A 57,671-nucleotide genomic window follows, 5' to 3' on the forward strand; every position below is an offset into this window, starting at 1 on the left:
GAGCGTTCCGGTCTCTCGTCTTGCAAAGTGGAAAACTTTTGTACAAATGATCGCTATTGTCTTCCTTTTAGCGGGGCCAGCTGGTAATAAAATTTTCCCTTACACAGTAGAATTTGGCATTACTATGCTGTGGATTTCTGCCCTCCTTACATTGTGGACAGGATGGGATTATTTTCGCGCAGGTTTAAAACATGTCATCTCATGAAATCGTCTCTTGATTTGTAATAATAATCTATCTTTCTGCAACTTAAACAAGAAAAGAGATATCGTAAATCTACGCACTTCAAATCTATTGATGATGAATCAATTAAAACTCTTCTTTTGCCCATTACAAACGAAGTTGGCGTACAAAGACATTCAAGAAGAGAATAATAGGCTCTTGCAAAAACAGTTGCAATATTAAAAGCGGAAAAAACGGTGATCTACATATCTCTCAAAGAGATCTGTAATCTTGTAAACAAAAACCCGAAACATTATGTTTCGGTTTTTTGTTTCTTATTGTCGCTTTTATTAACCAACAATTTCTACCTCAGAAAACCAAAAAGCAATTTCTGTTTTTGCCGTTTCAGCACTATCGGATCCATGGATAGAATTTTCACCAATCGACAAAGCATGAACCTTACGAATTGTTCCTTCTTCTGCATCACTAGGATTTGTAGCACCCATCACTTCACGGTTTTTAGCTATTGCGTTTTCTCCTTCCAAAACCTGTACAACTGTTGGACCAGAAGACATAAATTCAACCAATTCGCTAAAAAAAGGACGTTCTTTATGAATAGCATAAAATTTTTCAGCCTCACGCTTGCTCATCCACATACGTTTAGATGCAATAACACGCAACCCCGCATCCTCAAGCATTTTCGTAATTGCGCCCGTCAAATTACGACGGGTTGCATCTGGTTTAATCATCGAAAAAGTACGCTCTAAAGCCATTTCGTCACCTTTATTTCTCTTATAACATTTTCTGACTGTTTCTATAGCGAGCAAGCCGCCCTTTGCCAAGTGACTCTGCAAAAATCTACACAAATTCTCAAAAATATAGAATAAATTATAAAGAAGACTTCAATAGAAATAAAAATACCTATATTGTGTCTCCATTATATAAGATGCACATCCGCCTCTCAGTAAATGCTGAACTCCTTCTTATATTCTTCAACGCTTCCCATCAAAATGACCATTTAAGCAGTAAAAAATTATAAGAAAAAAATAACATGCAAAATTATATACCCTTTATGAAAGCTTTCTTTTTTAAAGAAGACAGATCTAGAGACTTCGTGTCTAGGTTTGAAAATCCCCCCACACACTGAGATCAATCAAACAATACCCCTAATAATTAGAAACTATAACGTACCCCTATAATGCCCTGAAGAGACTGTTTTGTTTTACGCCCTTTAACATAATGCGCCTCACCATAGAACTTCAACTTCTCACTCACTAAACTGCTTAAACCTATCCCTAATTTACCCGCATTCCCTGACAAGTCCGTGGTAAATGGATGGCGTTGATTAATCAACGTTTGATTGTCATCTTTATTCTCACGCAACCATGCTGCTGTAATATAGGCAAGGGATGAAGAAGCCTCGTGAGAGCCAAATTCATACCCTAAAGATAAGCCCACCTCACTGCGTAATGAAGTAAATGGACGCATATCACCTACCATGTCATTCGATAACTTGATTTCTTTACCCTCAACTTGCAACCATGTAAATTGTCCATAAGGTTGCAGCCAACTGCTCTTGGACGTTTGAAGTCGATAACCCACTTCAAAGGAGGTTCCCAACGCCCATTGCGTATAACTTCCTTCAATCCCTAACCCATTCGTTGAAACGGCCTTCAGGGTATTTTGATAATGATTATATTTTAAAATACCATCGAAATACCATCCACTATGATCTAAATAAGTGACATAAGCGCCAATGCCATAACTATTGATACCGCTGGTCCCCCCCCGTGCATGCGCAATGCGTGCGTGGTCATAACTGCCAAAACCACCTATATAAAAATCTCCATTTTCCCATTCGCTTAAACCATTGATCCCTAAAACGATACCGGTCTGATCGAGCTTAAAATCTATATGCTCTGTCGCAATGCTTTCTTTAGACTTAATCGCGTAGCTCCATAAAGCCGTATTCTTTTTACTTTTATCTAGAATTCCTCTTCCCGAACGCACGCTTTGCATTTCGTTGTGAAACACCATCGCTGGAGCTACAGACATAGACAGTACTGCATCTGTTGAAGGCGTGGTTAAAAAGTCAGAAAATGAAAGCTTTTCACTTAATTGCGGAGAAAGTTGATCTTTATGAACTGGACGCAAAGTCATTTGATCCGCTGAAGATTGAGAAGAGGCTGAAACAACAACCGCTTGCTTTTCATCAGAAAGAGGGCGAGAACCTGTTGGAGGGAACACCACATGCGTCCGTTTTTCTTGAGAAGAAGATACCGAAACACTAGAAACATTCTGTGTTTCTCTTAAATGACGTGGCGGACGTTTCTTGGGTGGCTGTTTTTTAGTAAGTGGACGAGGACCGATATCTTTCCCTCCAGAAGAAGCCCCTTGATCAGACTGTGTACCCGCATCAGCAGACAATGCAAGAGGAATCTTTGCTTTCTTATTCACACACTCTACTTCAGAACTAGAACCTTCCGTATCTCCAGAAGCTCTACTTAAATACCAAATTGTAGCACTACCACTAGAATCAGCACATCTTCCTCTCTTCACTAAGCGATACTGATAGGTTCCACCATCAACAGCTGTAATGTCCTTGCCCGAAAGATCTGCCAGAGTAAAATTAACTCCTCCATTATGGCTTCTATCGGTAATTAACGGAAGCTCAGTAACCAAACTATTCTTTTGTGAGAGAGGAGCTGTAATTTCACGACCAGAATCTGCAATATTTATTTTGTGATTCCCTGCACCCTCACCAATCGACAAATAATCACTCGCCTCCCACGTAGCGCTAATATTGAATCGAAAATGTAAATCCCCTGAAAGTTTCTCAACATAAAGTGAAATATAACGTGGATCATACGGAATAGAAGAAAAAATAACAGTCCCCCCCTGCCCCCCTAAATCTTTAATTTTAATCTGTGGTTTTTCTCCTATTTTTCGTTCACCAACCTCAAATATTGGTTCATCAGGTTTTCTTTCTAGAGGAATGTTTTTCTTGGTAATATGATTTGTCCTACCACCAGCAAATAAATAAAGTTCTCCATGATTATTGACCCTTACTTCCCCAACGACATCTTTTACACCAACATGTAGCCAGGATTTAGCAGAATCCGTAATTGTTAAAGTATCGACCAAACCTTCAGGATATACAACTTGAACAGCTCGATCCTTCAAAGTAGTTTTCACAGATTCTCCTAGTGCTAAGACGTGCTGTCTACCATTATCAGAAACTTCTGTAGCCGTTGCTCTCCCCCCTTCCTTTCTTTGCCCCGCATAAAGATTTTGTTCTCCGTTATTTCCTACTTTCGTATACCAAGTCTCTCCCCCATCATACACATTCTGCTGCCCTATTGCTCCATCTCCACCCGTAACTGTGGAATTATATGCACTACTTCGTCTAGGCTTGCGTGTAAGATCAATATTTGGCTCTTCATGAACAAACTGCTGACCTCCCAAAATTTCGGCGTTTATTGTAATTCCTGCACGTGTAACTATTTGCATCCCTCCTTTTTTGATAGTGGACCCCACGGAAGTTATTCCATTATCAATAAGCTCTACCTCACCATATCCAATCGTCATATTATTTTTGAAAAGACGAGCAATTATTTCTAAATTTTTTCGTTCCTCTTCTTCATTTCTCACATGGGTTACTCTTATTTGCCCTCTATTCCCACTCTCTACTGCACTTGCAGATTGCGCAAGACAACTACTGATCATCAATACTGAAAAACTTAACTTGTATTTATACCGCATTATCCACACTCCACTCTTCAATTATTTAGAAAAATATCCCGCGGCTACGCAGGTAGCTCATTTTAGATTGTATCATAATGTGTTTTATTTATGTCTAAATACAATTTTTTGGTGTGTTTTTTAATTTAAAACAATCATAAGTTGTAATCTTATAAACCACTAAAAACTCTAAATGAAGGTAAAAAACTGAATAAAATTCAAACTATTGACTTGAATTCAATGAATAATTTGCATATTTGAAATCATGGATGAAAAAAATGCTCATGCCCTTTAATGGGATCATACCTCTCACGTAAAACAGAACACCCTTGGCGTTGCGCATTCACACGCTTGTTTTAAGGAAATATCTCTCAATACGCCCAAGCCCATTTCCCGATGTCGACAGTGAATAGTAATGATAAATCCATTGAGTATAACTATCTTTACGCTTAAGACGAAGTAAGCCGGCACCATCACACACTTTTCCAGCCCTAAAATGTTGCGATACCCCTTGGCACTTCAAGCGGTTTATAAGAGGCATTTTTAGTCCTCTTATACAATTTTACTACACACGGCTTTCCCCGCTTGTGACAAGCAAGCAGATATTTTTGATTGATTCAATATGGAGCAGATTTGAAATAAGAAAATCCTACGATATTGAGGACTCCTCATTCAACATGCAAAACAATGAACACTCTTGATAAATTAGCAGCTTGCCTTAAAAGAGAGTATAAAGGCATCCCTACCGTTTGAGAAGGTCTCTACACTCTCGAGAAGACATAGCGATGTATTATCTTTTTAGGCTCCTAAAACAAATAGTATTTGTAAAGTTAATCAGCCGTGTAAAGGTGTGCTTAGAAACTATAGCGTAACCCTAAAATACCTTGAAGAGCATTTTTAATCTTATGTCCTTTTAGGTAATATGCTTCCGCATAAAGTGTCAGTTTATCATTGACCGAACTGTTTAAACCAATTCCCAATTTACCCGCACTACCTGATAAGTCTGTGATAAATTTATACTGATTATTAATTGTCGTATAATTATTATTTATATTCTCACGCAACCAAGCTGCCATTATATAAGCTGTTAATGAAGTTTCTGAATTCACAAAGAATTCATGTCCCGCCGTCAAGCCAACTTCACTACGAAATGAAATTAACGGTCTTAGATCACCGATCATTCCATTGGAAAGTTTTATTTTTTTACCTTCAACCTGTAGGCCTGTTAGCTTGATATAAGGCTGCATCCAAGTATTTTGCGCTGGTTCAAAATAACAACCAATCTCAAATGATCCACCTATCGCCCACTGATTGTAATGACTTTGAATCGCTAAACCATTCGTTGAGATGGCTTTCAAATTATCTCGGTAATAATTATATTTCAAAACACCATCCATATACCATCCACGATGATCAAAATAGGTTGCGTATGTTCCAATGCTATAGGAGCTCAAATCACTGTCACCCCCTCGTGCATGAGAAACACGTGCTTGATCATAACTAGCAAAACCACCAACATATAACTCTCCATGCCTTAATTCATTCAACTGATCAGCACCAAGAACTAAACCTGTCTGCCCAAGCTTAAAGTGTGTATGTCCTGTAGCAATGCGTTCTCTGCTCTTAATCCCATAAGTCCATAGCTCGATATCTTTCCTATTTTTGTTCCAAATTTTTCTACCATTCCGTACAGTTTGCAACTCATTGTTAAAAATAAGTCCAGGAACTACGGACAACGTTAACACGGCATCTGTAGAAGGTGTCGTTGCTGTTCCACCAGGCACGAACGGATTTGTAGGATCTGGAATAGGGTTTTCTGGTCCACTGAGGCGGTCTGCAGATAAAAACCAAACTTTTCCATTTTCATCCTTTCTTTCTTTTAGGCCATACATATAAGTTCCACCATCAATGGCGTTAATGTTTTCACCCTTAAGATCTGTCAGTATAAAATGCGCTCCACCACTTTGATCTGTAATTAAATCACGCTTATTTGAAAAAGGGTCCGTGATCTCAACGCCAGAATCAGCAACACTTATCGTATGATTCCCTACGCCTTTCTCAACGAAGAGATAGTCACCACGGTTTTGGGCAATCGTGGTATTGAACGCAAAATGTAAACTTCCTGAAAGATTATTCACATGAAGCTGAGAATAATATGGATCAGAACCCGTAAACGAAAAAATAACACTCCCCTCACCACTTAATTTTTGTATCATAGAGCTTTTTCCATCAAACTCATCAGTGAGTGAGTACAGTTTTGTATCTTTTCCATTTAAAAGAATATCTTCTACGGTGGTGCGATGTTGATCATTCCCAGCATAAAGATGAAGCTGACCAGAATGATTTACCTGTGTCTTGCTTTCTAATGTCGCTCCAGCATGTACCCATGATTTTGTTTCATCATTCATTGTTAGATTTTTTACAGATCCATCAGTATCTATTTCCTGAATAGCGCTCTCATTTAAAGTGACTCCAATAGCCTGACCGCCTTTTAAGATTCGCTGTTTACCACCAGCAAAAACCTCTGTATCAAATGCAAAACCACCATTTTTTGCACCTTCAGAGTTTTTTCCAACCTCTTGTACGCCCCCTCGCATAACTTTTGTATTCCAAACTTTACCCCCATCATATACTTTTTGTTGACCTAGTGTTTCATCTTGACCATAAATGACTGTATGAGAAGCGCTACTCCCTTTAATCTCTCCTCCAACATCCCCCTCCCCGAAAACGAGCTGCTCCCCACCATAAATTTTTGTCCCCTCTACTTTTCCTCCATTTCCAACACTTTGCTGTCCACCTTCTTTAACGACAGCATTTTTTGAAAAGCCTTGTTTTCCCTTTAAAGCTTGAACATTTTCAATTCCATCATGTTCAATTTTACTATTCTCACTGAAACCTCCTGCATACACATAAAGCTCTGCGCCATTTTTTACCGTGTTATTGATGGATCGTCCTGGACTATCAATCTCACCATCATTTGAAATGTATGCTTTACCTTCATTATCAAGGACATAATTTTCAAGCAGTGCCCCATCTTTAATAGAGATAAGTTCAGGTTTTTTAAGAAACGCTGTATTTTGTTCTCGTGCATTATATCCAACATTGTCGCGACTATTGCCATCAAGCTCCTGTTGACTCGCGAACATTCTAGCACCCTTAACAGTAGCAAAATCGCTAGGCTTTTTTAAAAAGCCTAATTCATTGTGCCTCCTTACAATGAAATCATTCGATGCTCCAAGTATACATCTTCCTGTTTTCATATCTTCATTGTATTGATCCTGAAATACTTGGTTATTTTCATAACTTGCAGATTGACAAAAAAGCGATGTCCCCCCCTCACTTGCAGCAGCAGCCTGTATAAAACAACTGCTCAACATGAGTACCCAAAAATTTCGTTTCCATTTATATTGTGTAGCCATATCCTCCCCCCCTCTTCACGTCTGCATAGACACCAAACGTAACTAGCTCTACAAAATATATTTTCAACCTTGAATTGTAATAATTCTTCTGAGTAGCCCCATCACTTTACTCAAAAACCGTTCTTTACAATCTCTTAGATGCATTTTTAATCGAAAATATAAGGAAATTCCTGCATTCCTTCAAAGTTTTTTCATCAAAGAAAAAAGTAACACTTAATAAACTATAATATAAAATTAGAGTATATAATCTGTCATGAAAAGCAAAGCTGCATGGGCTGAAAAATTGTTTACAATTTATTAAAGATTTTTAAAAACAATTATACCTTTAAAGATAATTTACAAATACCCCTAATAATTAGAAACTATAACGTACCCCTATAATGCCCTGAAGAGACTGTTTTGTTTTACGCCCTTTAACATAATGCGCCTCACCATAGAACTTCAACTTCTCACTCACTAAACTGCTTAAACCTATCCCTAATTTACCCGCATTCCCTGACAAGTCCGTAGTAAATGGATGGTGTTGATTAATCAACGTTTGATTGTCATCTTTATTCTCACGCAACCATGCTGCTGTGATATAGGCAAGGGATGAAGAAGCCTCATGAGAACCAAATTCATACCCTAAAGATAAGCCAACCTCACTGCGTAATGAAGTAAATGGACGCAGATCACCTACCATGTCATTCGATAACTTGATTTCTTTACCCTCAACTTGCAACCATGTAAATTGTCCATAAGCTTGCAGCCAACTGCTCTTGGACGTTTGAAGTCGATAACCCACTTCAAAGGAGGTTCCAACGGCCCATTGCGTATAACTTCCTTCAATCCCTAAACCATTCGTTGAAACGGCCTTCAGAGTATTTTGATAATGATTATATTTTAAAATACCATCGAGATACCATCCACTATGATCTAAATAAGTGACATAAGCGCCAATGCCATAACTATTGATACCGCTGGTACCCCCTCGTGCATGCGCAATGCGTGCGTGGTCATAACTGCCAAAACCACCGATATAAAAATCTCCATTTTCCCATTCGCTTAAACCATTGATCCCTAAAACGATACCGGTCTGATCGAGCTTAAAGTCTATATGCTCTGTCGCAATGCTTTCTTTAGACTTAATCGCGTAAGTCCATAAAGCCGTATTCTTTTTACTTTTATCTAGAATTCCTCTTCCCGAACGCACGCTTTGCATTTCGTTGTGAAATACCATCGCTGGAGCTACAGACATAGACAAAACCGCATCTGTAGAAGGTGTGGTTAAAAAGTCAGAAACTGAAAGCTTCTCACTTAATTGTGGAAAAAGTTGATCTTTATGAACTGGACGCAAAGTCATTTGATCCGCTGAAGATTGAGAAGAGGCTGAAACAACAACCGCTTGCTTTTCATCAGAAAGAGGATGCGGACCGACTGGAGGTCCTCCTTCAATCGTTTGACTTCCCAGAGTTGAAACAATTGAAGAAACTGGAGCTGGAGATTTTTGACTTAAGTTGGGGCGATTTTCTCTTCGACGTGGCAACTTAATCGCATGCTCTTCTGTATTTGTAAGAGTTGAAAGAGAAGAAATCGGTTGATTTTGACTTAAATGCCGCGCAGATCTGCTTCTACTCCGTGGCAAACTATTAAGAAATGGAAAATTATCAATAAAGACTGCAGATAAATACCAAACTTTTTGCTCCGCATCCTCACCAATTCTTTGTTTTAAACCATACACATAGGTTCCCCCATCAACAATATGAATTTTTGCACCAGAAAAATTTTGTAGAGTAAAAGATGCACCTCCACTTTGATCCAAAATTAAATCAAGTTCTGTTGAAGAAGGATCAACAATTTCAATACCAGAATCAACCACACTTATTGTGTGAAAACCACCACCATTTTTGATAAAGAGATAATCACCCTCTCCTTCTGCAAGGCTGACATTAAAATTGAAATGGTGACTACCCGAAAGCTCATCAACATAAAGCTTGGAGTAATGTAAATCGGATTCCGTAGAAGTAAAAACAATCTCTCCTACACCGCTCAACTTCTTAATATACGTTTCTGTGTTTCCATATCCATTAGAAATAGAGTACAATTTAGCATTTTCTCCCTCTAAATTGATATCTTCTACTGTCGTCTGATGATTTTTTTCAGTATAAAAACGATCATCTCCAGCATAAAGATGGAGACTACCAAAATTCTGAACCGTTATTTCTCCTTCTAATATCGCACCAGCAAAGACCCGTGAATTGGCGCCCTCTCCAATTGTTAGATTTTTTACAATGCTCCCAGCATGAACTTCTTGAGCAGCATGGCGGTGTAAAGTCACAATATCCACCTCTCCGCCTGCTAATACTCTCTGTACACCACCTGCAAAAATCTCAGTATTCACGGCTAAACCGCCAGCTTTTTCTGCAAAGTTATCATCACCAGGAAACCATTTAGCAAGAGTTTGTATTCCTCCACTCATCACTTTTGTTCCCACTGCCATTCCATCATCATACACATTCTGCTGTCCTGGTATGTCCCCTTGACCATAAATTATCGTATCATAAGCACTGCTCCCAACAATTCCACCGTTCACATAACTATCTCCCCAAACCAGCTGATTACCACCGTAGATTTTAGCCTGCAATGCTGTTCCCCCTCCTTCTACCTTTTGTTGCCCGCCCTCGTAAATAATCGTAGACTCTGAGATCCCCTGTTCCCCGATAATCTCTAAACCACCATTTTCAATTGTTGTATTTTCACTAAAGCCACCAGCCTCAACATAAAGTGTCCCAGATCCTGCAACTGTAGCGTTAATGGACTTTTTAAGAGCATCTTTCTCTCCATCATTAGAGATATAAACTATGCTACCATCACCAAGCCAAAAGTTTTGTAAAATGCCTCCTCCCTCACGAATACTGAAATTAATGACATCAGAGATACTAAAATCTTTTGAAGATGCCATATTTTCTTCTTTTTCAGGAAGCTTATCTATAGGCGATTCCGCATGAGGTGAGGGGATTACAGGAATAGAAGTTGTTTGTGGTGTAGCCAAATACCATATTTTTCCACCGTTATAATCTTTTTCCTTTAGAACATATAGATAAGCTCCACCATCAATCGTGCTAATCTTTTCACCAGAAAAATCCGTCAGAGCAAAATGAGCCTTTCCGCTTTGATCATTAATCAAATTAAGTTCAAGAACTAAATTTTGCGTTTGTAGAGAAGAATTGGCAATTTCAATACCAGAATCAATCACGCTTATTGTGTGATGTCCATCGCCCTTTTTTATAAGGAGATAATCTCCGCGTTGCTCCTCAAAATTGGTATTTAGTCTAAAATGTAAACTCCCTGAAAGATTACCGACCTCAAGTTTAGAGTAATGTGGATTAAATACGGTAGAAGTAAAAATAACGCTGCCATCACCACTCAGATTCTCAATCAAAGAACTTTCGCCATCCATCTTAGAAGCAATAGCGTACAATTTTGTATCTTTGCCATTTAAAACAATTGTTTCTACTTCAGTACGAGATCGATCAGCACCAGCATAAAGATAAATTCGTCCAGAATCATGAATCATGGTGCTTCCTTCTAATGTTGCCCCAGAATGTAACCATGATTGTGCTTGATCCTTAATGATTAAATCTTTTACATAGCCCCCTAAATCTATTGCTTGGAAAGCATTCCCTTGTAAAAGAACTCCAAGAGCTATTCCTCCCGCTAAAACGTGTTGCTCTCCACCAGAAAAGACCTCTGTATCAAATGCAAAACTGCTATAATCGTCTAGGTTATCTTCTACATAAAGATTTTGTACTCCTCCTGCCATGATCTTTGTGTTAAAAACCTCTCCATCATCGTACACATTCTGATATCCTATTACTCCATTTTCACCAGAAATAACGCTGTCATAAGCGCTGCTCCTTACCATCGCCCCTTTAATATCAGACTTTCCTGAAACAAACTGCTCACCACCGTAAATTTTAGCCCCTTCAACTTTCCCCCCATCTTCAACCTTTTGTGTTCCCCCTCTCTTAACTGTACTATCTTGTGAAAGCCCCTGCTTTCCAATAAGCTCAGTCCCTCCTCTTTGAATTGTCGTATACAAGCTAAAACCACCGCTATAAAAGGAAAGCGTTCCACCATCTTTAACTGTATTACTAATTGAAGTTTCTCCATTGCTCTCAACTTTTTCACCGCTACTATCAAAGCTAGGATCCGTAATCGTGACAATCATTCCCTTTTCAATGGTGAGGTCTGTGAGATCATTCGATAATGAAGCCATAACAGATGGTTGCAAGCTAAAATCAGAAAATAAAGAGGTATTTGCCTCATCAACAGCATAATTCGCATCTAAATACCAAATTTTACCGGTGCCTTTATCGTTTCTATGTTTCAAACGATACCTATAGGTTCCGGCATCAATAGCCCTGATTTTTTCACCAAAAGTGTTTGTTAGAGTAAAATGAGCGTTCCCACTGTGATCAGAAATTAATTTAAGCTTTTTGTAAGAAGAACTTGTAATTTCACGACCAGAATCAGCCACACTTATTGTGTGAGAACCAGAGCCACTTTCTTTAATGACAAGATAATCACTAAGATGCTTGGCAAAATTAACATTAAAATCGAAATGGAAAGAACCTGAAAGATCCTCAATATTAAGCTCTGAGTAACGCTTATCAGTCCCGAAAGACGTAAAAATAACTCTACCATTTCCTTTTAAATTCTGGATATTAACATGAGTTTTTTTTCTGTTATCTTCAGAAGCAATAATATAGAGTTTGGTATCTTCTCCATTTAAATTAAGATTTTCTACTTCCGTAACCGCTTCATCATTTCCAGCATAAAGATAGAGGCTGCCAAAGTCATAGACATTTGTATCTTTGTCTAATATTGCCCCCGCAAAAGCCCATGACCTTGCTTGATGATTAATTGTTAGATCATCCGTATATCCAGAATCATATATCTTCTGAGTAGCTCTATCGTATAAAGTAACTTTACTCGCATTCCCTCCCGAAAAGATATTCTGCATCCCATTTTTAAAAAGTTCGGTATTGAATGCAAAAGCCCCCTCATTGATTGTAAAATCTTCCTCTTCTATATCGGCTGTATCAGCATCTTCTGAGAAGCTGTTATTAAAATTCTCTTTACCATCAAGATTCTGAACCCCTCCTTTCATAACCCTTGTGTCAACAGCTATCCCCCCACTATAGACACTTTGTATTCCTGGCATTCCATCAGCAGCATGAATTTCAGTGCCATAAGCACTGCTTTCCTTATCTTTACGCGACGAACCTTCTCCAAGGATCCCCTTACCAAAAATAATCTGCTCACCACCATGAATTTTAGTCCCTTCAGCATTTGCACCACTTTCAACAATTTGTTGTCCCCCTTTTTTAACAAAAGCATATTCTGAACTGCTCAAGCTTTGGACAAACTCAATCCCACCATGCTCAATGATCGTATCCCTACTCACACTTGCTGCATCAATGTAGAGTTTTCCACCCTCTTGAACCGTATTATTGATGGAATAGGCAGCATCTTCATAGCTAAAGCTATTTATTTCAGAACCTTCAGAGTCACGATTCGTAATATAAATAGCAACCCCATCGCTTATTATTGAATTTGTGAGAACTTCAAAGAGTAGATTTTCTAATCCCTTCTTTTCCTCTTCTGAAGACTTCCTTCTTTCTAGTGTCTTTTCATGCGCTATCATTTTTGCCCCCTCTTTTTTCTCTTTTAATCCCCTCACTTTTGATAACAATTTTTTTGTCTCTTCTAGCTGTTCATTGATACCTACTGGTGTTAACAGCTTTTCTTTTAGTGTTGCTACTCCATCTGCATTCGCAATCTTGACAAAAAAACTACTGGTCATTAACGCACAAAAACTTAATTTCAATTTGCGTTGCATTATTCACACTCCATAATTCCAAATTTAAATCCCCCCCATTTAGAAAAAAGTGCATAGACCAAAACAACATTCTGTAATGACTTAACCGCATATTTTTTTAAGATAATAAAGCATTCGATGATTAAGCTCTGACAGATCAAATACACACTATGTGTTTTTAAATGTATGCACAACTAAAAGATTTAATTTTTACTTATGCAACTAAAAAGTGTTATAATTATATTCATAAAAAAAATTTTAATATTTTTGAGACACTAAAACACTGATCTACGAATAAGATTGATCCCTCAATGATAAAAATGGCCTTAAACTTTAAAGGAAATAGCACTATGAATGAGAGCGGTCTTTATGGCCACATATTTCCATCTTTTACAGCATTTAAAACAGTTTCTTTATTCTATTCAATTTTGATAATCTAAAAAACACTTATTGATGTTCATCAGTCTATCATCATTGTTCTAATATATTAAGAAACCTCATAATATCGACTCGACACTGATTTGAAATTTTTATAATTATAGTCGATTAATTCATATTTGATTTGTCATATACTGAAAGGGACATTCTATTCATGTCTATAAACTTAGAAATGCAAGGTACAAGCAACAGAAATTCCCCTCGTCGTATTTTGTTTGCAAGCCTTATTGGCCCAACAATTGAATTCTTTGATTTCTATGTCTTTGCCACTGCCGCAGCTCTTATATTTCCTCATGTGTTTTTTCCAACACAAAATGATCAGATTGCCATTTTACAATCTTTTCTGATCTTTGGAGCAGCCTTTTTTGCTCGGCCCTTTGGATCAATTGTCTTTGGACATTTTGGAGATAAAATTGGAAGAAAAGCAACACTCATTGCCTCTCTTCTCACAATGGGTCTTTCAACAGTCATTATTGGTTTTCTTCCCACATATGAAACCGCTGGATGGTTTGCCCCCTTCCTCTTAACCTTGTGCCGTATTGGACAGGGAATGGGATTAGGGGGAGAATGGGGAGGCGCTGTTTTGCTCGCAACAGAAAATGCCCCTCCAGAAAAGCGGGGCTGGTATGCAATGTTTCCCCAATTGGGCGTTCCAATCGGTTTGTTTTTATCCATTGCTGTTTATTTAGGTCTGTTATACTTCCTTGATCATGATGCACTTGTCGCTTGGGGATGGCGCATTCCTTTTATTGCTTCAGTTGTTTTTATGATTATAGGATTATGGGTTCGTCTTTCAATCAATGAAACTGTTCAATTCAAAAAAAATCTTGAAAGTAAAGAACGTGTCAAAGTTCCTATCATCGATGTCTTTTTAAAATGTCCTCGAATTTTATTTCTTGGAATATTTTCTGGTATGGCAACATTTGTTTTGTTTTACTTGGTTACTGCATATTTGTTAAGCTATTCAACAAACCATTTGCAATTGTCATATTATCAAGCTCTTCAAGTCGAAATTGTCGGTGCTATTTTCTGCGGAATTTTTACGATCATTACTGGAAGACTCGCTGATCGTATTAGACGAAGAACTTTGATGATTTGGATTACAATCATCACCGGTATCTATTCTTTCGCAATTCCTTATTTCTTAAATTCCGGAGTTATAGGAGTCCTTGCAATGTCTGTCATTGGTTTGTCTATCATGGGGATGATATACAGTCCTCTTGGTGCTGTTTTGGCTTCACCATACCCGACAGCCATTCGATACACAGGCTCTTCTATTACTTTCAACTTATCTGGTATCGTAGGAGCCTCTCTCGCACCTTATATTGCAGAATACTTGGTGCAACATTTTGATACGTCTTATATCGGCTATTATTTGCTTTTTGCTTCTTTTATTTCACTGATTTGTTTTGTCGGATTTACAGATGATGAAATATCCAACTAAAATATAATAACGAAGAATAAAATAAAGACTGGCAGAAAAAATGCCGCCAGTCTCATTTTTAAAGACATAGGTTGCGGTATACTCCACCACAATATTCCCGCAAACAATGCACTCAAAAAGAAAAATAAAAAATCCGCAATATTGCTCATATCAGCAACAGCAAATACCCCTGATAGGATATGCGTTGTCCCCAACCACGAAACGCAAAAAAAAGCCAGCATTACAGCCCATAAAACAAGCAAAATTCGATCAATCATCATCGTCATGCCGTTTCATTTTTTTAATTATAGGCCATATCTTGAGCATGCCTAAAAGAAAAATAACAATAAAGACCCAACGCCCTCCCCCTGATCCTTCCACAATAAAAAGGGCTGGGTTTACGATTCCTACCAATCCTATCAAAACCATAACAAAAGATACGAGGCGCATTAAACTTGTTTTTCCCAACAACGATCTTCAGTCTGTTGCCAATAGGTTAAATTATGATTTTCCATTTTATATTTTTTCCACTGCGCCCGAGCAAAATTCAACTGCTCATCATTTCTACCATCAAATAGTACGACAAGCCGTTGATAAGCATTAATATCCGAACAAACAGCTCCCTCTATGAGAAAACGAATCTTTGAATCATTCGGATTTTCTTGTCCTATCGTCAGAAATACAGGCTGAAGGTTCGCATATTGATCACACTCCGTTCCATGTCCAATAAATGATTCATCAGCATAAACCCATAAATGCATATCTATAGAATCGCGTTGTTCTTCACTCACGCATTGTATTGTTACCTTACCAAAACGAGCCAATGCACGCTCCACAAGCGTTGGCAAAATATCTTTCAGCGTTGACTGCGTCAAATGATAGAATAAAATGTCCAACCTCTTAAGCCCTCATAACTCTTTATAAAAAAGCTAACATCTTTTTTAGAGACACTTCTATACTCCTCATATAAAAGGAAACGGTTCAAGATATAAACCTCTTTTTCAATTGAGATGCATTATCTTTTTGCCCGTGGTTTTAAAAGACTCTTTAAAAGATAAAAAAAATTATTTTCAACGTTAATAAAAAAGTTTTTTAAATTATTTTCTAGATTCTTTGTAGACTATCATTAAAAATAAAATATAATATGTGAAAAAATTAAAGGGAATTTAACGAGAAACCTTATATTATTTATTTGCTAAAAATGTCCAATTCATGGAAGGATGTTTTTTTAATTTTATTGCATTTTAACCGGAAGCAGTAAAAATATTTGCTATCGAATTAAAGACTGAGGATGTTCCCCAATTTATGCGTATTATTGAGTTCTACATCCTGAAACGTGTCTTTGTTTTGTTTAGTTCTGTCATGATTGCAGCAGTAGGCGTTAGTTGGACGGTGCAAATTCTTGCGCGGATAAACTTTCTCACAACAAGTAAACAAACACTCCTCACAGTCTTGCAATTTTCATTCTCATTGGTTCCTTCTGTTATTTTTCTTGTCATTCCATTTGCATTAATGATCGCAGTTATAACTACCCTTTCAGCAATGAATCAAGACTCAGAACTTGCTGTTATTAATGCCTCTGGTTTTCCTAAGAGTACTGTTTGGAAACCTATTCTTCTTCTTGCTATTGTTGCATCATGTATCTCCTTTTCTATAGCTAATTTTGTTGTTCCTCAAGCGCGTCTTCATATGCGACAAATGCTAGCAAGTGCCCATTTTGATCTTATTAATCTGTTCATTAGTGAAGGAAGCTTTCAAAAACTCGCCAATAACCTTTACATAGAGATCGGCGAACGGAATCCAAACGGAACACTTGGACGTCTTTTCATTGCCGACCAGCGTGACCCTAAAACTGATCTTTTTTATTATGCAACAAAGGCCTCTATCGTAAGCAATCAAAACGGTCGCTTTTTAATCCTCAATAACGGTGAAATAGAAAGAGTTAATCATGAAAATAATAGCGTTTCAATCGTTCAATTTAGCGCATACACCTTTAGCCTAGGGGAATTTATTCCCAGTGATAAAACACCTACTCTTTATCCAAAAGATCGGTCTCTTTCTTATTTACAAAAACCTGACCCAAAAGATCCCTACTATCAACGAAAACCACTCCAATATAAAGCTGAGTTTCACCGCCGACTAACACAATGGCTCTATCCAATCGTTTTTTCACTTATTGCATTAGCAGCGGCGGGAAACGTAGGCTCCCATCGACAAGCACGCTACTGCGCAAATTTTTCGGCGATTGCCCTTTCTTTTCTGGTCTATTGGATAGGGTATTTTTTCGCCGAAAAAGCAAAAAACGATCTTGCATATGTTCCCCTTCTCTATATTACGCCCATAGGAACAAGTCTATTTGTCTTTTTTATGCTTTTAACGAATCATAAAATTGGACTCCCCGCAAAACTTAATGAAATACTTCAAATCACTTTTCAAAAAGTAGTGAACAAATTTGAACATCGAAAATCTCAAGATTCTCTGGATGAAATATCATGATTGGGTGGACACTTGGACGCTATTTTTTTATACGTTACCTTAAAATAACTTGTTATTTTTGGGGGAGTATTTTTGTTCTTGCTCTTTTAATCGATTTTACAGAAAACTCCGGTAGACTGCCTTCCCTTCCGCATTATACCGCAAAAGATGCATTTCTCCTCTCTGTTTTACGCATCCCTTTTATTATGCAACAACTTATCCCTTTTATTGCACTCTTTTCTGCAATGACAACGCTTATCTCGCTTAATAAAAAACTTGAACTTGTCGTGACGCGCTCAATCGGTGTTTCTGCATGGCAATTTCTTATGCCAGCTTGTTTGGGAGCTTTTCTTTTGGGATTATTTTCAATTCTTCTCATCAATCCACTCGCTGCCTGGGGATTTTCTCAAGCAGAAAAAATGATGACTGAATGGCGCAATAATAATGTCCTAACATCTCTTCATAATACGCGTATCCACTGGTTAACACAGCGTACAGATTTAGGTAGAACAACCATTGGAGCTAAATTTATCACCGATCAAGGGCTTTCTCTTCTCGATGCAACCTTTGTACAATACAAAGACGACGCAACCGTCAAAAATTGGATTAACACCCCAAAAGCAACCTTGACCAATGGCGCTTGGCTATTAACAAATGGAACAATCTATAAAATAGGACATCCTCCTGAAAAATTTACCGTGTTGAAAATAAAAACCAATCTAAAGCCTGAATTTTTAACGGAACGTCTAGTGAACCCCGCAACTATTCCATTTTACCAATTGCCAAAAAAGATCATGATCGCACGTTCATTTGGCTATTCTGCTCATAATTTTGATATGTATTTACAATCTTTGATTGCCTTACCGGCATTGCTTGTGGCAATGACTCTCATTGCAGCAACTGTATCTTTAAATTTTACACGTTTTGGACAATCTAGAACGTTGATTCTTGGTGGCGTAATAGCTGGATTTATGCTTTATGTTATTTCCGTACTTGTTCAAGCTTTTGGTAATGCTGGATATATTCCACCAATTATTGCCGCTTGGACACCTGTTGTTATTGCATTATTCTTGGGAATGTCTTTTTTACTTCATAAAGAGGATGGCTAAGTGAAAGCATTAACACGTAAGAAAATCATTTTAACAAAATTAAGTGCTCTCACTTTCAGAAGTGTTATAGCGGTTATTTTAGGAGGAGCGTTGCCTTATTGTGCACACGCCCAAAGCCTTATGTCTCCTCCTCAAAGTCGCATTCAAAACCCAGAACGTCCTCTTTTGCTCTCTGCGGATGAACTCATCTACAACCGTGATGAAAACACTGTTTCTGCCCAAGGTAATGTCCAAGTTGAATATGATGGCAATAAAGTTGTCGCTCAAAAAATCATTTACAACCAAAAAACAGGACGACTTATAGCACAAGGAAACGTTGAAATTACTCAAAAAGATGGTAATAAGATTTATTCTAATCAAATTGATATGACCAAAGATCTTGGTGAGGGTTTTGTAAACGCCTTACGCATTGATACAGCCAACAATGTGCACTTTGCCGCTCAAAATGCTACACGCAAAAATAATCAGGTAACAATCTTTGAAAATGCAAGCTATACAGCCTGTGAACCTTGCTCTTATAAACCAGATAGAGATGTCTTATGGAAAATTAAAGCCAGAAAAATCATATGGAATAATCGCGTAAAAAAAATTCGTTTTGAAAATAGCAGTTTTGAAGTTTTTGGTGTACCGATTATAAAATTTCCAAATTTTGAGCTCTATGATCCAACTGTCAGGCGTGCTAGTGGTCTGCTTACGCCTAATTTTTTCTATACTGATTATCTCGGTATGGGGATGAAGAATTCTTATTTCTGGAATCTCGCTCCCCATTATGATTTTACGCTTTCTTCTACGGTTTATACTCAACAAGGACTTTTAACCGAAGGGGAATGGCGTCAGCGTTTTAAAATGGGCAGTTATAACATTCGCTTTGCTCATATATATCAAATGAAACCGCATAGATTTGATGATGATACGATTGATGCACAGCATAAAAACCGTTATATGCTGGCAACAAAGGGGGATTTTCGTATTAATTCACACTGGACTTATGGATGGAATATTCTTGCACAATCCGATCGGCATTTTAGTCGTGCCTACAAGCTTGAAAACTATAGCAATCCTACACAATTTTCCCAGATCTATCTGAATGGTCTTGCAGGAAAAAACTATTTTGATATGCGTTTTTATCATTTTAAAATTCAAGATTCGATATTGAATGATCCTCATTATGAACGTCACTCTCAGCAAGCATGGGTTCTACCACGCATCGATTATTCTTTTATACCAGATGAGCCCATTTATAATGGAGAGCTTATCTTCCATAGCAATATACAATCAATTTACCGTCGTCATGCCGACTTCAGTTCACCCAACTGGAACGAAAATCCTCTCAACACTGTAAGACTTTCTGGCATGGCTGGAAATAGTTTGCGTTTAACAAATGAGCTTCAATGGAAAAAGCGCTTTAACACGCACAATGGCCTCATATTAACCCCCCTTCTTTCTCTACGGGCCGATATCCTTACAACCAATGTACACGAAAATCATGCTGCTTCTGTAGAAAACAATAGCTTATCCGCAATTCGTGGCTCAACAATTCGTAGTATGGCAACAGCAGGGTTGGAAGCACGCTATCCCTTCCTTATTACAGCTGCTCATTCTACACATATTATAGAACCAACCGCACAAATTTTTATACGCAATAACGAAAAATATATCGGACAACTTCCTAATGAAGATGCACAAAGCTTTGTCTTTGATGCAACCACTCTCTTTCAACGAGATAAATTTTCTGGTTATGATCGTGTAGAAGGTGGTACAAGAGCCAATATAGGTCTAAGATATTCTGGAAGCTTTAATGACAATTGGTCTCTTTATGGTCTCATTGGGCAATCCTTTCATCTGGCAGGAAAAAATTCTTTTGTAGGAAAAGACCTTGTTAATGTTGGTATTCATTCTAGCTTAGAGGCAAAACGTTCAGACTATGTTGCAATGTTTGGCGCAACCCATAAAAATGGTTTTTCCTTAGAAACACGTGGACGCTTTGACAAAAAAACAGGAAAAATCCGCCGTAGTGAAGTCGAAGCATCACAAAGGTGGAAAAATTTTTGGGCCTCTGTACAATATGCTTATATCGCAAGCCAACCGAATTACGAATATCCACGAGAGCGCCAAGAAGTTTCTTTTCAAACGGGCTTAAAACTGGCAGACTATTGGTCCATTAATAGCAATGCCGGTTATGATCTCGTATCTGGTACATTCATAAAACGAGGAATTAGCTTGAATTATATAGATGAATGTTTCGGGTTCACATTCGGTTATCAACAAGTAATGAATCCGGGGAGAAAAACACCCTTGCAAAACTTTAATTTCTCTCTCTCATTGCGTACAATCGCAGATATCGGAAAAAAGATAAATTCAAATTTATAAAGAGAATGTATAGGTAATTTAACTTATTATTGTTTTTATGAAAGAAAACGTGTAGTTTAAGTCATTGATGAGAATTAATAAACATTGCGAAAGCTTATTTACATGAATAAAAAGCTTATTTACATGAATAAATTGAAAAAGCATGTTCTTGCTTTATTTTGTATTACGTCTTTGAGCGTAAGCAGCCTGCTGATAAATGAATTTTTGATTCCGTCGGCATTTGCTCAGACTGCTATTGTTGTTACAGTTAATGGCAATCCTATCACAAATTATGATATACAAAGGCGCATTGCATTTCTCAGATTGCAACACAAACAAGGCAATTTGGTGGCTCAGGCTAAAAAAGAGCTTATCGAAGAAGAACTAAAAAATATTGAAATAAAGCGCCGTAATGTTGAGGTAAGCAATGATGAAGTTGATAAAGCTTTTGAGAATTTTGCAACGCAAAATAATATGACAATTGATCAGCTCAACCAAATTCTGATCCAAAATGATATCACTGTACAACATTTTAAAGATTACATCCGTGGACAAATAGGATGGGGGCGTCTTGTTAGCGCACGCTATCAAGCTCAAATGGGTATGGTTAGCGAACAAGAAGCTGTGCGCAGAATATTAAAAAATGGTGGTGTTAAACCTTCAACCAACGAATATACATTACAGCGCATTGTTTTTGTTATTCCTGCCCATCGTCGTTCAGAAATCTTGGAAAGACGTCAAAGAGAAGCGAGCAATTTCCGCGCACATTTCCGTGGATGTGCAAATGCTCACAATCAAGCAAAAGGTATTTTAGACGTTACGATCCGTCATTTAGGAAAGTTTCTGGAACCTCAACTTCCCAGTGCATGGGAGCAAGCTATTCTTGCAACACCTGCTGGAAAAATGACAAAATTGCAAGAAACATCTGATGGAATCGAAGCCATTGCTGTTTGTAAAATAAAAAGGGTTTCTGATGATTATGTTGCTCGGCTGATATTTTCTCTTCAAGATAGTAAAAAAAGAAGCCCGAAAAAACTTGAAGAATTAAGCGAAAAGTATTTAGAAGAACTGCGGCGCGTAGCACGTATTCAATAATGACGGCTCTTGTTGTTAGTGGTGGGGATCCTGCCGGAATTGGTCCTGAAATAGCTCTAAAAGCGTGGAATTTGCGTGTTACCCGCCAAGTTCCGGCTTTTGTGCTTATCGCCGATCCAGATGTTATTCATTCACGCGCTCGTTTTTTACAGATGGATGTTGAGGTGGAATCTGTTTTAACCACCGATCCTGTCAAAAATTTTCAAAACGCTCTCCCTCTCATACCGTTAAAAAACAAACAAAGTGATCAATTAGGTTTTCCTTCTCCAAACAATGCTGCTGGAATCATTGAGGCTATTGAGCGCGGTGTTCAATTGATTCAAAGTGGACATGCTTCCGCATTGGTTACTTGTCCTATTGCCAAAAAGAATCTTTATGACGCCGGATTTGAATTTCCAGGTCATACAGAATTTTTAGCCGATTTGGCCCATAAAGCTTTTCATAAATGTTATCATCCAGTTATGATGTTAGCAGGGCCTCGATTAAAAACGGTACCAATGACTGTTCATATTCCATTTAAAGATGTTCCTTCACAGCTGACCCGTCATTTAATCATTCAAACGGCCTTCATTACTGAATGCGACTTAAAGACACGATTTCAAATAACGTCACCTCGGCTGGCTGTCGCTGGTCTTAATCCTCATGCTGGAGAAGAAGGTGCAATAGGAAAAGAAGATATTGAAGTTATCACTCCTGCTATTGAATATCTTAAAAAGAAAGGCCTCAATATTACAGGTCCGCTTCCTGCCGATACAATGTTCCATGAATGCGCAAGAAAAACATATGATGTTGCTCTTTGCATGTATCATGATCAAGCTCTTATCCCTGTTAAAACATTAGATTTTGATACCACCGTTAACGTCACGTTAGGTCTACCTTTCATTCGTACGTCTCCAGATCACGGAACTGCTTTTGACATTGCTGATAAAGGCATAGCTTCTCCTGAAAGCTTTATTGCTGCCCTTAAACTTGCAAATAAACTTGCAAAAAATAATTCGATATCATGCCAATAGATAATCTCCCTCCCCTGCGTGAGGTCATTGATACATATGGGTTACAAGCTCATAAATCTTTAGGGCAAAATTTCCTTTTTGATCTGAATTTAACATCTAAAATTGCGCATCAAGCAGGCAATATAGAAGGAAAACCTGTTCTTGAAATTGGTCCAGGTCCTGGAGGACTCACGCGCGCTTTGCTAGCAAAGGGCGCTATTGTAACAGCAATAGAGCGCGATGAGCGCTGCATACCAGCCCTCTTAGAAATAGAAAAGCACTATCCGAACCAATTAAAACTTATCTGTAATGATGCACTGAAACAAGATTTTTCAAAACTCTTTGAAACGAGCCCAGAAAAACCACGCATTATCGCCAATCTTCCTTATAACATTGGAACGCAACTCTTATTAAATTGGCTTTCAACTGAACCATGGCCCCCTTTTTATGAATCAATGACATTGATGTTTCAACGTGAAGTTGCCAAACGAATTACGGCCAAACCTCAATCTTCTCATTATGGACGTCTTAGTGTCTTAACTGGCTGGCGTACCATGGCTAAAATTGCCTTTGATGTTCCTCCTCAAGCCTTCATACCAGCGCCTAAAGTAACTTCTTCCGTTGTTCATATCATTCCACGCGCTCAACCTCTTGTCTGCTCTGCACAAAAACTAAGCTTTGTTACAAAAACCGCTTTTGGACAAAGACGAAAAATGCTTCGTCAAAATTTCAGAACTCTTGGAGGTGAAATTCTTTTAAAAAAAGCTGGAATTGATGGGACACGCCGTGCTGAAACACTTTCAATTTCTGAATTTGTGACTTTAGCGAATTTGATAACCTAAAAAGTACAACTTTTTCAAAACAACAAAAATATTAATCAATCTTTTCAGAAATAAGTTCATCAATAAAAGTTTCAAGAAAAGCACATCTCTCGCGTTTTGCGGTTTCAGCTAAATAAATTGACCTAATAAAAGATAAAGACTGATCTAAATCTTCATTAATCACAATATAATCATAGGAACGCCAATGTTTTAGCTCCGTTCGTGCATTTTCCAATCGTAAATTGATGATATCTTGACTATCTTCTGCTCGACGATGTAAACGTGAAACCAGCTCTTTCATTGATGGTGGAAGAATAAAAACAGATACGGTGTCTCCTGGCATCTTTTTTTGCATCTGCTTGGTGCCTTGATAATCAATATCAAATAGCATATCACGGCCAACACTCAATGTATTTTCAACAGTTTCACGTAACGTGCCATAATAATTCCCATGGACTTCTGCCCATTCAATAAATTCATCTCTATCACGTTTATGGTCAAACTCTTCCTTTGAAATAAAGTGATAGTGGAGTCCATTGACTTCACTGGAACGCTTTTTCCTTGTGGTCACACTGACAGAAAGCTCTAAGTGTCCATCTTTTAAAAGTAATCTCGAAATTGTTGATTTACCAGCACCTGAAGGTGAAGAGAGAATAAATAAAAAACCGCGGCGTTGTTTTGTTTTTAGAGTATTCAATTCACTTTCAATGACTGTCATTACACCACTCTACTTTGTATAAATTTTTCTTCAAAATTTGGACGATACATTATCTAAACTTTTCCCTAATCAATTTTTTTAGCCGTTCTCAATATTATTCTACACTTTTATTGAGATAATTTATCAGAAATATATTAATTTATCTCTTAAATATTTTGTATCTATACGCTCATCCTACTTGTAACATACAAGAAAATCATTTTTTATCATTCTCATCAAAAGTTTAAGCAGAAAAATCTTACTATATTGGGGGCTCTCATTTACGATGTCAAAAAATGCGGTATCATTATAAATCAATGTCCTGCCTTTAATTCTCGCCATTTGCGAACATTCATATTATGTTCTTCTAAGGTTCGAGAGAAAACATGTCCTCCTGAACCATCTGCAACAAAATAAAGCGCATCACTGCTTGGTGGATGTGCCACCGCTTTCAAAGAATCGCGACCTGGATTTGCAATAGCTGTTGGGGGCAAACCATTAATTTTATAAGTATTATAGGGTGTTTCCTTCTCAAGATCTGAACGGTAAATCGCACGTCCCGATGGCTTTCCTTTTCCTCCAAAGAGACCATAAATTACCGTTGGATCCGATTGAAGACGCATATGCTTTGCAAGGCGGTTATAAAATACCGCAGCAACCATTGGCCTCTCTGCTGCAACACCTGTTTCTTTTTCAACAATTGAGGCCAATATGACAAATTCATCAATTGATTTAATGGGTAAATCAAGTGAACGCGTAGCCCATATCGCATGAATTAATTTTTTCTGTCCCTCATACAATCTGTTTATAATTTCTTTACGTGTTGTCCCCCGAATAAAGCGAACAGTATCCGTCATCAAATAGCCCTCTGGAGGCAAAACTTTTGGAAGGTCCCCAATCAAAATTTCATTTGCCGCTAAACGATCGAAAACTTGCTGAACCGTTAAACCTTCCGGTACTGTAAAGGTATACTCAATGGATTTTCCTTTCACAAGAATATCCATAATATCCTGCATTGAAGCATGGGCTGGAATTAAATATTCACCAGCCTTCAGGTGACTTGTGTTTTTGTGATAGCCAACCCCATAAACAAAAATATCTGATGATCGAATGAAACCACGTTTTTCTAGTAATGAAGCAATTTCACGAATTCCTGTGCCAGGACTGATAAGAATAACTTGTTCTTCCTCAATTTTTCCCTTTTCTTCAAAAATACTTTTTCCAATATAAAGAGGAATACTTATGCCGAAAAGAATAATCACAATCAGCATGAGAAAAAAATGACCAAGAATGACCAATGGATTACGGACGATAGATGATTTCTTTTGTTTTTTATGTGTTAACATGCCTAACTATCTGCTCAATGATTCAAAGAGGAATCACTTATGTCCTTTAATGATTTTCCATTTTTCACATCAGACATAACCCCTCAAAAGCGATTAAGGACAATATTATAACTTCTTATTCACCTTATAATAAAGGTGAAAATTCAAAAGCAGAAATTAAATAAAAATACTTATTATCCCCTAAAACGCTGCATCACCAACGATGCATTTGTCCCACCAAATCCAAAAGAATTGGAAAGAATCGTATCAATCTTTCGTTCACGTGGTTTGTGCGGGACAAGATCAATTTTCGTTTCAATCGATGGGTTGTCAAGATTAAGTGTCGCTGGCGCTATGTTATCCCGTATAGCTAAAACACAAAAAATAGCCTCAGCAGCACCGGCTGCACCAAGTAAATGCCCGATAGAGGATTTGGTTGATGACATAGAAACTTGTGGTGCATAATTCCCTAAAACACGCTCAACAGCTGCTAGCTCTATGGAATCAGCCATCGTTGATGTACCATGAGCATTAATATAATCAAGTTCACTCACATTCACTTGTGCGCGCTTAAGAGCGGCCATCATACTACGCTGAGCCCCTTCACCACTTTCTGAAGGCGCTGTAATGTGGTAAGCATCACCCGATAAACCATAGCCGATAACCTCAGCATAAATACGTGCTCCTCGTTTTTTAGCATGTTCCAGTTCTTCTAAAACAACAACCGCCGCTCCCTCCCCCATCACAAAACCATCACGATCAGCATCATAAGGACGTGAGGCCCGTTCAGGATCATCATTGCGACAAGTAGAAAGAGCTCTACAAGCAGAAAAGCCCGCGAGAGATATCCGATTTATCGGAGATTCGGCCCCCCCTGCCACCATAACATCTGCATCACCGAACATAATCAAACGTGTCGCATCACCGATCGCATGGGCTCCTGTCGAACAAGCCGTCACAACCGAATGATTAGGCCCCCGTAAACCATATTGAATGGACACATAACCAGAAGCAAGATTAATCAAACGACCTGGAATAAAAAAAGGAGAAACACGACGCGGACCTTTATCACGAAGCGTATAACCAGCTTCAACAATGCCCTCAATCCCCCCAATCCCCGAACCAATTAATACCCCTGTACAAATCTGATCTTCATCATTCTTAGGAAACCATTCAGCATCTGCAAGTGCTTGGTTAGCAGCAGCCATTGCATAAACAATAAATGCATCAACCTTCCGTTGCTCTTTAGGTTCCATATACAAATCAGCATTATAAGTGCCCTCTGTTCCGTCCCCTACAGGGATACGCGCTGCAATCTGGCATGGCAAATCGGACACATCAAATTCAGTAATACGCCGAACACCACTTCTCCCTTCAAGAAGTCGTTTCCAACTATATTCAATATTACCAGCCAATGGAGATACCAATCCTAAACCAGTAACAACAACACGTCTCATAACTTCTAACCTTGAACTAAACTTCAGCTCTCAAAGCTCTCTTTTCAAAAGAACTCCGAAGAATACAGGCAAAAGCAATGAGTGCCTTTGCCCTTTGGTAATTATGCAGAAGCTTTATCAATGAACTTTACTGCATCACCAACTGTGAAAATCGTTTCAGCAGCTTCATCTGGAATTTCTACACCAAATTCTTCTTCAAAAGCCATAACGAGTTCAACGGTATCAAGGCTATCAGCCCCTAGATCGTCGATAAAGCTCGCATTTTCCACGACTTTATCAGCATTAACCCCAAGATGTTCCACAATAATTTTTTTAACGCGCTCTACTGTATCACTCATATTGAAATCCTCGAATTTATATTTTCCTATAATTTGGTTAACTATATCGGCTCATCTAATCAAGCAATAGATGCATTCCTTTAAAAGATTTTAGCAATGATTTAAAACATCCTGTGGATATCCCCTACAAAATGAACCAATCTGACATTCTGACATCAATTGATCAACGATCAAGTTAAAGAAATAGCGCATCTTTTCATTTTAATCGTTACTATCTAAAATAATACAGCTTATAAATCAATGTGGAATACAAGAAAATACTTAAATCATTGCCATTCCACCATTAATATGGAGTGTTTGACCTGTCATATAGGCCGCTTCATCGCTCGCTAGATAAACAGCAGCAGTGGCTATTTCTTGCCCACTCCCCATACGCTTCATTGGAATCGCAGCCATAATAGCTTCTTTTTGCTTTTCATTAAGCTTATCTGTCATTGCAGATTTAATAAATCCTGGAGCAATACAATTGACAGTAATGTTTCGCGAAGCAATTTCTTGTGCCAATGCTTTAGAAAAGCCTATCAAGCCTGCTTTTGCAGCACAATAATTCGTTTGTCCAGGATTTCCCACAACACCAACAACTGATGTGATATTAATAATCCTTCCATAACGACGACGCATCATAAAATGTGTTAATTCACGCGTCAAAAGAGAAGCAGCTGTTAGATTAACTTCTAAAACTTCATCCCAGTCTTTATCTTGCATACGCACAAAAAGACCATCCCTGGTGATTCCCGCATTGTTGACCAAAATATCAACACCATCCATTTCTTTTTCTGCAACTTCAGCCAATTGTTTAATCGATTGACGTTCAGAAAGATTAGCGGGAAACACAAAAACATTCTGTCCTAATTCTGCTGCCACTTCTTTAAGCTTGTCTTCACGTGTTCCATGAAGCCCAACAATGGCGCCTTGTGCATGGAAACAACGTGCAATTGCCTCACCAATTCCTCCTGATGCCCCCGTTACAAGAGCTTTACGTCCTGTTAATCTAAACATTTTTTTAACTCCTTATAGATTAAACGCCAAGCATCCCTAGCGCTGATTCTATTTCATCAACTGTTCCAATTGTTACCCCCTTTATATCCTTGTTAATACGGCGCGTTAAACCTGTTAATACTTTTCCAGAACCAACTTCAAAAAGCGTATCAACCCCATTAGCACCGATCCATTCTATTGTTTCACGCCACCGCACCCTCCCAGTCACTTGTTGAACAAGAAGAGTAGCAATACGCTCAGGATCGCTTTCTGGTGCAACAGAAACATTGGCAATCAAAGGAACAATAGGGGCGTTTTTGTTAACAGTCAAAAGTGCTTTCTTCATGGCATCCGCAGCAGGCTGCATTAAAGACGAATGAAAAGGAGCAGACACCGGAAGGAGAAGTGCACGTTTTGCACCTTTTGTTGATGCAAGCTCTACCGCTGCCTCAACGGCTTTTGCTTCACCTGAAATAACAATTTGCCCACCACCATTATCATTAGCAATCTGGCATAGTCCTTCTCCAGAAACAATTTTGCAAATTTCTTCCACAACGTGCTCTTCCAAACCGATAAGTGCTGCCATAGAGCCTTCACCAACCGCAACAGCAGCCTGCATGGCATTGCCACGAATGCGCAAAAGCTTTGCCGTATCGGTGAGACTCAATGCACCAGCAGCACAAAGAGCCGAATATTCGCCTAAAGAATGACCGGCAACAAACTTTACCTTTTCTTCTATACGAAGCCCTAATTGTTCCATCACACGAATGACAGCCATGGATACAGCCATTAATGCTGGTTGTGCATTGGCTGTTAACATTAAAACATCTGCTGGACCTTCAAAAATGATCTCTGATAATTTCTCACCCAAAGCATCATCAACTTCCTCGAAAACCATTCGCGCCACCAAAAATTGCTCTGTAAGCGCCTTCCCCATCCCAACAAGTTGACTCCCTTGCCCTGGAAAAATAAAAGCTGCACCCATTAATCGACTCCTCAATTGTGCCATTAAATGATTTTCTTTTGACCTTATTCTTCCGCAAAAAGTCAAGATAAAGTGCTTTATTTAGAACGAATATCTCTCTTCAAATTATATTTTAAGGGTGGAATTTGATATAAAAACTTAGGAAAATAGGGGGCTATAAACTGAATAACGCCCAAACTTACGAGACTTCCTAAAATTGTACCTGCTAAAATATCAAAGGGATAATGTACACCCACAAAGATGCGTGCCCAAGAGATCAAGCATAAAAACACAACGGCAAATTTAAAAGTACCTTTGTATCGGTAAAAATAAAAGCTCGCTGTATAAGATGCAATGGTCAAGGCATGATTACTAGGAAAAGAAGCCGTTGCACGGTGTTTAATCAGTGGTGTTGTCAGCCCTACAACGAATGGGCGTGGATGAAAATAAATGAGAGAAATGAGATAACCTATAAAAAGAGCAGTACAAATGCTCATGCAAATGCTTAGCACGACACATCGTTCCCTTTCTCCACCACAAAACCACAACACACAAAGATGAAGAGGAATCATGTAAATTAAAAACTTTGCACAAAAAATACTAAACAAAACTAGAATTGACCAAGACTGATGATTACCGACAAACATCTTAAAAAGTGTCACATCAATCTGGTTTAAAAAATCCATTTTTCTCTCCTTTAGCTGTATGTTACAGCACTATCTCTTTATAGAAGAGGGAAATATATTGAAAATATATCAAGATTTAATAAATCTATTTTTTTATGTGTATAAACTTGCTATTTTAAAAGATAACTTGTAGATATGAAATGTTCGTTGCCGGCACTTTAGCTGGAGGTTGAACGGAGGGCTGTAAAATATCAGTAGGAAATACAATGTTTCCGGCCTCCCGTGTCTCCGCTCTGAGATGTCTCAAATCGTAAACGCGTCCTTTCTTCTTTGGATCTCCCAAAAAGACAAGTCGCAGAGGCTTTGCGCTAAAACCGGTAAGATTTAATTGAAGAAAGGCAAAACAATGGCTCTTTATGAACATATGTTCCTTGCCCGACAAGACATTGCACCGCAGCAAGTTGATGAACTTTTAAGTCTTTACAAAGGTGTCATTGAAACGCACGGTGGAAAAGTTGGGCGCGTAGAAAATTGGGGACTTCGTCCTCTTGCTTATCGTATTCGTAAAAACCGTAAAGCTTATTATGTATTGGTCAATATTGATGCACCAGCTGCAGCAATTGCTGAAATGGAGCGTCAAATGCGAATCAATGAAGATATTTTGCGCTACATGACCATTCGTGTAGAAAAACACGAAAAAGAAAAATCTGCAATGCTTTCACATCTTGATCGCAATGCGCATAGTGGTCAAGATGAAGAGCGCTCCCGTTCCCCACGTCGTCAACGTGAAAATGCTATAGAAGGGGTAGAATGATGACTGATACGAATCAAAACTCTGCACGTCGCCCTTTTCATCGTCGTCGTAAAACATGTCCTTTTTCGGGGGCTAATGCGCCCAAAATTGATTATAAAGATATCAAATTGTTACAACGTTATATTTCTGAACGTGGGAAAATTGTTCCTTCACGAATTACGGCTGTTAGTCAGAAAAAACAGCGTGAATTAGCTAACGCTATCAAACGCGCTCGCTTTTTAGGCTTACTTCCATACGTTATAAAGTAAACAATCAAGACATTCTAGCAATTGGAGAAATTCTCCAGTTGCTTTTCTTTTATGGTTTAGAAAAATAGCTTATTGTATCCTATGTTAAGCTCTTAAATATAAAAGTTGAGGTAGTGATATGCCTCTAACTGCAGAAAGCAGGACAGCAATAAATGAAAGAAAATCGTACTTATGAGATATTAACCGGTGTTTTAGCTGGATTGTTTGCTGTTGTGATAGGCATGGCAATCTTCAGTGTTGCCAATATAGCTCCCGCTTTTTCTCTTCTTCTTGGCTGCTTTCTTTCATTGCCAATTTTTATTGTTGCATTTGGTCAAGGAACATTTGCCAGCTTTGTTGCCTTAATAAGTGCGACTGTTATTCTTGTCATAGCCACGGATATCTATATTGCTCTTGGGCTTATGCTGTTATCTTTTCTTCCCGCTGTTTATGCCTCTTGGCTCCTTGGACTTGCGCGACCAGCGCAAAAGGAAAACACACTGATATGGTACCCATTATCATCCGTTATTTTTCATTTAACCAACTTTATTGCTCTTATTGTCACCTTCATTGGACTCTATGTGAAAGCTGCGACAGACACCTCCCTCATTGCACAAGGGATCATTGAAAACATAATACAAGCTCTACAACAATTGCAGTTATTAAAAGAAGATAATATACTTAATGTTCGTGAGTTTTTAATGGCGCATGCTGCAACTTTAGCAGCTATCGCTCTGATAGTTTATAGTTTGATTTTTCTCATTGGTAATCTTTATTTTTCAATGATAACAGCCCAGTACATGAAGTGGCTGAAAAGACCTCGAGATGATTGGAGTACAACTTTTCGCCTGCCAATTTCTGGAATTGTTATTTTCATTGTTGTTTCCATCGCATCAATGACTGAATTGAGTGGTTCTCTTAATTTGGGGACATGTGTCTTTAGTTCTGCCTATACTGTCATCATATTAATTAGCGGTCTAGCCTATCTTCACAATATCACAAAAGGCGTCAACGGTCGGATTATTATACTTTCTCTTGTTTATATTGCTATTTTAACTGTCGTTTTTTTCCCGCCTATTTCTGTCTTGATGATTTTGATGGGTATTTGGGCTGCTATTCAATACAACTTTCAATCACGCAAAAGACTTCCCTAAATTTATTTGTTCGAAAGGAAAAAACTATGGATATTATTCTACTTGAGCGCATTCCTCGTCTTGGTCAGATGGGTGATATTGTCTCAGTGAAAGATGGTTATGCACGTAATTTTCTCTTGCCTCAAGGTAAAGCTTTACGCGCAAATGAAGCTAATAAAAAACATTTTGAGATTCAACGTGCACAACTTGAAGCACGTAATCTTGAACGCAAAAGCGAAGCACAAAAAATTGCTGAAAAACTTGATGGTCAATCATTTATTGCTGTTCGTTCTGCTGGTGAAACAGGACAACTTTATGGATCTGTGTCAACGCGTGATATTGCTGAAATCATAACAGATGAAGGATTCTCTATTGGGCGAAATCAAATTGAACTTAATCATCCAATAAAAATGATCGGTCTTCATACGATTACTCTTAGCCTCCATCCTGAAGTTCAAATTTCTGTGGTTATTAACGTTGCACGTTCCACCAGTGAAGCGCAACGCCAAGCAGAAGGTGAAACTCTTACTTCTTCTGAAGAAATATATAATATTCAAGAAGAAATATTAGAAGAAAATCAGGAAGAATTATTGGGAGAAGAAATTAATGACAACGATATAAACAATTCTCATCAAGAAGTTTAATTGCTTCTTTTGCTTTCTGTTTTATATCTTTTATTCCATTTAAATATTGGTCATAAAATACTCACGCTTTAAAACTGAGTATTTTATGGCTATCATACGTAAAGAATCTAATTTTGTGAAGAATTAGAAATATATTATCTAAAGCTATTGCATGCCTAAAATGATAATATCACTTAAGAGGCAATGTTTTTGTTTTCCAGTATAAAAGAAAAAATAATTTAAAGCTCTCTCCTTAAGGGTAAGTTTTGTACGAGCGGTAAGTTAATTATATCCTCATGTGATCTACAATGATTTCAATGACAAAGAAGTCATTCCACTGACACTGGTATTAGAATTTTAAAATCACATAATTTCAAAATACTTAAATTTAGAGTGCCTAAAGCTCCACTTTAAAAATCATATATTATAAAAATAGAACATACGAAATAGATGTTATATTAATAATACACGAATGATAAATGAGCAATTAGAAGAGAGTTTTTAAAAATTATATGATTTTAACTTAAAATGAAGCTTTGTAGCTCTATTCTTTTAATGTACGATTTTAAATTTATCGCCTAAAGTAGCTAGACTTGGAATTTTAGTGGGAAAATATTATGGAAGAAACTAGTATTGTTAATATCAGCTCTTCGAAAAAAGAAGATTCCCCTTCTTTTCGGCAACTTCCACATAATATTGAAGCTGAACAGGCATTACTTGGTGCTATCTTTATCAACAATGATTCTCTCGACCGCGTTTCGGATTTTCTAAAACCAGAACATTTTTTTGAACCGTTGCATCAAAAGATTTATGCTGTTTTATCTCACCTTATTAAAACAGGAAAACTTGTAGATCCGGTTACGATCAAGCCTTATATCCAAATGGAAGAGAAAATTGGAGATATTACTGTATACCAGTATGTTGTTCGCTTAGCCAAAGAAGCGGTCACCATTATTAACGCTGAAGATTATGGACGCGTTATTTACGACCTTTTTATCCGTCGTTCTTTGATTAACCTTGGAACTCAAGTTGTCAATACGGCCTTTGATGCTCCTGTAGAGCTTACGCCTACCCAACAAATTGAAACTGTTGAAAATCAGTTATTTGAGCTCGCAGAAAAAGGGAAATATGGAGGCGGATTTGAAAATTTTAATGAGGCTGTCAAAAAAGCACTCGATATGGCAAGTGCTGCGAAACAGCGTTCTTCACAATTATCAGGGATAGCCACCCATATTAAAACACTTGATGAAAAAATGGGGGGATTACAAGCATCTGACTTAATTATCCTTGCGGGACGCCCTGGTATGGGTAAAACTTCACTAGCAACCAACATTGCCTTTAATATTGCCAATGCTTATAATCATAATGGTAATATCCAAGACAATGAAGGCGGCGTTGTAGGGTTCTTCTCACTTGAAATGTCCTCAGAGCAGCTTGCAACACGTATTATTTCTGAACAAACAGAAGTCTCTTCTTCTGATATTCGACGTGGTAATATTTCAGATGAACAATTTTCAAAAATCATCCGTGCGGTGAACCAGCTCCAAAAAGCCCCCCTTTATATTGATCAAACTGGAGGAATATCAATTACGCAACTGGCTGCCCGTGCCCGGCGTCTCAAGCGACAACATGGCTTGGATGTCTTGTTTATTGATTATATCCAACTCATGACAAGTAGCTCAAAGCGTTCATCTGAAAATCGTGTTCAAGAAATTACAGAAATTACTACAGGGTTAAAAGCATTAGCGAAAGAATTGAATGTTCCTATTATCGCTCTCTCTCAACTTTCACGTCAAGTCGAAAATAGAACAGATAAACGTCCACAACTCTCTGACTTACGTGAATCTGGTTCTATTGAGCAAGATGCCGACATCGTTCTATTTGTCTATCGTGAAGAATATTATTTCAAAAATGAAGAACCAAAATTAGGCACTTTGGAACATCAAAAATGGCAAGATGAAATGGATAAAATTATGGGAAAAGCTGATGTTATTGTTGCAAAACAACGTCACGGACCAACAGGAATCGTATCCCTTGCCTTTCAATCTGATTTCACACGCTTTAGTGATTTGGCAGATAGCAATTATCTTCCAGAACAAATTGGTTAAATCACCATGGTACGGAACCGACTTAAATTTATCTGTCAAAATTGCGGAACGGTCCATTCCCGCTGGGCAGAAAATGTAGCGCCTGTGGAGAATGATATTTCTTATTAAAGAGTTATTTTTCGATGATTTCGGCTGTCATTATTTGACATCTAAAAAGCTCTTGAATAAGATTAATCTTAATAATATATCTTTTAGTATTGCAAGTAGGATACATATATCTAAAATTCATAGCTACTTTAAATGTTGCTATATTGTTCCTTCTTTTAAAAAAATCCTTCTCATAAGACACTCATTTTCTTGTTATTAAATTCAAAAATAATTGCGACTGTTGCGCAAGGTAAGCTATTATGTAAAATATCAGAAAATTTCTACTTCGTAAAACAATCTCTAATCTTTATAACAAAAATACTTTTTAATCTGTATGAAAAAACGACCCTCATTACCGCATATAAAAAACAAGCTGTGTTTTAAATACTACAGTACAGAGACAATTCTATAACATGCAAAATATTCTTGATATAAAATTGTATAAAAATTGATATCTAACAAAGGGAAAGTATATAATTATGCTAGAAAAAAAAGAAGACTGCGATAGTAAATTTGACAGTCTTGATGAAGCTATCAAAAGAGTTATTGATATAGCAAGTGCTGCAAAAGAGCGCTCTTCGCAAATATCAGGGGTAGCGACTTACATTCAAACACTTGATGAAAAAATAGGAGGATTACAACCATCCGACTTAATTATCCTTGCCGGACGCCCTGGTATGGGGAAAACATCTCTGGCAACCAACATTGCCTTTAATATTGCCAATGCTTATAATCATAATAGTAATGCCGAAGAACACAATAGCAATACCGAAGAAAATGAAGGTGGCATTGTAGGATTCTTCTCACTTGAAATGTCCTCAGAACAGCTTGCAACACGTATTATTTCTGAACAAACGGAAGTCTCTTCTTCTGATATTCGACGTGGTCGTATTTCAGAAGAACAATTTTCAAAAATTATTCGTACGATGAAGCAGCTCAAAAGGGCCCCCCTTTATATTGATCAAACTGGAGGAATATCAGTTTCACAACTGGTGGCCCGTGCTCGACATCTCAAGAAAAAACATGGTTTAGATATTTTAATTATCGATTATATCCAACTCATGACGAGTGATTTAAAATACACATCTGAATATCGTATGCAAGAAATTACTGTAAAATTAAAAGCGTTAGCTAAAGAATTAAATATCCCTATTATTGCTCTTTCACAACTTTCACATCAAGTTGAAAACAGAACAGACAAACGCCCAAAACTTTTAGATTTAGGTGGATCCGGTTCTATTGAGCAAGATGCCGACATCGTTCTATTTATCTATCGTGAAGAATATTATCTCAGAAATGAAGAACCAAAGATCGGTAGTCTTGAACATGCAAAATGGCAAGATGAAATGGATAAAATTATGGGAAAAGCTGATGTTATTGTTGCGAAACAACGTCACGGTCCAACAGGAACTGTGCAACTTGCTTTTCAAGCTGATTTCACGCGCTTTAGCGATCTGGCAGATAGCAATTATCTTCCAGAACAAATTGGTTAAATCACCATGGCACGCACTCGTGTTCAATTTATCTGTCAAAATTGTGGAACCATCCATTCTCGTTGGGCAGGGAAATGTAGCGCTTGTGGTGAATGGAATTCTCTTGTTGAAGAAAATATAGATGGTGGCATAGGAAGTGGCCCTAAGCAAAATACTCGTAAAGGACGCATCGTCGCCCTAACATCTCTTTCCGGAAATCTCCAAGATGCTCCACGTATTCATTCTGGTATTGCTGAACTTGATCGTGTTACCGGTGGGGGCTTTGTCCGTGGATCAGCACTTCTTGTTGGGGGTGATCCAGGTATTGGAAAATCAACATTGCTCACACAAACAGCTGCGGCTTTATCTCGCAAAGGACATAATGTCATCTATGTCTCAGGTGAAGAGGCTATTGCGCAGATTTGTCTGCGCGCGCAAAGGCTTGGCGCTCATAATACAGAGGTGAAACTTGCTGCTGAAACCAATGTTGAAGATATTCTAGCAACCTTAAGCGAGCATAAAAACCTTGATATGGTGATTATCGATTCGATTCAAACCCTATGGTCAGATACAGCAGATTCAGCACCGGGCACTGTCACACAAGTCCGTATTGGTGCTCAAGCTATGATACGCTTTGCCAAGAAAACAGGCGCTGCTGTTGTTCTTGTTGGTCATGTTACAAAAGATGGACAAATTGCTGGCCCTCGGGTCGTTGAACATATGGTTGATGGCGTTCTCTATTTTGAGGGTGAAGGAGGGCATCATTATCGCATTCTTAGAACTGTAAAAAATCGCTTCGGGCCAACAGATGAAATTGGTGTCTTTGAAATGTCTGATAAAGGATTACGCGAAGTGATTAATCCATCCGAATTGTTTCTAGGGGAACGCAATGAAAAAGCACCAGGTGCTGCTGTTTTCGCCGGCATGGAAGGAACACGCCCGATATTGGTAGAAATTCAAGCACTTGTTGCTCCCTCTTCTCTTGGAACACCACGACGTGCGGTTGTCGGATGGGATGGAAATCGTCTTTCTATGATTCTTGCCGTTTTAGAAGCCCATTGTGGCATTCGTTTTGGGCAGCATGATGTTTATCTGAACGTGGCAGGTGGATATCGTATATCTGAACCTGCTGCCGATTTAGCTGTAGCGGCTGCTTTGGTATCTTCTCTTGCCAATATCCCTCTGCCAACGGATTATGTATATTTTGGGGAAGTCAGTCTTTCAGGAGCTACCCGCGCTGTTGCACATTCAGCCCAACGCATCAATGAAGCAAAAAAACTCGGCTTTCAGGGAGCCTTTCATCCCACGACAACAACCGAAATGATGAAGTCGCTCAATTTTCAACAAAAAACTTTCTCCGACCTTCCCGAACTTGTTGCCACGCTTACCGCAAGTAAAAAATTGTCCGCACCATAGGCAGGATAATATAGAAAAAAACCTATAAAATACAAAATATCCTTGCTATAAGAATAAAAAATGGCGTAACAAAAAATATATTTGCGCACAGACTTAAAGAACACAAATTTATGTATAAGGAACAAACAAATGATCATAACAATCCTTGATGGAATTGTCGTAGTAATCATCCTGTTGTCCGCTTTTCTTGCTATGCTTCGAGGATTTTCACGTGAAGTGTTATCGTTGATTTCTTGGGCAGTTGCAGCTGTTACGACACTGTTTTTATTCAAGCCTGTCTTACCTTTCTTTGAACAATATCTCTCTAATAAAATGATTGCATTGATCACAACATTGGTCACAATTTTTATTGTTGTTCTCATTATTACTTCAATTATTACAATGAAAATCTCTGATTTTATTATTGATAGCCGAATTGGTATTCTTGACCGCACTATTGGTTTTATTTTTGGAGCACTTCGCGGTTTACTGATTATGGTCATCGGTATGTTGCTGATTAATGCCTTAATTAAGCCTGAGCACCAAGCGAACTGGTTAAAAGATGCTAAAATGAGGCCTATGTTAGATTCACTGGGACAAAAAGTTTGGGAAATACTCCCAAAAGATCTTGGATCTGTTCTCGAAAAGGCGGAAAGTTTGTTTAAAGACAGTGATAAACATACGCATAAGCAAAACTCTCATGAAAAGACACTTCTAAAAAATGGAGAATAGCTTTTCATGTGGACAGAGAACTAAATGATGTAAAATGTGATATTAATGATTCCCCTCTATCACAACTGAAAGAATATGATGATAAAAAGTGATATTTCCTGTCAAGAGTTTTCATTAGATGATGATACCCTTCATGAAGAATGTGGGGTTTTTGGCATTCTTGGGCATGAAGATGCTGCAACATTAACAGCTCTTGGACTCCACGCACTCCAGCATCGTGGACAAGAAGCAGCTGGTATTGTTTCTTACCATAATAAAATGTTTCATCAAGAAAAGCATTTAGGTCTTGTTGGTGATCACTATACAAACCCTGCAACACTTGCACGCTTACCAGGAAATCGCGCTATTGGACATACCCGTTATTCAACAACTGGAGAAGTGGCATTACGCAATGTTCAACCCCTTTTTGCTGAATTAAAAGTTGGCGGTATTGCTATTGCTCATAATGGTAATCTTACCAATGGTCTTACATTGCGCCGTGAACTCATCGCTTCTGGTGCTATCTGTCAATCAACGTCAGATTCAGAAGTTTTTCTCCATCTTATTGCCCGCTCACGTCATGAATCGTCCTCTGATCGTTTTGTTGATGCGATTCGGCAAGTAGAAGGTGGGTATGCTATGTTAGCGCTCACACGTACAAAGCTTATTGCGGCACGCGATCCAACAGGAATTAGACCTCTCGTGATGGGGGAACTTGATGGTAAGCCTATCTTTTGTTCTGAAACTTGTGCTCTTGATATTATTGGAGCAAAATATGTCCGTGATGTTAAAAATGGAGAAATCGTCATATGTGAAATACAAAAAAATGGGGAAATTACTAAAAAAATTATAAAACCAGAAAATGAAAAACCAGAAAAACTTTGCTTGTTTGAATATGTTTATTTTGCCCGTCCGGACTCCATCGTTGGAGGACGGAGTGTTTATACAACACGCAAAAATATGGGGATTCGTTTAGCACAGGAAGCCCCTTGTGAGGGTGATGTTGTGGTTCCTGTTCCTGATGGAGGGACACCTGCCGCAATTGGCTATGCGCAAGAAATTGGAATTCCCTTCGAGCTTGGTATTATTCGTAATCACTATGTTGGCCGCACTTTTATCGAACCAACACAACAAATTCGCGCTTTTGGCGTTAAGTTAAAACATTCTGCAAACCGTCCTGTGATTGAAGGAAAACGTGTTATTCTGGTTGATGACTCCATTGTGCGGGGAACAACATCTCTTAAAATTGTGCGAATGCTTCGCGATGCAGGAGCAAAAGAAGTTCATATGCGCATTTCTAGCCCTATGATCTTCTATCCCGACTTTTATGGTATTGATACACCTAAAGTTGAGAGTCTTTTAGCAAATCAATATCCAGATTTGAAATCTATGTGCTATTTTATTGGAGCGGACTCTTTAGAATTTCTTTCAACGGATGGATTATATCTTGCTGTAGCAGGGGAAAAACGAAATAATGCCAATCCTCAATTTACTGACCATTATTTTACTGGATATTATCCTACGCATCTGATTGATCAAGAAAATCTCTCCAAAATTCATCAATCATCTGTTCTTAAAACAAGAGATTAATTGATGATGAAACGTGACTTTAGTCTCCATGGGTGTGTTGCACTTGTTACTGGTGCATCAAGGGGGATTGGCTATTATTTAGCCCTTGAACTCGCTGCACGCGGCGCTCATATTATTGCTCTTGCACGAACAGTCAGTGGACTTACTGAATTGGACAATCAAATCCGAGAAAAAGGGGCTCATGCAACCCTCGTTCCACTCGACTTGCATCATATGGAAAACATCGATGCTCTTGCACTCTCAATTGCTAAACGCTGGAAAAAACTCGATATTATCGTTGCAAATGCTGGAATCCTTGGAACACTCTCACCAATAGCGCATATAGAAAACGCGGTATTTGAAGATGTCTTTCAAATCAATCTTTTCAGCCAATGGCGCTTAATGAAAGCCGTTGAGCCTTTATTACGTGAATCTGATGCTGGACGAGCTATCCTGTTATCCTCAAGCGTTGCACATGTTGCACGCCCTTTCTGGGGGGCTTATGCAGCCTCTAAAGCAGCTTTAGAAATGATTGCCCGCTGTTGGGCAGAAGAACTCAAACAAACCCCTATTAAGATTAATTGTGTCAACCCTGGAGCCACACGCACGGCCATGCGCGCTGAAGCTATGCCTGGTGAAGATCCACAAACACTCCCCTCACCACAAGAGGTTGCAAAAAAAATAGTCCATTTGCTATCCCCAGATTTAAAGGAAACTGGAAAGCTCTTTAATGTCCATAAAAATCAGTTTGTGGATTATCATATCCCTCATTGATCATCATCTGAAACGTAAATAGTTGAATCTCTCTCTTTTTCCTGTGCTTCTCAACAGAAGAATGAAGCACTTTATGATTCTTGGATAGCTTTAGCATCAGCCTTTTTCTCTTCTAAAGCAGCGCGTTTATTATAAGCGACAAAACTACAGGGGAGAAAAATCATATAGCTAACAGCGGTAATCAATAAAGTTTTCCATGTGTAAGTCGCAAGAAAACCGACATAAATAACAATGACCAACATGCAAGGTATAACGATATCACGCCTCAAATTGTGATCAATGGACTTTGCATTCCACACTGGTAGGCGACTAATCAAAAGAAAAGCAATAATTACAGTATAAAGACTAAAAAACAATGCCCACCCCCAATTGGGGACCAAACCAAGAGCGCCTAAATAGGTAGGAAATAAAAGGAGTAACGCTCCTGCAGGTGCAGGAACACCAACAAAATAACTTTTCTGCCATTGAGGTATATCAGTGTTATCCAACATCACATTAAAACGCGCTAATCGCAAACAACAAGCAACACAATAAACAAGAGCTGCAACCCAACCAATGTGGTATGCTTGATTCAAGATAAAGGAATAAACAATAAGTGCAGGAGTAACACCAAAATTTACAATATCAGCAAGAGAATCCATCTGTGCCCCAAAAGATGAACTCCCATCTATTAAACGCGCAATGCGACCATCAGCACCATCTAAAACTGCAGCCAAAAGCACCATTAAAATAGCAGCCTCATAGCGATTCTCAAAAGCCAAACGAATGCTGCTCATCCCTGCACAAATTGCCAAAATAGTAATAATATTGGGAATAACATACCGCATCGATGTCGGTGAACGTCGCCGATTTGCAGCATCATCATGCTGCCCCTCAGGATTGAATGAAGAAAATGGCGAAAAATTTTTCATTGTACGGTCCTAATCGTATCTGAAGTCCGTTGTGGCACTCTTATCATCAAAAGAACCCAAAACTGTCTCCCCAGCAATTGCTGTTTGCCCAACTGCAACACGTAATCTCATTTCAGCTGGCATATAAATATCAAGGCGAGAACCAAAACGAATCAATCCAAATCGCTCTCCCATGATAACAGCATCGTTTTCTTTTGACCAACAAACAATCCGACGGGCAAACATCCCCGCTATTTGTACGATACCAATTTTCCCATGCTTGCTATCAATGACCACCCCATTACGCTCATTAAACTGACTAGCCTTATCAAACTCCGCATTGGTAAACCGACCTGGCTGATAAACGATAGACTCTACTGTACCACTGATAGGAATACGGTTGATATGGCATGAAAAGATATCCATAAAAATGGAAATACGGATCATTTCATCTTTTCCTAAGCCTAATTCTTCAGGTGGAATACATGATTCCACAAATGAAATACGCCCATCTGCAGGCGACATAACCCAATTTGAATTCAAAGGGATCACACGATCTGGATCACGAAAAAAGTATATACACCACACTGTAAGAATAAGACCACACCAAAATAGCGGACTCCACATCCAACCCAAAATGAGTGAAATAACAAAAAACGCTACAATAAAAGGATAACCTTCTTTATGAATCGGTACAAAGCTATTATGGACAGATTGTAAAATACTCATATAATTTCCTATTCATCATAAACCTAAACAAGCAATAAATCTTTTTGTTCCTCTTGTCTCTTTTTATGTATTTAATCAATCGCTCCATATAAAGATATAGATTACATTTTGCCCACCTTATTTTTTACGATTAACAATACCCGTCTCATCTTCTTCACGCATTTTACGTAATTTTTCTTCAGCTTGTGATGCTTCAAGCTGCTTATTCCACATTGAAGCATAAAGACCTTTCTTTCGTAAGAGCTCTGTATGCGTTCCATTTTCAATAATACGACCACTTTTAAGAACCAAAATTTCATCAGCATTGATAACCGTGGACAGACGATGCGCAATAATCAATGTTGTACGTCCACGACTTACAATATCCAATGCTTGTTGAATTTCCTGTTCTGTTGCCGTATCAAGAGCCGATGTTGCTTCATCTAGAATAAGAAGTGGGGGGGCTTTTAAAAGTGTCCGTGCAATAGCCACACGTTGTTTTTCACCCCCTGATAATTTGAGACCACGCTCTCCTACCATAGACTGAAAACCTTCCGGTAACATCTCAATAAATTTTGATATTTGTGCCATTTCAGACGCTTTGTGCACCTCTTCATCTGTAGCACTTGGGCGCCCATAGCGAATATTATAAGCAATTGTATCATTAAATAACACCGTATCTTGTGGGACCATGCCGATCGCTTCACGCAAACTTTTTTGTGTTATGTCACGAATATCCTGCCCGTCAATTGTGATAGAGCCAGCCTCAACATCATAAAAGCGAAAAAGTAATCGAGAAATGGTTGATTTACCTGCACCCGATGGACCGACAATGGCGACTGTTTTTCCTCCAGGGACTTCAAAATCAATATCTCTGAGAATCTGACGCGTCGAATCATAAGAAAACTTTACCTGATGAAAACGAATGGTCCCATCGCTTATCTCTAACGGTTTAGCATCCGATTTATCAATGATCTCCTGCTGAACATCTAAAAGATCGAACATCGCTTCAATATCCGTTAAACCTTGTCGAACATCACGATAAATTGAACCAATAAAATTCAGTGGAATGGAAAGTTGCATTAAAAGGGCATTAATAAAAACAAAATCCCCTAAAGTTTGTGTCTTATAAAAAACTTCATAAGCTGACATCAGCATCATGATCATCATTCCAATACCAAAGATAAGAGCCTGACCAAAATTAAGCCAGCTTAATGATGTCCAAATCTTTGTTGCGGCTTTTTCATAACCTGCCATAGAAGCATCAAAACGATCCGCTTCTAAAGTTTCATTGCCAAAATATTTGACCGTTTCAAAATTCAAAAGAGAATCAACAGCGCGCGTATTCGCCTCAGTATCTGCTGTATTCATTTGTTGCCGAATACGAATACGCCAATCACTGGCCTTAATGGTAAAAAAAGTATATAATAGAACCGTTGCAACAACAACGAAAAGATAATGCCATCCATAGTTGATGTAAAATACAAGGGCCGTTAATATAAATTCTAAAACTGTCGGTACAGTATTGAGAATTGAAAATCTTACGATCGCTTCAATTCCTTTTGTACCACGCTCAATCACACGAGAAAGCCCACCAGTCCGGCGTTCTAAATGAAATCGTAAAGATAACTCATGGAGATGTACAAAGGTTTTATAAGCTAATTGACGAACAGCATGTTGACCAACAGTGGCAAAAAGGGAATCACGTAATTGATTTAATCCAGCCTGCGTAATACGTGCGACATTGTACGCCAAAACGAGCATGATAGGAATAATCCAACTGGATGGAAACCATTCAGGGAATTGAAAGCTTGCATCAAGCACATTCGTAGAATATTTAAAGAAATACGGTACAGATATAAGAACAAGCTTGGCCAAAACAAGATAAAATATTGCCCATAGTACACGCATTTTTAGATCACGCCGATCGACCGGCCACATATAAGGCCATAAATTGTAAAGTGTATGCAGAGCTTCCCCTGTATCTGATGATACAGTTTTTGTCATTTCATTGCGTTTCATAAAGCCCTTACTTCTCTATCATCCACATGAAAAAGGCAAAACACCCCCCTGTGGTTGTTTCTAAATTTCTTACGCTTCCGATAAGCTATACCTACTCGTTGTTTGAAGTTAGACTGTTTTTGAAAAAGGAACAAGAAATAATCCACTATGCGGTTTATTATTTTGATCTGTATTCTCATACCACTCTGCTGCAAATAAATTTTCAACTTTTACATGCTTTTTTTTCAATTCTGCCTGAAGCCACTTTTTTGTTTTACCAATCTCTTTAAGGCCATCATCAATAACTTCACCATTTTCTACGACAATCGTCGATTTCTTCCCCTCTTCCTTTTTAATAACAGTGCAATCACCATTGGTTTCCAAACGCACAAAAGCAGCTTCATGTAAGTGACACCCTTTAAGACGCAACATCGCAATAAGATCATTAACATTGATCCCTAAGTTCTTAATCTTATCCATTTGAAAGACCCCATCTAAAACCAATGTGACATTCCGCCCTGCAATAAGACGGCGAAAAAAAACTGAATAGCGTGCAAAAAAATTAAAAGAGGTAATCAAGGTTTGCCAAATCAGTAAAACAAGCAATAATTGAATACTGCTAATATTCTGATTATAAATGACTCCTCCAATAATACCTCCCATAACAAAATTGCTGACCAAATCAACAGGTGTCATCTGACTAAGACTCCCACGACCTGTCGTTCTTAAAATAAATAGGAAGGCAATAAGACCTACAGCTAGCTTAAGCGCGATATATCCGTAATGATATAAAAATTCCATCATATTCTCCCTTTAATTTATGAGAACTGCTGGAATAGAGAAATTATAATCGTTTTATTTCCCACACAGTTATACGCTTACCACTTTGCGGATCCTTACTATCTTTTAAGAGAATCCCCTCGGCTGCAAGCTCATTGCGAATTTTATCCGCAGCTTCCCACTCTTTATTATGGATAAGCCGCAGTCTTTCGGCAATGCGCTGATCAATAAATTTTGAATCAAGAGAGGTTTTTTTTATAAATAATGGACAGTCTATTTCTTTAATCCATTCTTGTCGTAATAGTCCTAATAAATTCATGCCATTAGCTAGAGCTAAAGCATCTCCTGCTTTATAGAATTTTCGCAAAAGAGTTAATGCTTTTGGCGTATTAAGATCATCACTGAGGGCATCTATTAACGTATCATCAATCGCCTCATTGTTTTCCATCATACTCTTTTGACTGCGAAGCAATTCATACCAACGATACAGTTCACTGCTCGATTGTATTAAACGCTGCGCTGTCCAATTTAACGGTTCACGATAATGGGTTTGAAGCATTGAAAAACGTGCAGACAAACCCGCCCAATTTTCCTTCATCTCATCGGCTAAAACACCATTAAATTCCAAAAAATTATTCTCTAAAACAGAGCGAATGGTTATGAAATTGCCAAAGCTTTTCGACATCTTTTTGCCTTCAACTTGTAAAAAGCCGTTATGCATCCAAAAATTAGCCATTCGCTCCGTCCCAAAAGCTGAACAACTTTGTGCAATCTCATTTTCATGGTGAGGAAAAATTAAATCAAGTCCACCACCATGGATATCAAAAATATTCGCGATCGGATCATCACAAGTTAAACCACCACCATAGGGTGCTAATAACTTTGCCATTGACATGGCAGAACATTCAATATGCCAACCTGGACGACCTAACACAGGAATTCCGCCCGGCGATTCCCAACCTGGCTCTCCTTCCACAGAAGGCTTCCATAAAACAAAATCCATCTCCTCCCTTTTATAAGCAGCAACATCGATACGTGCCCCTGCCCTCATTTCATCTAAAGAACGATTTGCAAATGCCCCATAATGGGGAGGATTTTTTATGCTACTTATAGAAAATAATATATGATTTTCCGCTTTATAAGCGTGCCCCTTTTCAAGCAATCTTTCGATGAGCGCGCGCATCTCCTCTAAATGCTCGGTTGCGCGCGGCTGGCTGGTTGGCAATAAACAACCAAGAGCTATTGTATCTTGTTGAAACTGAGAATATGTGCGTTCTGTTAATTGACGAATAGCGTCATTCAGTGACAAGTTTGGATATTCACAAGCGGCTCGTGCATTAATTTTATCATCAACATCTGTAATATTACGCGCATATAGAACATGATCATTGCCATACACATGACGCAATAAGCGAAATAAAATATCAAAAACAATGACAGGGCGTGCATTTCCTATATGCGCATAATCATAAACTGTTGGGCCACAAACATAAAGACGTACTTTTGTTGGATCTATTGGTATAAAATTTTCTTTTCTACGTGTTAGCGTATTATAAAATCGCAACTTACTCATCATTATACTCCGTGAACGATATCATGCACCGCCCCTTTAGATGTCTCTTATCTCAAATGATCGCATTTACGGTTTAGACTAAAACTTTTACCTTATCATCAATTCTTCTTCCCCTGTTGCCATTAAGGCTGTATCCATCATTTATCATAAAAACAATCTCTTTTATTTGATTGGATAAAAGCATTCTATAGATAGAGCGCTTTTCCCTCCTTGAAGAAAACAAGTTTAGAAAAAATTCCATAGGCAATAGAATACTATATGAAAAATAGATGATAGGAAGCGAATCTTAAAAATTTTAACCACACAAAGCTTCATCAGTATTTTCAATATTCCACAATGGGTTCCTTACTGTCCCTTACGCCCTATATTTTATAATCAATCATTGAGAATAATGTCGCAATTAACCCTATTTTTTAACATCGTTCTGATGACATAATTATTTATTTGTACAGCGTTTTATTCAAAGAAGGTAATAAAAAATAATGCGTAATAAATTGAGAAAAATCATTCTTTTAATATTCCTTGTCATTTCAATGCCAACCTTCGCGCAACAATCTCCACCTTATGAGAAAAAATTACTTCGCCTCGCAGAAATTTTAGGATCATTGCATTCTCTCCAAAATCTTTGTGAACCTCCAACAAACCAATGGTATGATTATATGAACGCACTCATTGAAGCAGAACACCCTATTCCACAAAGACGCGCTTATTTTTATGAAGCATTTAATGAAGCGTATCGTGCTTTCTCAGAAAATTATCATCATTGTACACAAGCCGCCATTGAAGCCAATCAAAGATACTTTGAGGAAGGAAGAGCTTTATCTGAAAACCTTCTCATGCATTATAACAAATAATTTGTATAAAAAGCATCTCCTTCAATTTAAGTGATATCAATGAGCCCCCCTCACAAATGAAGGGAGTAATAAGTTGCTTTTAAAAATAAAGAAACTTTTGAAGAATAATCCCTCGATATGCTTTTATTCTTATGCGGCCTTTTCTCTGTAGAAAATCATCCTTTGGCTTCCTACCCCCCTTAAAGAATGACGATTCTTAATCCAATCTGGTCTGTAAATAGCCCAAGTGCTCGTGCGTTCCACTTGGCTTCCCACTCATGTGATGTGCTTAATTACGACTTTACAAAAAAGCCTAAGAGCATTCATCACGCACTTTACAAAAACATTTATGTGTCAAAGAGGTTGATATGTCTTATATCACATCATCGCTCTATAAAAGATGGTATTTTTGACACAACAAGATACAACTTATGCTGTTTACACCAAATTTTCTATAAATTTAACAGGCTCGCCTTGTGAAGGTGTGACAATTTCACCTTCCCACATAACACGCATACCACGGATAATAGTCCCAACCGGCCAACCTTTAACCTTTTGACCATCATAAGGTGTCCAACCGGCCCGCGAACCAATTAAGCTATTCGTAATAACTTCTTCTCGCTTAAGATCAACAATGGTCAAATCAGCATCATATCCGACAGCAAGACGTCCTTTACAGCTTATACCAAAAATACGACTAGGGCCATGTGAAGTGAGATCAACAAAACGCTCAAGGGATATTTTTCCTGCATTCACATGGGTCAACATAATTGCTGCTGTTGTTTGCACTCCTGTCATTCCTGAAGGTGAAGAGGGATAAGATTGAAGCTTTTCTTCCAAAGTATGAGGCGCATGATCTGAGCCTAAAACATCAATAATCCCCTGTTGAACACCGTACCAAAGAGCTTCACGGTGGCGCGGTTCACGAATAGGTGGATTCATCTGAATTAATGTACCAAACTGTTTATAATCATCAGCCGTGAAAGTCAAATGATGGTGAGTCACTTCAATTGTTGCGACATCTTTATGTTTTTTTAGAAAATCAATTTCTTCTTCTGTCGAAAGATGTAACACATGAATGCGTGCTTTTGTCTCATGAGCAATTTTTACCAAACGCTGCGTACACTTTAACGCCGCAATCTCATCACGCCAAACTGGATGTGAAGATGCATCCCCTCCAATACACAGTATTTTACGCTCTTTGAGCCTTTCCTCATCTTCAGAATGAAAAGCTGCACGACGGCGTGTATTTTTCAAAATAAGGCGTACACTTTCATCATCATCGACCAAAAGATCACCGGTAGAAGATCCCATAAAGACTTTAATTCCAGCGGCACCAGGAAGTCTTTCTAATTCAGAGAGTTCATGAGCATTTTCACGCGTTCCTCCAACCCAAAATGCAAAGTCACAATGCATGCGATGAAATCCGCGCTTAACCTTATCGCTTAATGTTTCTTCTGATGTTGTCAATGGATTGGTATTAGGCATCTCAAATACTGCTGTAACCCCTCCTAACACAGCAGAATATGAGCCACTTTCCAAGTCCTCTTTATATTCATTGCCTGGCTCACGAAAATGCACTTGACTATCAATAATTCCCGGCAAAATATGAAGCCCCGTACAATCAATCACCTCACCAGCCGATGTACATGTAAGGTCGCCAATTTCAGCAATACGACCATTTGTAACACCAATATCACGTTTGCTTTTTCCATCATGATTCACAAGTGTTGCACCTTTAAAAATTGTATCAAATGTTTTAAACATAGGCCAAGCTCCTTACATATTGCTCACTTATCGATTATGTAACTTTGAGCAGAAAGGCAAGAACCATGATTAAAAAACAAAATGCCATTTGCTTAAAAAACCGCGGGATTATTCAAATTACAGGCGAAGAAGCAACAGATTTTTTACAATCCCTGATCACAACAGATGTCAAAAAAATCAGTCCCCAAGAACTTTTTCCTGGAGCTCTCTTATCCCCACAAGGAAAGGTCCTTGCTGATTTTCTTATCGGTAAAAGAGAGGCTGGTTATTTTATTGATATTGTGATGTCTTTGGCCGATACTCTCTACAAGCGTCTGTTGCTCTATAAACTGCGTAAAAAGGTAGAAATTACACAACCATTACAAGAGCTTGTCACAGTTTCTTGGAAAAATGAATCAGATACTTTAAATTTTGATTCAAGTTTTGTTGATAAACGCTTCCCAAAACAAGAAAAAATAATACGAATCTATGGAAAAATTCCTTTTTTGGCAGCAGAAGATTATAACACATGGAATCAATTGCGTATTCGTTATGCAATTGCAGAAAGTGGTCAAGACTATGAAGTTGGCAAAGTCTTTCCTCATGATATTAATTACGATCAAATCAATGGACTTGCATTTAACAAAGGGTGTTATATTGGACAAGAAATTGTTTCACGAATGCACCATCGCCGCGCAGCACGTCGCCGTATTTTAATTATAAAAAGCCAGTGTAATCTCCCCCCTCAATCGAGCATTGAAGCAGGAACAAAAGTGCTTGGCCACTTGGGAACATGTGTTGCAAATGAAGCTCTTGCTTTAATGCGTATTGACCACGTCAAAGATGCTATGGATCATAATATTCCCTTTACCGTAAAAAACATTCCTGTCACCATACATATTGCTGAAAATATGAATTTTACCTTTCCTGAAAATACTGTAGAAAACACACATGGCTAAAGCTGAATTATTAAAAAATGGAGAAGCACGCGCTTGGCAAAGAATGCTCTCTGGACGCAGACTTGATCTTCTCAATCCTTCTCCTTTTGATATTGAAATTGAAGATATAGCCCACGGACTTGCTCGCGTAGCACGCTGGAATGGTCAAACACGAGGAGAGCATGCCTATTCGGTTGCACAACATTCACTTTTGGTTGAACAAATATTTCAAAAACTTTTTCCACAATCGCCGAGGAATGAATGTCTCTGCGCTCTCCTTCATGATGCACCAGAATATGTCATCGGCGATATGATTTCACCCTTTAAAGCTATCATAGGAAAACAATATGAACGCATTGAAAAGTGCATCCAAGATGCGATCCATATGCGCTTTTCTCTTCCCGTTGATCTTTCTCAAAAACTCGTAAAAAAAATCAAACAAGCCGACCGTATTGCTGCATATCATGAAGCGATCATGCTTGCTGGATTTAATACAGAAGAAGCCCTTCGCTATTTTGGCTCTCCTAATAATATTTCATCCGATGATCTTCATTTACACCCCTACTCTACACAACAAATTGAAAACGCCTTTTTAATTCGCTTTAATGATTTAGATACCCCAAAATTATAGACTCTTCGCATTGTTGATTTCTTGTCATTACAGACTCATCACACTGATTTATAATAATTCAGTGTTTTTCATGATGAATGAGAGACCCGAATATCGTAATATTTGCTCATTGCAAACCTTCTTATACTCAATCAATCAAAATCATTTTCTTGTACGTCATAAGCAGATGGGTCATGTAGATAAAAACTGTACAAGAGGACTAAAAATGCCTCTTATGAATCATCTCAAGTGCCAAGCGCTTATCGCACATTGAGATTTGGCAAAGTGTGTGATGGTTCCCGCTTGCTTTTTTATGAAATGTAAAGATGGTCGTGCTTTATAAATTTTATATACTTCCCAAAAACTTCACCATTATACCATTCACGAGCACACCCTCGAGAGTGAAATTAGGTGCTGAAATGTTTCTTTTTTTTAAGCACGTAAATTAGCATCTCAATGGCGTTCTATTTTGCATGAGACAATTGCTTCCATTCAAACAATGGAAAAAATCACAGCTAAAATTTGCATACAAAATATATAAAATAATGCACATTCATTATAAAAATAGACAAATGTTCTCTTGTCGAACGTTTCACCTTAAACTAAAATCTATGTCAGTTTATAAACTTCCTTTTCCGCTGGAAAAGCACGGGATGTGACATCCTCTGCATAGTTCTTGATTGCGGTTTCCATGGCTTGTTCAAGGTTTCCATAACGGCGTACAAATTTGGGCACGTGAGCACCATAACCCAACATATCTTCCATCACCAAGACTTGTCCATCACATTGATTAGATGCACCAATACCGATGGTTGGAATAGAAAGCTTTTCTGTAAGCTTTACGGCTAAAGGCTCGACAATCCCTTCCAAAACAATAGCAAAAGCACCTGCCTTTTCAATCGCTGCTCCGTCGTCTTCAATTCTTTGCCAATCACTCTCCTTACGTCCTTGTGTTTTGAAGCCACCAAAACGATTCACCGCCTGGGGAGTAAGACCAATATGTCCCATCACTGGAATGCCCCGTTTACACAAAAAATCTATTGTTTCCGCTATATAAACACCACCTTCAAGCTTAACGGCCCCACATCCCGTTTGTGCCAAAATACGCGATGCATTTAAAAAAGCCTGCTCTTTACTTTCCTCATAAGAGCCAAAAGGCATATCAATAACGACAAGAGCTTTTTGAGACCCACGTACCACGGCCTGCCCGTGTAAAATCATCATATCCAAATTAACAGGAAGTGTTGTCTCGAACCCATACACCACCATACCAACGCTATCACCAACCAAAAGAATATCGCAATAGGGATCAGCAATCCGCGCAGTATAAGCTTGATAAGCTGTTAAAGAAACAATCGGCTGTTGCCCCTTTCTTGCACGTATTTGAGAAGATGTTATACGCTTTACCATTTTATGTACACTCATTTTTCGCCCTTCTCTTGCAATATGTATTGATCAATCAGCCTTACCTCACCAAAACGGACAGTAAGAAGTAAAACTGCTGGTTTATTCAATTTTCCTTTGACCATGCATAAAGTTTCCATATCCCGTAAATCTATTGCTTCAATGATTGCACGCGTTTCTTTTTGTAAAATATCACGAACAACTTTACATAACTTATCAACCGACCGTTCACCTTCATAGTAAAGCTTTTCAGCAGCTTTTCCACTTTTAGGAATAATTTTTGCTGCTTTACGATCTTCTAATGTTAAAAGTTTATTGCGTGAAGAGTGTGCAACACCATCTGCTTCACGTAAAATAGGGACTCCAATAATTTCAACAGGAAAAGCTAAATCTTCAACCATACGCCGAACAATTAAAATTTGTTGAAAATCCTTTTCTCCAAAAAAAGCCTTATCGGGCTGAACAATATTAAAAAGCTTCGCAACAACACTCGTTACACCACAAAAGTGCCCTGGACGTAATTTTCCCATCAAAATACGTGATAGTTTTTCCACTTGCACAATTGTATCATTTCCCGATGGCCACATCTCATCGACAGAAGGAGCAAAAACACATTCAACACCTGCTTTTTTTAATAAAGCACAATCGCTCCTCAAATCTCTTGGATATTGAGCAAAATCTTCATGAGGTCCAAATTGCTTTGGATTGACAAAAATAGAAACCAATACGCGATCACACATGGCTTTTGCACGCTGTACTAGTGCAAGATGCCCCTCATGGAGTGCTCCCATTGTTGGAACAAAACCAATCGAAAAACCTAACCGTCGTTCTTCTGAAAGATAGTGACGAACTTCAGCAATTGTCTTTAAAATTTTCATTTTCCCGTTCTATTTAATTATTATCAGATCAACAAATGAATGCCTGTATACCAAATCGACGCTCAAACAACTGTATCAAATTCATGCGCACCGATGGCTGTTTTATATCTCGTGGCTTCCAGACATGACGCATAAGAAAAAAACCCGTTAAGTTAAAACCATTTATGATATCTTTAAAATCCGCAGGACGGGTCGCTCTTTGCACAAGAAACTGTGGGAGAATGAAAAGTTTTTTTTTCCAAGGCTCCCCTGCTTCTTCACAGACAGCCCGTCCAGATTTTGGCGATACGTAATAAAGCTTTTCCTTACGACCTGTTGCAGCACAACAAGATAAATCAAGACCAAAACCCAGTTCTTCAAGAAGCCGCATTTCAAAACGTACCAGCAATTCTGCAATGACAGATAGCTCATCAAAATTCTGCATAAAAAGATGTAAAATATCATATAAAATGGGATGCGGATCACGCTCAGGAAGAAGCCGCAAATGAAAAGCAATCAATTGCAAAGCATACAGTGCTTCTGGTAGACAGATTAATCGTGCCGCATGGAGATCAAGTGCTTCAAGGCGAAAAAGTCCCAAATGTTCTTCTAAACGCGCACTCCATTCAGCCTCCACACAATTTCCAGGCTGAAGAAGAGCTGCCATACGACGCGAACGTCCCCCTTTTACCACGCCCATATAACGACCATGTTCACGCGTCATAATCTCAAGAATAACACTTGTTTCACCATATTGGCGCGCCCCAAGAATAACAGCTTGTTCTTTCCACTTCATTTTATTTTAATTATTTTAAAAAATCTAATCCCATTTCGCGATAACGTTCTGGATCGGTATCCCAATTATTGCGCACTTTCACGAAGAGAAAAAGATGAACCTTTTGATCCATAATTTCCATAAGCTCCTTGCGTGCTGCTTGACCAATCATTTTAATTGTATCGCCTTTTGCTCCTAAAACAATTTTCTTCTGACTCTCACGCTCAACATAAATAACTTGATTAATTTTAACTGAACCATCTAAACGCTCTTCAAAGCTTTCTGTTTCAACCGTTGAGGAATAAGGAAGTTCATCATGAAGACGAAGAAAAAGTTTTTCACGCGTGATTTCAGCAGCAAGATGACGCATAGGCATATCGGAAATTTGATCTTCCGGATAATACCATGGCCCCTCCTGCATCATGTTACTCAACGCATGAAGTAAATCCTTGCAACCAGAACCGTTTAGAGCAGAAATCATAAATGTTTGCGCAAACTTTACACGTTCATTGATTTTAGTGGTTAACGCTAGAAGAGATGATTTAACAACTGTATCAACCTTATTTAGAACAAGAACTTTTTCTTGTTTCATAGTGTTTACAATATCTAACATCATCTCAACTTCATCCGAAAGACCACTTTGAGCGTCAATTAAAACGAGTAGAACATCAGCGCTCTTAGCCCCTCCCCAAGCAGCAGAGACCATGGCACGTTCTAAACGCTTATGGGGACGAAAAACACCTGGTGTATCGATCAATACAATCTGCACATCATCATGAATGACAATACCGCGGATTAAAGTTCGTGTTGTTTGTACTTTATGCGTTACAATTGAAACCTTTGTTCCAACCAATTGATTAACCAATGTCGATTTACCGGCATTAGGCATTCCAATAAGCACAACAAACCCAGAACGCGTTTTCATAACGTCACTCATGATCATTTTTTCCCACAGTTTTCCAGACACCCTCTCGTCGCAAAATTTTTTCAGCGGCCATTCTTTCGGCATATCTTTTAGAGCTCCCCTGCCCAACCTCTGAAGCAAAACCTGAAATACTGACCTCTACCATAAAAACAGGATCGTGATCTGGACCTGAACGTTTGATAACCTGATAATGTGGTTGTGCATTGCCTTGGATATGCGCCCATTCTTGTAACTCTGTCTTGGCATCACGTCGACCAGCATCCATTTTCTTTGCCCGACTTTGCCAATATTTTTGAATAAAAGGACGAACGCTTTCCAATCCTCCATCAAGATACATCACAGCAATCAAAGCTTCCACGACATCTGCATGCATATTGATGAGTCGACGCCCTTCAAAATTTCTCATCTCAAAACCAACTTGGATCATATCAGGCAGCCTCATCTCGCGTGCAATCTCAGCACATGTCTGCGCATTGACCAGATGATTCAAACGGACTGATAATTCACCTTCACTTGCCTGAGGGAAAAGTTGATACAGCATCTCTGCAATCAAAAGCCCTAAAACCCGATCACCTAGAAACTCTAGTCGTTCATAATTCCCCTGCTCCGAATCTTGTACACTTGCGTGTGTTAATGCTCTTTTTAATTTTTCTTCATCTTTAAAACGATGCCCCGTCAGCTTGAAAAGCTGATCAATCATGAGACGTTTCATCGTTGTTTCCTTGCTTGATAAGCGGCAAATCATGAACCGTATTTATGAAAGAAAACAAACGTTTCCAACGCACATCAAATGGCCAGCGCCAAATCTGCCAAGCACTTGAACCGTTACTGATAGAAAAGAAAATTACGCTCGCACGACCAATAAGATTTTCTTCTGGAACATAGCCTACATCCAAACGACTATCATCTGAATTGTCGCGGTTATCACCCATCATAAAATAATGTCCTTGAGGAACTTCAAAGACTTTTGTATCATCAACTTTTGGGATGAACGCTAAATCAAGCGTATCGTAGCTAACACCATTAGGCAGTGTTTCGCGATAGACCTCAACAGGATAATTCACTTCCGTTATATCAGAATTATCAATCTCCCCCATAAAGTGACGCGAAACAGCCTCATCATTGATATAAAGAACACTTTGACGAACTTGTATACGATCACCTGGCAACCCAACAACGCGTTTTATATAATCGATCTTCGGATTACTTGGTAAACGAAAAACGACCACATCTCCCCGTTGAGGTTGAGATGCCCAAATACGCCCAGAAAAAAGCGGAGGAGAAAAGGGGATAGAAAAACGAGAATACCCATATGCATACTTAGAAACAAAGAGATAATCCCCCACTAATAAAGTAGGACGCATTGAACCGGAAGGGATACTAAAAGGCTGGAAAAAAAGTGTCCGAATAAACGCTGCTAAAAGCAAAGCCTGTATTAAAACAGAAATTAATTCAAGAATCCCACCTTTTTTTTCTTTTTTATGCACTTTATCTTTTTGGATCATCACCAACTGCCTTCTCATCACAAATATAACTTTTTTTCATCATAATATTCAAATAATAAAAGCACAATCTCTCACGCCATCTATCCACGTGGAAGTGCTTCAATAATAACAAATGCCTGCGCCCAAGGAAAATCATCTGTTATGCTGAGATGAATAACCGCATCATGATGAGGAGGTAATAACTTCTGAAGTTGCGCTTGCGCACGATTTGTTAATTGCATGATTGGTTTACCAGATGGCAAATTAACCACCCCCATGTCTTTCCAATTGATACCACAAGCGATTCCCGTCCCTAAGGCTTTAGCACATGCTTCTTTAGCGGCAAATCTTTTCGCATAAGAAGAAGAATTTTTCTTGAATTTTTCGGATCTATTCCTTTCAATATCCGTAAAAATACGTTGGATAAAGCGCTCGCCATAACGAACCAACATTCTCTCAATCCGTCGTATATCAACCAAATCATTTCCAAGACCAACAATCATAAGATATTATCCGATCTTTCTTTCGATGAACGCTTCTTTAAACGCCTTTTTTTTATAATCTTTTGATATCGCTTTTGTTTAAAACGAACCGTTGCCCTGTAAACACCTATATAAGATACACCACCAAAAACAACACCTAAAAGGGTTCCACCTAAAATCATAGGCCTCATAATTGTATCCCATGCACCTTTAAAAAGAAGAGAAAAATTTGACATTGTCAAACCATTAAACAGCGCACGAATTTGAGAAAGAGAAATCTCATTGACATCCCTAAAAAGCGATAAACAAAAATACCCTACTTTATAATCAGCCATGACAATCAATAAAAACGTGAGTGGATTAGAAAAAACCGTCCCAATGATTGCAGCCGCAAAATTTGCACGCAAAATCCAAGAAAAAAATATTGCCAAGATAATATGCACCCCAAAGACAGGGGAACAGGCTAAAAAAATGCCAATAGC

Annotated in this window: 48 protein-coding genes and 2 pseudogenes (2 of these 50 cut by a window edge); 21 read left to right on the plus strand and 29 right to left on the minus strand. The window is 38.4% G+C overall.

What is annotated here, in order from left to right; genetic code table 11:
• Positions 1–205 carry the 3' end of a CDP-diacylglycerol--glycerol-3-phosphate 3-phosphatidyltransferase gene (gene pgsA / locus PVV57_RS01480; protein ID WP_273718506.1) on the plus strand. The gene continues 377 nt to the left of window position 1, outside the view, so 205 of the gene's 582 nt are visible here — the last part of the coding sequence; the start codon falls outside the window, past its left edge; the stop codon is at positions 203–205.
• 305 nt (positions 206–510) lie between these two features.
• Here the strand turns inward: pgsA and ndk are convergent, their stop codons facing one another.
• The 5 genes from ndk to bafA (PVV57_RS01505) form a co-directional block, all read right to left on the minus strand.
• On the minus strand, positions 511–933 hold the full coding sequence (gene ndk / locus PVV57_RS01485; RefSeq protein WP_273783293.1) for a nucleoside-diphosphate kinase: 423 nt from the start codon (positions 931–933) through the stop codon (positions 511–513).
• A 400-nt stretch (positions 934–1,333) separates the two neighbouring features.
• On the minus strand, positions 1,334–3,922 hold the full coding sequence (gene bafA / locus PVV57_RS01490) for a BafA family autotransporter (RefSeq protein WP_273783295.1): 2,589 nt from the start codon (positions 3,920–3,922) through the stop codon (positions 1,334–1,336).
• Between the two features lie 322 nt (positions 3,923–4,244).
• Complete coding sequence (locus tag PVV57_RS01495; protein ID WP_404977234.1) at positions 4,245–4,442, minus strand: hypothetical protein; 198 nt, start codon at positions 4,440–4,442, stop codon at positions 4,245–4,247.
• A 313-nt stretch (positions 4,443–4,755) separates the two neighbouring features.
• Positions 4,756–7,320: a BafA family autotransporter gene (gene bafA / locus PVV57_RS01500; protein ID WP_273717547.1), complete on the minus strand. Its 2,565-nt coding sequence runs from the start codon at positions 7,318–7,320 to the stop codon at positions 4,756–4,758.
• A 355-nt stretch (positions 7,321–7,675) separates the two neighbouring features.
• Positions 7,676–13,204 carry a BafA family autotransporter gene (gene bafA, locus PVV57_RS01505; protein WP_273783296.1) on the minus strand — a complete coding sequence of 1,843 codons (5,529 nt, stop codon included), beginning with the start codon at positions 13,202–13,204 and terminating at the stop codon, positions 7,676–7,678.
• Between the two features lie 571 nt (positions 13,205–13,775).
• Between bafA (PVV57_RS01505) and PVV57_RS01510 the strand changes: the two genes are divergently transcribed.
• On the plus strand, positions 13,776–15,065 hold the full coding sequence (locus PVV57_RS01510; protein ID WP_273717549.1) for an MFS transporter: 1,290 nt from the start codon (positions 13,776–13,778) through the stop codon (positions 15,063–15,065).
• On the opposite strand, the gene PVV57_RS01515 is transcribed toward PVV57_RS01510, so the two are convergent.
• Genes PVV57_RS01515 through PVV57_RS01525 form a run of 3 tightly spaced genes read right to left on the minus strand, consistent with a single transcriptional unit; the run spans position 15,062 to position 15,940 of the window.
• Positions 15,062–15,325 (minus strand): hypothetical protein, encoded by a 264-nt coding sequence (locus tag PVV57_RS01515; RefSeq protein WP_273717688.1) that lies wholly within the window; start codon positions 15,323–15,325, stop codon positions 15,062–15,064. The two genes, PVV57_RS01510 and PVV57_RS01515, sit on opposite strands and share 4 nt — an antisense overlap.
• Positions 15,315–15,494: a hypothetical protein gene (locus PVV57_RS01520; protein ID WP_273717689.1), complete on the minus strand. Its 180-nt coding sequence runs from the start codon at positions 15,492–15,494 to the stop codon at positions 15,315–15,317. The genes PVV57_RS01515 and PVV57_RS01520 overlap by 11 nt, the downstream gene beginning before the upstream one ends.
• Positions 15,494–15,940, minus strand: a complete 447-nt coding sequence (locus PVV57_RS01525; protein ID WP_273783298.1) for a DNA polymerase III subunit chi — start codon at positions 15,938–15,940, stop codon at positions 15,494–15,496. The genes PVV57_RS01520 and PVV57_RS01525 overlap by 1 nt, the downstream gene beginning before the upstream one ends.
• Positions 15,941–16,349: 409 nt before the next feature.
• Between PVV57_RS01525 and lptF the strand changes: the two genes are divergently transcribed.
• From lptF to rsmA, 6 genes are all read left to right on the plus strand, one after another.
• On the plus strand, positions 16,350–17,540 hold the full coding sequence (gene lptF / locus PVV57_RS01530) for an LPS export ABC transporter permease LptF (RefSeq protein WP_273717551.1): 1,191 nt from the start codon (positions 16,350–16,352) through the stop codon (positions 17,538–17,540).
• Positions 17,537–18,628 carry an LPS export ABC transporter permease LptG gene (gene lptG, locus PVV57_RS01535; protein ID WP_273717552.1) on the plus strand — a complete coding sequence of 364 codons (1,092 nt, stop codon included), beginning with the start codon at positions 17,537–17,539 and terminating at the stop codon, positions 18,626–18,628. The genes lptF and lptG overlap by 4 nt, the downstream gene beginning before the upstream one ends.
• Positions 18,629–20,998, plus strand: coding sequence for an LPS-assembly protein LptD (locus PVV57_RS01540; RefSeq protein WP_273717553.1), 2,370 nt, complete (start codon positions 18,629–18,631; stop codon positions 20,996–20,998). It abuts the gene before it with no gap.
• A 123-nt stretch (positions 20,999–21,121) separates the two neighbouring features.
• Entirely contained in the window at positions 21,122–22,072 is a 951-nt protein-coding gene (locus tag PVV57_RS01545) for a peptidylprolyl isomerase (RefSeq protein WP_273783300.1), read from the plus strand.
• The gene (gene pdxA, locus PVV57_RS01550) at positions 22,072–23,085 is read left to right on the plus strand and encodes a 4-hydroxythreonine-4-phosphate dehydrogenase PdxA (RefSeq protein WP_273783302.1); all 1,014 of its coding nucleotides are present in this window, start codon (positions 22,072–22,074) and stop codon (positions 23,083–23,085) included. The genes PVV57_RS01545 and pdxA overlap by 1 nt, the downstream gene beginning before the upstream one ends.
• A complete protein-coding gene (gene rsmA / locus PVV57_RS01555) occupies positions 23,076–23,906 on the plus strand; it encodes a 16S rRNA (adenine(1518)-N(6)/adenine(1519)-N(6))-dimethyltransferase RsmA (RefSeq protein ID WP_273783304.1) in 831 nt (276 codons plus the stop codon). The genes pdxA and rsmA overlap by 10 nt, the downstream gene beginning before the upstream one ends.
• Before the next feature lie 31 nt (positions 23,907–23,937).
• Here rsmA and gmk read toward each other — a convergent pair whose 3' ends face one another.
• The 7 genes and pseudogenes from gmk to PVV57_RS01590 all read right to left on the minus strand — a co-directional run bounded on the left by gmk (position 23,938) and on the right by PVV57_RS01590 (position 30,330).
• A complete protein-coding gene (gmk, locus tag PVV57_RS01560) occupies positions 23,938–24,603 on the minus strand; it encodes a guanylate kinase (RefSeq protein ID WP_273783306.1) in 666 nt (221 codons plus the stop codon).
• 293 nt (positions 24,604–24,896) lie between these two features.
• Positions 24,897–26,005, minus strand: a pseudogene (gene mltG / locus PVV57_RS01565) (endolytic transglycosylase MltG).
• 96 nt (positions 26,006–26,101) lie between these two features.
• Positions 26,102–27,364, minus strand: a complete 1,263-nt coding sequence (gene fabF, locus PVV57_RS01570) for a beta-ketoacyl-ACP synthase II (protein ID WP_273783308.1) — start codon at positions 27,362–27,364, stop codon at positions 26,102–26,104.
• A 101-nt stretch (positions 27,365–27,465) separates the two neighbouring features.
• The gene (locus PVV57_RS01575) at positions 27,466–27,702 is read right to left on the minus strand and encodes an acyl carrier protein (protein ID WP_004860281.1); all 237 of its coding nucleotides are present in this window, start codon (positions 27,700–27,702) and stop codon (positions 27,466–27,468) included.
• Between the two features lie 261 nt (positions 27,703–27,963).
• On the minus strand, positions 27,964–28,701 hold the full coding sequence (fabG, locus tag PVV57_RS01580) for a 3-oxoacyl-[acyl-carrier-protein] reductase (protein ID WP_273717560.1): 738 nt from the start codon (positions 28,699–28,701) through the stop codon (positions 27,964–27,966).
• 19 nt (positions 28,702–28,720) lie between these two features.
• Positions 28,721–29,665, minus strand: a complete 945-nt coding sequence (gene fabD, locus PVV57_RS01585; protein WP_273783310.1) for an ACP S-malonyltransferase — start codon at positions 29,663–29,665, stop codon at positions 28,721–28,723.
• Positions 29,666–29,742: 77 nt separating this feature from the next.
• Entirely contained in the window at positions 29,743–30,330 is a 588-nt protein-coding gene (locus PVV57_RS01590) for an undecaprenyl-diphosphatase (RefSeq protein ID WP_273717562.1), read from the minus strand.
• Positions 30,331–30,676: 346 nt separating this feature from the next.
• Between PVV57_RS01590 and rpsF the strand changes: the two genes are divergently transcribed.
• The 10 genes and pseudogenes from rpsF (at position 30,677) to PVV57_RS01640 (ending at position 41,183) form a co-directional block, all read left to right on the plus strand.
• Entirely contained in the window at positions 30,677–31,084 is a 408-nt protein-coding gene (gene rpsF, locus PVV57_RS01595) for a 30S ribosomal protein S6 (protein WP_273717563.1), read from the plus strand.
• Positions 31,084–31,332, plus strand: a complete 249-nt coding sequence (gene rpsR, locus PVV57_RS01600; protein WP_005773744.1) for a 30S ribosomal protein S18 — start codon at positions 31,084–31,086, stop codon at positions 31,330–31,332. The genes rpsF and rpsR overlap by 1 nt, the downstream gene beginning before the upstream one ends.
• 152 nt (positions 31,333–31,484) lie before the next feature.
• Positions 31,485–32,465 carry a hypothetical protein gene (locus tag PVV57_RS01605; protein WP_273717564.1) on the plus strand — a complete coding sequence of 327 codons (981 nt, stop codon included), beginning with the start codon at positions 31,485–31,487 and terminating at the stop codon, positions 32,463–32,465.
• A gap of 26 nt (positions 32,466–32,491) precedes the next feature.
• A complete protein-coding gene (gene rplI / locus PVV57_RS01610) occupies positions 32,492–33,088 on the plus strand; it encodes a 50S ribosomal protein L9 (protein WP_273717565.1) in 597 nt (198 codons plus the stop codon).
• 596 nt (positions 33,089–33,684) lie between these two features.
• Positions 33,685–35,175, plus strand: coding sequence for a replicative DNA helicase (locus tag PVV57_RS01615; protein ID WP_273717566.1), 1,491 nt, complete (start codon positions 33,685–33,687; stop codon positions 35,173–35,175).
• Between the two features lie 635 nt (positions 35,176–35,810).
• A pseudogene (locus tag PVV57_RS01620) lies at positions 35,811–36,755 on the plus strand (DnaB-like helicase C-terminal domain-containing protein); the annotation flags it as partial.
• Between the two features lie 6 nt (positions 36,756–36,761).
• On the plus strand, positions 36,762–38,150 hold the full coding sequence (gene radA, locus PVV57_RS01625) for a DNA repair protein RadA (RefSeq protein ID WP_273717567.1): 1,389 nt from the start codon (positions 36,762–36,764) through the stop codon (positions 38,148–38,150).
• Positions 38,151–38,279: 129 nt separating this feature from the next.
• Positions 38,280–38,861, plus strand: coding sequence for a CvpA family protein (locus tag PVV57_RS01630; protein ID WP_273717568.1), 582 nt, complete (start codon positions 38,280–38,282; stop codon positions 38,859–38,861).
• Positions 38,862–38,939: 78 nt separating this feature from the next.
• Positions 38,940–40,430, plus strand: a complete 1,491-nt coding sequence (purF, locus tag PVV57_RS01635; RefSeq protein WP_273717690.1) for an amidophosphoribosyltransferase — start codon at positions 38,940–38,942, stop codon at positions 40,428–40,430.
• A gap of 3 nt (positions 40,431–40,433) precedes the next feature.
• Complete coding sequence (locus PVV57_RS01640; RefSeq protein WP_273717569.1) at positions 40,434–41,183, plus strand: SDR family NAD(P)-dependent oxidoreductase; 750 nt, start codon at positions 40,434–40,436, stop codon at positions 41,181–41,183.
• A 71-nt stretch (positions 41,184–41,254) separates the two neighbouring features.
• Here PVV57_RS01640 and PVV57_RS01645 read toward each other — a convergent pair whose 3' ends face one another.
• From PVV57_RS01645 to cysS, 5 genes are all read right to left on the minus strand, one after another.
• Positions 41,255–42,094, minus strand: a complete 840-nt coding sequence (locus PVV57_RS01645; protein WP_273717570.1) for a phosphatidylcholine/phosphatidylserine synthase — start codon at positions 42,092–42,094, stop codon at positions 41,255–41,257.
• Positions 42,095–42,103: 9 nt separating this feature from the next.
• Positions 42,104–42,802: a phosphatidylserine decarboxylase gene (locus tag PVV57_RS01650; RefSeq protein ID WP_273717571.1), complete on the minus strand. Its 699-nt coding sequence runs from the start codon at positions 42,800–42,802 to the stop codon at positions 42,104–42,106.
• 117 nt (positions 42,803–42,919) lie between these two features.
• On the minus strand, positions 42,920–44,803 hold the full coding sequence (locus PVV57_RS01655; RefSeq protein ID WP_273783312.1) for an ABC transporter ATP-binding protein/permease: 1,884 nt from the start codon (positions 44,801–44,803) through the stop codon (positions 42,920–42,922).
• A gap of 108 nt (positions 44,804–44,911) precedes the next feature.
• Positions 44,912–45,583 (minus strand): DUF421 domain-containing protein, encoded by a 672-nt coding sequence (locus PVV57_RS01660; RefSeq protein ID WP_273717573.1) that lies wholly within the window; start codon positions 45,581–45,583, stop codon positions 44,912–44,914.
• Positions 45,584–45,626: 43 nt separating this feature from the next.
• Positions 45,627–47,135: a cysteine--tRNA ligase gene (gene cysS / locus PVV57_RS01665; RefSeq protein ID WP_273783353.1), complete on the minus strand. Its 1,509-nt coding sequence runs from the start codon at positions 47,133–47,135 to the stop codon at positions 45,627–45,629.
• Positions 47,136–47,617: 482 nt separating this feature from the next.
• Between cysS and PVV57_RS01670 the strand changes: the two genes are divergently transcribed.
• A complete protein-coding gene (locus PVV57_RS01670; RefSeq protein WP_273717574.1) occupies positions 47,618–47,989 on the plus strand; it encodes a TIGR02301 family protein in 372 nt (123 codons plus the stop codon).
• Between the two features lie 417 nt (positions 47,990–48,406).
• Here the strand turns inward: PVV57_RS01670 and PVV57_RS01675 are convergent, their stop codons facing one another.
• Positions 48,407–49,735, minus strand: a complete 1,329-nt coding sequence (locus PVV57_RS01675) for a dihydroorotase (RefSeq protein WP_273717575.1) — start codon at positions 49,733–49,735, stop codon at positions 48,407–48,409.
• Positions 49,736–49,800: 65 nt separating this feature from the next.
• On the opposite strand from PVV57_RS01675, the gene PVV57_RS01680 reads away from it, so the two are divergent.
• Complete coding sequence (locus tag PVV57_RS01680) at positions 49,801–50,673, plus strand: folate-binding protein YgfZ (RefSeq protein ID WP_273717576.1); 873 nt, start codon at positions 49,801–49,803, stop codon at positions 50,671–50,673.
• Positions 50,666–51,283 carry an HD family hydrolase gene (locus tag PVV57_RS01685; RefSeq protein WP_273717577.1) on the plus strand — a complete coding sequence of 206 codons (618 nt, stop codon included), beginning with the start codon at positions 50,666–50,668 and terminating at the stop codon, positions 51,281–51,283. The genes PVV57_RS01680 and PVV57_RS01685 overlap by 8 nt, the downstream gene beginning before the upstream one ends.
• A gap of 588 nt (positions 51,284–51,871) precedes the next feature.
• Here PVV57_RS01685 and panB read toward each other — a convergent pair.
• The 8 genes from panB to PVV57_RS01725 form a co-directional block, all read right to left on the minus strand.
• A complete protein-coding gene (gene panB / locus PVV57_RS01690) occupies positions 51,872–52,687 on the minus strand; it encodes a 3-methyl-2-oxobutanoate hydroxymethyltransferase (RefSeq protein ID WP_273717578.1) in 816 nt (271 codons plus the stop codon).
• A complete protein-coding gene (gene panC / locus PVV57_RS01695) occupies positions 52,684–53,544 on the minus strand; it encodes a pantoate--beta-alanine ligase (protein ID WP_273717579.1) in 861 nt (286 codons plus the stop codon). Before panC ends, panB begins: the two co-directional genes overlap by 4 nt.
• Before the next feature lie 28 nt (positions 53,545–53,572).
• Positions 53,573–54,319: a DNA repair protein RecO gene (gene recO / locus PVV57_RS01700; protein WP_273717580.1), complete on the minus strand. Its 747-nt coding sequence runs from the start codon at positions 54,317–54,319 to the stop codon at positions 53,573–53,575.
• Positions 54,320–54,329: 10 nt separating this feature from the next.
• Complete coding sequence (gene era / locus PVV57_RS01705) at positions 54,330–55,235, minus strand: GTPase Era (protein ID WP_273717581.1); 906 nt, start codon at positions 55,233–55,235, stop codon at positions 54,330–54,332.
• Positions 55,228–55,935 carry a ribonuclease III gene (gene rnc, locus PVV57_RS01710; protein ID WP_273717582.1) on the minus strand — a complete coding sequence of 236 codons (708 nt, stop codon included), beginning with the start codon at positions 55,933–55,935 and terminating at the stop codon, positions 55,228–55,230. The genes era and rnc overlap by 8 nt, the downstream gene beginning before the upstream one ends.
• The gene (gene lepB, locus PVV57_RS01715; protein WP_273717583.1) at positions 55,916–56,728 is read right to left on the minus strand and encodes a signal peptidase I; all 813 of its coding nucleotides are present in this window, start codon (positions 56,726–56,728) and stop codon (positions 55,916–55,918) included. The genes rnc and lepB overlap by 20 nt, the downstream gene beginning before the upstream one ends.
• Before the next feature lie 80 nt (positions 56,729–56,808).
• Positions 56,809–57,210 carry a holo-ACP synthase gene (acpS, locus tag PVV57_RS01720; RefSeq protein ID WP_273717584.1) on the minus strand — a complete coding sequence of 134 codons (402 nt, stop codon included), beginning with the start codon at positions 57,208–57,210 and terminating at the stop codon, positions 56,809–56,811.
• Positions 57,207–57,671 carry the 3' portion of a DUF2062 domain-containing protein gene (locus PVV57_RS01725; RefSeq protein ID WP_273717585.1) on the minus strand. It continues 150 nt past the right edge of the window, so 465 of the gene's 615 nt are visible here — the last part of the coding sequence; the start codon falls outside the window, past its right edge; the stop codon is at positions 57,207–57,209. Before PVV57_RS01725 ends, acpS begins: the two co-directional genes overlap by 4 nt.

The organism is Bartonella sp. AU15XJBT (assembly GCF_028618615.1).
Lineage (GTDB): Bacteria > Pseudomonadota > Alphaproteobacteria > Rhizobiales > Rhizobiaceae > Bartonella.

Coding starts and splice junctions, on each gene's coding strand:
- PVV57_RS01670 (WP_273717574.1), top strand. CDS start 47,618: ATGCGTAATAAATTGAGAAAAATCATTCTTTTAATATTCCTTGTCATT.
- fabD (WP_273783310.1), bottom strand. CDS start 29,665: ATGGGTGCAGCTTTTATTTTTCCAGGGCAAGGGAGTCAACTTGTTGGG.
- rplI (WP_273717565.1), top strand. CDS start 32,492: ATGGATATTATTCTACTTGAGCGCATTCCTCGTCTTGGTCAGATGGGT.
- PVV57_RS01685 (WP_273717577.1), top strand. CDS start 50,666: ATGGCTAAAGCTGAATTATTAAAAAATGGAGAAGCACGCGCTTGGCAA.
- rpsR (WP_005773744.1), top strand. CDS start 31,084: ATGACTGATACGAATCAAAACTCTGCACGTCGCCCTTTTCATCGTCGT.
- PVV57_RS01545 (WP_273783300.1), top strand. CDS start 21,122: ATGAATAAATTGAAAAAGCATGTTCTTGCTTTATTTTGTATTACGTCT.
- panC (WP_273717579.1), bottom strand. CDS start 53,544: ATGAAAATTTTAAAGACAATTGCTGAAGTTCGTCACTATCTTTCAGAA.
- PVV57_RS01630 (WP_273717568.1), top strand. CDS start 38,280: ATGATCATAACAATCCTTGATGGAATTGTCGTAGTAATCATCCTGTTG.
- cysS (WP_273783353.1), bottom strand. CDS start 47,135: ATGAGTAAGTTGCGATTTTATAATACGCTAACACGTAGAAAAGAAAAT.
- PVV57_RS01605 (WP_273717564.1), top strand. CDS start 31,485: ATGAAAGAAAATCGTACTTATGAGATATTAACCGGTGTTTTAGCTGGA.
- rsmA (WP_273783304.1), top strand. CDS start 23,076: ATGCCAATAGATAATCTCCCTCCCCTGCGTGAGGTCATTGATACATAT.
- fabG (WP_273717560.1), bottom strand. CDS start 28,701: ATGTTTAGATTAACAGGACGTAAAGCTCTTGTAACGGGGGCATCAGGA.
- PVV57_RS01495 (WP_404977234.1), bottom strand. CDS start 4,442: ATGCCTCTTATAAACCGCTTGAAGTGCCAAGGGGTATCGCAACATTTT.
- rnc (WP_273717582.1), bottom strand. CDS start 55,935: ATGAAACGTCTCATGATTGATCAGCTTTTCAAGCTGACGGGGCATCGT.
- PVV57_RS01675 (WP_273717575.1), bottom strand. CDS start 49,735: ATGTTTAAAACATTTGATACAATTTTTAAAGGTGCAACACTTGTGAAT.
- PVV57_RS01615 (WP_273717566.1), top strand. CDS start 33,685: ATGGAAGAAACTAGTATTGTTAATATCAGCTCTTCGAAAAAAGAAGAT.
- purF (WP_273717690.1), top strand. CDS start 38,940: ATGATAAAAAGTGATATTTCCTGTCAAGAGTTTTCATTAGATGATGAT.
- panB (WP_273717578.1), bottom strand. CDS start 52,687: ATGAGTGTACATAAAATGGTAAAGCGTATAACATCTTCTCAAATACGT.
- rpsF (WP_273717563.1), top strand. CDS start 30,677: ATGGCTCTTTATGAACATATGTTCCTTGCCCGACAAGACATTGCACCG.
- lptG (WP_273717552.1), top strand. CDS start 17,537: ATGATTGGGTGGACACTTGGACGCTATTTTTTTATACGTTACCTTAAA.
- fabF (WP_273783308.1), bottom strand. CDS start 27,364: ATGAGACGTGTTGTTGTTACTGGTTTAGGATTGGTATCTCCATTGGCT.
- PVV57_RS01640 (WP_273717569.1), top strand. CDS start 40,434: ATGATGAAACGTGACTTTAGTCTCCATGGGTGTGTTGCACTTGTTACT.
- bafA (WP_273717547.1), bottom strand. CDS start 7,320: ATGGCTACACAATATAAATGGAAACGAAATTTTTGGGTACTCATGTTG.
- era (WP_273717581.1), bottom strand. CDS start 55,235: ATGAGTGACGTTATGAAAACGCGTTCTGGGTTTGTTGTGCTTATTGGA.
- recO (WP_273717580.1), bottom strand. CDS start 54,319: ATGAAGTGGAAAGAACAAGCTGTTATTCTTGGGGCGCGCCAATATGGT.
- PVV57_RS01520 (WP_273717689.1), bottom strand. CDS start 15,494: ATGCGCCTCGTATCTTTTGTTATGGTTTTGATAGGATTGGTAGGAATC.
- PVV57_RS01510 (WP_273717549.1), top strand. CDS start 13,776: ATGTCTATAAACTTAGAAATGCAAGGTACAAGCAACAGAAATTCCCCT.
- bafA (WP_273783296.1), bottom strand. CDS start 13,204: ATGCAACGCAAATTGAAATTAAGTTTTTGTGCGTTAATGACCAGTAGT.
- acpS (WP_273717584.1), bottom strand. CDS start 57,210: ATGATTGTTGGTCTTGGAAATGATTTGGTTGATATACGACGGATTGAG.
- PVV57_RS01575 (WP_004860281.1), bottom strand. CDS start 27,702: ATGAGTGATACAGTAGAGCGCGTTAAAAAAATTATTGTGGAACATCTT.
- pdxA (WP_273783302.1), top strand. CDS start 22,072: ATGACGGCTCTTGTTGTTAGTGGTGGGGATCCTGCCGGAATTGGTCCT.
- lptF (WP_273717551.1), top strand. CDS start 16,350: ATGCGTATTATTGAGTTCTACATCCTGAAACGTGTCTTTGTTTTGTTT.
- PVV57_RS01515 (WP_273717688.1), bottom strand. CDS start 15,325: ATGATGATTGATCGAATTTTGCTTGTTTTATGGGCTGTAATGCTGGCT.
- gmk (WP_273783306.1), bottom strand. CDS start 24,603: ATGACAGTCATTGAAAGTGAATTGAATACTCTAAAAACAAAACAACGC.
- PVV57_RS01645 (WP_273717570.1), bottom strand. CDS start 42,094: ATGAAAAATTTTTCGCCATTTTCTTCATTCAATCCTGAGGGGCAGCAT.
- radA (WP_273717567.1), top strand. CDS start 36,762: ATGGCACGCACTCGTGTTCAATTTATCTGTCAAAATTGTGGAACCATC.
- PVV57_RS01655 (WP_273783312.1), bottom strand. CDS start 44,803: ATGAAACGCAATGAAATGACAAAAACTGTATCATCAGATACAGGGGAA.
- lepB (WP_273717583.1), bottom strand. CDS start 56,728: ATGATCCAAAAAGATAAAGTGCATAAAAAAGAAAAAAAAGGTGGGATT.
- bafA (WP_273783295.1), bottom strand. CDS start 3,922: ATGCGGTATAAATACAAGTTAAGTTTTTCAGTATTGATGATCAGTAGT.
- PVV57_RS01650 (WP_273717571.1), bottom strand. CDS start 42,802: ATGAGTATTTTACAATCTGTCCATAATAGCTTTGTACCGATTCATAAA.
- PVV57_RS01590 (WP_273717562.1), bottom strand. CDS start 30,330: ATGGATTTTTTAAACCAGATTGATGTGACACTTTTTAAGATGTTTGTC.
- ndk (WP_273783293.1), bottom strand. CDS start 933: ATGGCTTTAGAGCGTACTTTTTCGATGATTAAACCAGATGCAACCCGT.
- PVV57_RS01680 (WP_273717576.1), top strand. CDS start 49,801: ATGATTAAAAAACAAAATGCCATTTGCTTAAAAAACCGCGGGATTATT.
- PVV57_RS01660 (WP_273717573.1), bottom strand. CDS start 45,583: ATGGAATTTTTATATCATTACGGATATATCGCGCTTAAGCTAGCTGTA.